59 protein-coding genes and 1 pseudogene (1 of these 60 cut by a window edge) are annotated in these 55804 nt (G+C 70.5%); 36 read left to right on the forward strand and 24 right to left on the reverse strand.

The annotated features are described in order from the left end of the window. The 6 genes from ABFX54_RS19405 to ABFX54_RS19430 form a co-directional block, all read right to left on the reverse strand. A partial coding sequence (locus ABFX54_RS19405; protein WP_346106655.1) for an ADP-ribosylglycohydrolase family protein occupies positions 1-766 on the reverse strand: 766 nt, incomplete at its 3' end. Continuing rightward, the gene (locus ABFX54_RS19410; protein WP_346106657.1) at positions 766-1770 is read right to left on the reverse strand and encodes a carbohydrate kinase family protein; all 1005 of its coding nucleotides are present in this window, start codon (positions 1768-1770) and stop codon (positions 766-768) included. The genes ABFX54_RS19405 and ABFX54_RS19410, both read right to left, overlap by 1 nt. Continuing rightward, on the reverse strand, positions 1767-2750 hold the full coding sequence (locus ABFX54_RS19415; protein WP_346106659.1) for an ABC transporter permease: 984 nt from the start codon (positions 2748-2750) through the stop codon (positions 1767-1769). The genes ABFX54_RS19410 and ABFX54_RS19415 overlap by 4 nt, the downstream gene beginning before the upstream one ends. Next, the gene (locus ABFX54_RS19420) at positions 2747-3739 is read right to left on the reverse strand and encodes an ABC transporter permease (protein WP_346106661.1); all 993 of its coding nucleotides are present in this window, start codon (positions 3737-3739) and stop codon (positions 2747-2749) included. Before ABFX54_RS19420 ends, ABFX54_RS19415 begins: the two co-directional genes overlap by 4 nt. Next, the gene (locus ABFX54_RS19425; RefSeq protein ID WP_346106663.1) at positions 3736-5232 is read right to left on the reverse strand and encodes a sugar ABC transporter ATP-binding protein; all 1497 of its coding nucleotides are present in this window, start codon (positions 5230-5232) and stop codon (positions 3736-3738) included. The genes ABFX54_RS19420 and ABFX54_RS19425 overlap by 4 nt, the downstream gene beginning before the upstream one ends. A 7-nt stretch (positions 5233-5239) precedes the next feature. Next, on the reverse strand, positions 5240-6274 hold the full coding sequence (locus tag ABFX54_RS19430; protein ID WP_346106665.1) for an autoinducer 2 ABC transporter substrate-binding protein: 1035 nt from the start codon (positions 6272-6274) through the stop codon (positions 5240-5242). A 198-nt stretch (positions 6275-6472) separates the two neighbouring features. Between ABFX54_RS19430 and ABFX54_RS19435 the strand changes: the two genes are divergently transcribed. The 8 genes and pseudogenes from ABFX54_RS19435 (at position 6473) to ABFX54_RS19470 (ending at position 12434) form a co-directional block, all read left to right on the forward strand. Continuing rightward, positions 6473-7186, forward strand: a complete 714-nt coding sequence (locus tag ABFX54_RS19435; RefSeq protein ID WP_346106667.1) for a GntR family transcriptional regulator — start codon at positions 6473-6475, stop codon at positions 7184-7186. 51 nt (positions 7187-7237) lie between these two features. After that, a complete protein-coding gene (locus ABFX54_RS19440; RefSeq protein ID WP_346106669.1) occupies positions 7238-8179 on the forward strand; it encodes an ornithine cyclodeaminase family protein in 942 nt (313 codons plus the stop codon). 39 nt (positions 8180-8218) lie between these two features. Further along, a complete protein-coding gene (locus ABFX54_RS19445; protein ID WP_346106671.1) occupies positions 8219-8761 on the forward strand; it encodes a LysR family transcriptional regulator in 543 nt (180 codons plus the stop codon). Beyond that, positions 8662-9081: pseudogene (locus ABFX54_RS19450) on the forward strand (AMP-binding enzyme); the annotation flags it as partial. The gene ABFX54_RS19445 and the pseudogene ABFX54_RS19450, both read left to right, overlap by 100 nt. A gap of 96 nt (positions 9082-9177) precedes the next feature. Beyond that, positions 9178-9801 (forward strand): DedA family protein, encoded by a 624-nt coding sequence (locus ABFX54_RS19455; RefSeq protein ID WP_346106673.1) that lies wholly within the window; start codon positions 9178-9180, stop codon positions 9799-9801. 14 nt (positions 9802-9815) lie between these two features. Beyond that, the gene (locus tag ABFX54_RS19460) at positions 9816-10577 is read left to right on the forward strand and encodes an MOSC domain-containing protein (RefSeq protein WP_346106674.1); all 762 of its coding nucleotides are present in this window, start codon (positions 9816-9818) and stop codon (positions 10575-10577) included. After that, positions 10561-11517, forward strand: a complete 957-nt coding sequence (locus ABFX54_RS19465; RefSeq protein ID WP_346106676.1) for a PDR/VanB family oxidoreductase — start codon at positions 10561-10563, stop codon at positions 11515-11517. Before ABFX54_RS19460 ends, ABFX54_RS19465 begins: the two co-directional genes overlap by 17 nt. Next, positions 11514-12434 carry an acetamidase/formamidase family protein gene (locus tag ABFX54_RS19470; RefSeq protein ID WP_346106678.1) on the forward strand — a complete coding sequence of 307 codons (921 nt, stop codon included), beginning with the start codon at positions 11514-11516 and terminating at the stop codon, positions 12432-12434. The genes ABFX54_RS19465 and ABFX54_RS19470 overlap by 4 nt, the downstream gene beginning before the upstream one ends. Positions 12435-12498: 64 nt before the next feature. Here ABFX54_RS19470 and ABFX54_RS19475 read toward each other — a convergent pair whose 3' ends face one another. Genes ABFX54_RS19475 through ABFX54_RS19495 form a run of 5 tightly spaced genes read right to left on the reverse strand, consistent with a single transcriptional unit; the run spans position 12499 to position 17218 of the window. Next, positions 12499-13572, reverse strand: coding sequence for an adenosine deaminase family protein (locus ABFX54_RS19475; RefSeq protein ID WP_346106679.1), 1074 nt, complete (start codon positions 13570-13572; stop codon positions 12499-12501). Beyond that, positions 13569-14621 (reverse strand): ABC transporter substrate-binding protein, encoded by a 1053-nt coding sequence (locus tag ABFX54_RS19480; RefSeq protein ID WP_346106680.1) that lies wholly within the window; start codon positions 14619-14621, stop codon positions 13569-13571. Before ABFX54_RS19480 ends, ABFX54_RS19475 begins: the two co-directional genes overlap by 4 nt. Positions 14622-14664: 43 nt before the next feature. Continuing rightward, entirely contained in the window at positions 14665-15642 is a 978-nt protein-coding gene (locus ABFX54_RS19485) for an ABC transporter ATP-binding protein (protein WP_346106682.1), read from the reverse strand. Beyond that, positions 15639-16430, reverse strand: coding sequence for an ABC transporter permease (locus ABFX54_RS19490; protein WP_346106683.1), 792 nt, complete (start codon positions 16428-16430; stop codon positions 15639-15641). Before ABFX54_RS19490 ends, ABFX54_RS19485 begins: the two co-directional genes overlap by 4 nt. Continuing rightward, positions 16427-17218: an ABC transporter permease gene (locus ABFX54_RS19495; RefSeq protein ID WP_346106685.1), complete on the reverse strand. Its 792-nt coding sequence runs from the start codon at positions 17216-17218 to the stop codon at positions 16427-16429. Before ABFX54_RS19495 ends, ABFX54_RS19490 begins: the two co-directional genes overlap by 4 nt. A 166-nt stretch (positions 17219-17384) precedes the next feature. On the opposite strand from ABFX54_RS19495, the gene ABFX54_RS19500 reads away from it, so the two are divergent. The 3 genes from ABFX54_RS19500 to ABFX54_RS19510 all read left to right on the forward strand — a co-directional run bounded on the left by ABFX54_RS19500 (position 17385) and on the right by ABFX54_RS19510 (position 21170). Next, positions 17385-18338 carry a LacI family DNA-binding transcriptional regulator gene (locus ABFX54_RS19500; RefSeq protein WP_346106687.1) on the forward strand — a complete coding sequence of 318 codons (954 nt, stop codon included), beginning with the start codon at positions 17385-17387 and terminating at the stop codon, positions 18336-18338. Between the two features lie 159 nt (positions 18339-18497). Next, complete coding sequence (locus ABFX54_RS19505) at positions 18498-18929, forward strand: (2Fe-2S)-binding protein (RefSeq protein WP_346106689.1); 432 nt, start codon at positions 18498-18500, stop codon at positions 18927-18929. A gap of 207 nt (positions 18930-19136) precedes the next feature. After that, positions 19137-21170 (forward strand): right-handed parallel beta-helix repeat-containing protein, encoded by a 2034-nt coding sequence (locus ABFX54_RS19510; RefSeq protein ID WP_346106691.1) that lies wholly within the window; start codon positions 19137-19139, stop codon positions 21168-21170. Between the two features lie 309 nt (positions 21171-21479). Here ABFX54_RS19510 and ABFX54_RS19515 read toward each other — a convergent pair whose 3' ends face one another. Continuing rightward, the gene (locus tag ABFX54_RS19515) at positions 21480-21629 is read right to left on the reverse strand and encodes a hypothetical protein (protein WP_346106693.1); all 150 of its coding nucleotides are present in this window, start codon (positions 21627-21629) and stop codon (positions 21480-21482) included. On the opposite strand from ABFX54_RS19515, the gene ABFX54_RS56960 reads away from it, so the two are divergent. Together ABFX54_RS56960 and ABFX54_RS19520 are read left to right on the forward strand one after the other, a co-directional pair. Beyond that, positions 21619-22194, forward strand: a complete 576-nt coding sequence (locus ABFX54_RS56960; protein WP_428834539.1) for a phosphotransferase family protein — start codon at positions 21619-21621, stop codon at positions 22192-22194. The genes ABFX54_RS19515 and ABFX54_RS56960 overlap by 11 nt on opposite strands. Next, positions 22113-23009: a helix-turn-helix domain-containing protein gene (locus ABFX54_RS19520; RefSeq protein WP_346106695.1), complete on the forward strand. Its 897-nt coding sequence runs from the start codon at positions 22113-22115 to the stop codon at positions 23007-23009. The genes ABFX54_RS56960 and ABFX54_RS19520 overlap by 82 nt, the downstream gene beginning before the upstream one ends. Positions 23010-23073: 64 nt before the next feature. Here the strand turns inward: ABFX54_RS19520 and ABFX54_RS19525 are convergent, their stop codons facing one another. Further along, entirely contained in the window at positions 23074-23889 is an 816-nt protein-coding gene (locus tag ABFX54_RS19525) for an SAM-dependent methyltransferase (RefSeq protein WP_346106696.1), read from the reverse strand. A gap of 216 nt (positions 23890-24105) precedes the next feature. Between ABFX54_RS19525 and ABFX54_RS19530 the strand changes: the two genes are divergently transcribed. Beyond that, entirely contained in the window at positions 24106-24471 is a 366-nt protein-coding gene (locus ABFX54_RS19530; RefSeq protein WP_346106698.1) for a MerR family transcriptional regulator, read from the forward strand. A 47-nt stretch (positions 24472-24518) separates the two neighbouring features. Continuing rightward, positions 24519-25535, forward strand: a complete 1017-nt coding sequence (locus ABFX54_RS19535; RefSeq protein ID WP_346106700.1) for an NADPH:quinone oxidoreductase family protein — start codon at positions 24519-24521, stop codon at positions 25533-25535. Between the two features lie 228 nt (positions 25536-25763). Here the strand turns inward: ABFX54_RS19535 and ABFX54_RS19540 are convergent, their stop codons facing one another. Together ABFX54_RS19540 and ABFX54_RS19545 are read right to left on the reverse strand one after the other, a co-directional pair. After that, positions 25764-26165 carry a DNA-binding protein gene (locus ABFX54_RS19540; protein WP_346106702.1) on the reverse strand — a complete coding sequence of 134 codons (402 nt, stop codon included), beginning with the start codon at positions 26163-26165 and terminating at the stop codon, positions 25764-25766. Next, positions 26162-26410 carry a type II toxin-antitoxin system CcdA family antitoxin gene (locus ABFX54_RS19545; protein WP_346106704.1) on the reverse strand — a complete coding sequence of 83 codons (249 nt, stop codon included), beginning with the start codon at positions 26408-26410 and terminating at the stop codon, positions 26162-26164. The genes ABFX54_RS19540 and ABFX54_RS19545 overlap by 4 nt, the downstream gene beginning before the upstream one ends. Positions 26411-26547: 137 nt before the next feature. Between ABFX54_RS19545 and ABFX54_RS19550 the strand changes: the two genes are divergently transcribed. Both ABFX54_RS19550 and ABFX54_RS19555 read left to right on the forward strand, forming a co-directional pair. Next, on the forward strand, positions 26548-26730 hold the full coding sequence (locus ABFX54_RS19550; RefSeq protein ID WP_346106706.1) for a hypothetical protein: 183 nt from the start codon (positions 26548-26550) through the stop codon (positions 26728-26730). 13 nt (positions 26731-26743) lie between these two features. Further along, entirely contained in the window at positions 26744-27121 is a 378-nt protein-coding gene (locus tag ABFX54_RS19555) for a hypothetical protein (protein ID WP_346106707.1), read from the forward strand. 114 nt (positions 27122-27235) lie between these two features. Here the strand turns inward: ABFX54_RS19555 and ABFX54_RS19560 are convergent, their stop codons facing one another. Further along, positions 27236-28345, reverse strand: coding sequence for a hypothetical protein (locus tag ABFX54_RS19560; protein WP_346106709.1), 1110 nt, complete (start codon positions 28343-28345; stop codon positions 27236-27238). A gap of 555 nt (positions 28346-28900) precedes the next feature. On the opposite strand from ABFX54_RS19560, the gene ABFX54_RS19565 reads away from it, so the two are divergent. Continuing rightward, positions 28901-29650, forward strand: a complete 750-nt coding sequence (locus tag ABFX54_RS19565; RefSeq protein WP_346106710.1) for an aminoglycoside phosphotransferase family protein — start codon at positions 28901-28903, stop codon at positions 29648-29650. Positions 29651-29690: 40 nt separating this feature from the next. Here the strand turns inward: ABFX54_RS19565 and ABFX54_RS19570 are convergent, their stop codons facing one another. Together ABFX54_RS19570 and ABFX54_RS19575 are read right to left on the reverse strand one after the other, a co-directional pair. Next, complete coding sequence (locus tag ABFX54_RS19570) at positions 29691-32078, reverse strand: NACHT domain-containing protein (RefSeq protein WP_346106712.1); 2388 nt, start codon at positions 32076-32078, stop codon at positions 29691-29693. Between the two features lie 155 nt (positions 32079-32233). Continuing rightward, complete coding sequence (locus tag ABFX54_RS19575; protein ID WP_346106714.1) at positions 32234-33196, reverse strand: golvesin C-terminal-like domain-containing protein; 963 nt, start codon at positions 33194-33196, stop codon at positions 32234-32236. A 258-nt stretch (positions 33197-33454) separates the two neighbouring features. On the opposite strand from ABFX54_RS19575, the gene ABFX54_RS19580 reads away from it, so the two are divergent. The 11 genes from ABFX54_RS19580 to ABFX54_RS19630 all read left to right on the forward strand — a co-directional run bounded on the left by ABFX54_RS19580 (position 33455) and on the right by ABFX54_RS19630 (position 44507). Next, positions 33455-34759 carry a helix-turn-helix domain-containing protein gene (locus tag ABFX54_RS19580; protein WP_346106716.1) on the forward strand — a complete coding sequence of 435 codons (1305 nt, stop codon included), beginning with the start codon at positions 33455-33457 and terminating at the stop codon, positions 34757-34759. Positions 34760-34769: 10 nt separating this feature from the next. Then, entirely contained in the window at positions 34770-36101 is a 1332-nt protein-coding gene (locus ABFX54_RS19585; protein WP_346106717.1) for an extracellular solute-binding protein, read from the forward strand. Positions 36102-36103: 2 nt separating this feature from the next. After that, positions 36104-37009 (forward strand): carbohydrate ABC transporter permease, encoded by a 906-nt coding sequence (locus ABFX54_RS19590; RefSeq protein ID WP_346106719.1) that lies wholly within the window; start codon positions 36104-36106, stop codon positions 37007-37009. Further along, positions 37006-37899, forward strand: a complete 894-nt coding sequence (locus ABFX54_RS19595; RefSeq protein WP_346106721.1) for a carbohydrate ABC transporter permease — start codon at positions 37006-37008, stop codon at positions 37897-37899. The genes ABFX54_RS19590 and ABFX54_RS19595 overlap by 4 nt, the downstream gene beginning before the upstream one ends. A gap of 3 nt (positions 37900-37902) precedes the next feature. Continuing rightward, the gene (locus ABFX54_RS19600) at positions 37903-38994 is read left to right on the forward strand and encodes an ABC transporter ATP-binding protein (RefSeq protein ID WP_346106723.1); all 1092 of its coding nucleotides are present in this window, start codon (positions 37903-37905) and stop codon (positions 38992-38994) included. A gap of 18 nt (positions 38995-39012) precedes the next feature. Further along, positions 39013-39939 (forward strand): acetylxylan esterase, encoded by a 927-nt coding sequence (locus tag ABFX54_RS19605; protein WP_346106725.1) that lies wholly within the window; start codon positions 39013-39015, stop codon positions 39937-39939. A gap of 4 nt (positions 39940-39943) precedes the next feature. Next, positions 39944-40789: an acetylxylan esterase gene (locus ABFX54_RS19610; protein WP_346106727.1), complete on the forward strand. Its 846-nt coding sequence runs from the start codon at positions 39944-39946 to the stop codon at positions 40787-40789. Further along, positions 40786-41874: a hypothetical protein gene (locus ABFX54_RS19615; protein WP_346106728.1), complete on the forward strand. Its 1089-nt coding sequence runs from the start codon at positions 40786-40788 to the stop codon at positions 41872-41874. The genes ABFX54_RS19610 and ABFX54_RS19615 overlap by 4 nt, the downstream gene beginning before the upstream one ends. Before the next feature lie 160 nt (positions 41875-42034). Beyond that, positions 42035-42346, forward strand: a complete 312-nt coding sequence (locus ABFX54_RS19620; RefSeq protein ID WP_346106730.1) for a UBP-type zinc finger domain-containing protein — start codon at positions 42035-42037, stop codon at positions 42344-42346. Between the two features lie 18 nt (positions 42347-42364). Further along, complete coding sequence (locus tag ABFX54_RS19625) at positions 42365-43366, forward strand: acyl-CoA desaturase (RefSeq protein WP_346106731.1); 1002 nt, start codon at positions 42365-42367, stop codon at positions 43364-43366. Positions 43367-43538: 172 nt separating this feature from the next. Beyond that, positions 43539-44507, forward strand: coding sequence for a LysR family transcriptional regulator (locus ABFX54_RS19630; protein ID WP_346106733.1), 969 nt, complete (start codon positions 43539-43541; stop codon positions 44505-44507). Between the two features lie 51 nt (positions 44508-44558). On the opposite strand, the gene ABFX54_RS19635 is transcribed toward ABFX54_RS19630, so the two are convergent. The 6 genes from ABFX54_RS19635 to ABFX54_RS19660 form a co-directional block, all read right to left on the reverse strand. Next, positions 44559-46025: an SDR family oxidoreductase gene (locus ABFX54_RS19635; protein ID WP_346106735.1), complete on the reverse strand. Its 1467-nt coding sequence runs from the start codon at positions 46023-46025 to the stop codon at positions 44559-44561. 147 nt (positions 46026-46172) lie between these two features. Further along, the gene (locus ABFX54_RS19640) at positions 46173-46856 is read right to left on the reverse strand and encodes an HAD family hydrolase (RefSeq protein ID WP_346106737.1); all 684 of its coding nucleotides are present in this window, start codon (positions 46854-46856) and stop codon (positions 46173-46175) included. Continuing rightward, a complete protein-coding gene (locus tag ABFX54_RS19645; protein WP_346106739.1) occupies positions 46853-47545 on the reverse strand; it encodes a glycerophosphodiester phosphodiesterase in 693 nt (230 codons plus the stop codon). Before ABFX54_RS19645 ends, ABFX54_RS19640 begins: the two co-directional genes overlap by 4 nt. A gap of 112 nt (positions 47546-47657) precedes the next feature. Next, positions 47658-48995, reverse strand: coding sequence for an ABC transporter substrate-binding protein (locus ABFX54_RS19650; RefSeq protein ID WP_346106741.1), 1338 nt, complete (start codon positions 48993-48995; stop codon positions 47658-47660). A gap of 82 nt (positions 48996-49077) precedes the next feature. After that, positions 49078-49950 (reverse strand): carbohydrate ABC transporter permease, encoded by an 873-nt coding sequence (locus ABFX54_RS19655; protein ID WP_346106742.1) that lies wholly within the window; start codon positions 49948-49950, stop codon positions 49078-49080. Further along, positions 49950-50930: a carbohydrate ABC transporter permease gene (locus tag ABFX54_RS19660; protein ID WP_346106744.1), complete on the reverse strand. Its 981-nt coding sequence runs from the start codon at positions 50928-50930 to the stop codon at positions 49950-49952. The genes ABFX54_RS19655 and ABFX54_RS19660 overlap by 1 nt, the downstream gene beginning before the upstream one ends. 137 nt (positions 50931-51067) lie before the next feature. Between ABFX54_RS19660 and ABFX54_RS19665 the strand changes: the two genes are divergently transcribed. The 7 genes from ABFX54_RS19665 to ABFX54_RS19695 all read left to right on the forward strand — a co-directional run. After that, entirely contained in the window at positions 51068-51847 is a 780-nt protein-coding gene (locus ABFX54_RS19665) for a DeoR/GlpR family DNA-binding transcription regulator (RefSeq protein ID WP_346106746.1), read from the forward strand. A gap of 119 nt (positions 51848-51966) precedes the next feature. Beyond that, positions 51967-52464, forward strand: coding sequence for a CAP domain-containing protein (locus ABFX54_RS19670; protein WP_346106747.1), 498 nt, complete (start codon positions 51967-51969; stop codon positions 52462-52464). 36 nt (positions 52465-52500) lie between these two features. Beyond that, on the forward strand, positions 52501-52689 hold the full coding sequence (locus ABFX54_RS19675; RefSeq protein WP_346106748.1) for a hypothetical protein: 189 nt from the start codon (positions 52501-52503) through the stop codon (positions 52687-52689). A 462-nt stretch (positions 52690-53151) separates the two neighbouring features. Beyond that, positions 53152-53811 (forward strand): RraA family protein, encoded by a 660-nt coding sequence (locus ABFX54_RS19680; protein ID WP_346106750.1) that lies wholly within the window; start codon positions 53152-53154, stop codon positions 53809-53811. Continuing rightward, positions 53808-54962, forward strand: coding sequence for a pyridoxal phosphate-dependent aminotransferase (locus tag ABFX54_RS19685; RefSeq protein WP_346106751.1), 1155 nt, complete (start codon positions 53808-53810; stop codon positions 54960-54962). The genes ABFX54_RS19680 and ABFX54_RS19685 overlap by 4 nt, the downstream gene beginning before the upstream one ends. A 31-nt stretch (positions 54963-54993) precedes the next feature. After that, entirely contained in the window at positions 54994-55572 is a 579-nt protein-coding gene (locus tag ABFX54_RS19690) for a TetR/AcrR family transcriptional regulator (RefSeq protein ID WP_346106753.1), read from the forward strand. Positions 55573-55755: 183 nt separating this feature from the next. Continuing rightward, positions 55756-55804: the start of an alpha/beta fold hydrolase gene (locus tag ABFX54_RS19695; RefSeq protein ID WP_346106755.1), read on the forward strand. It continues 758 nt past the right edge of the window; only the first 49 of its 807 coding nucleotides appear in the window; the start codon lies at positions 55756-55758; its stop codon lies beyond the right edge, outside the window.

Genomic DNA, 55804 nt, shown 5'->3' on the forward strand with positions numbered 1-55804 from the left:
CGATGACGGCGGCGATCCGTTCGATGGCGTCGTCCAGGTCGCGCGACTGCACGGCCAGCGTGACCGCGAGGTCGATCCGCTCGGACACCGACGGCCCCGGGACGTGCCGGCCCTGCTCGGAGCCCAGCCGCTCGCCGAGCTCCGCGCCGTGCCGGGCGGCCCGGACGACCTGGAACAGGTCGGCGCCGTCCACGCACGCCGCGGCGGTGGCGGCGGCGGTGGCCGCGGCCCCGGCGACACCGATGTTCGTGTGGTGGCTGGGCACGCACGTCAGGTGCGCGGCACGCACGGCGCCCTCGATGTCGCCGGGGTGCACCAGACCGGCGGGGGCGACCCGCATGGCGCCGCCGTTGCTGGCGCCCTCGCTCATGATGCGGCCCGACCGGCCGACCTCCCAGGGGTTCTCGCCGGCCTTGAGCCGCTCGATCGCCCGGCGCGTGGTGGGACCGGCGAAGTGGGGGAAATAGTCGGGGTTGCCGGACCAGCCGATGAGCAGGTCGGCCATGACCTCGGGCGTGACCTCCCCGTCGTGCGCGATGAACGCCTCGGCCAGCAGCAGCATCTGGCTGGAGTCGTCGGTGATCTGGGCCGGCCCGCGCCCGACCGCGTACGGCGCGTCGGGCAGCGGCGCGTGGAAGCTCTCCACCCGGTGCCCGAACAGCCGCCGGATCTCCGGGATGGAGCGTTCCTCGGTGGGGGCACCGAGGGCGTCGGCGATGCAGGCGGCGGCCAGGCTGCCGTGGATGCGGTCCAGAAGAGTGATCATCAGAATCCTTGCAGTGGAGGAGCGGCGTCGAGGGTGACGTTCCGCACGAGGGAGTCGATGCCGGTCCCGGCATCGAGATAGGCGCGTGAGCCGAGATGGCCGACGCAGAGCGACGGGCCGGCGACCCCGGCGCGCAGGCTGTCGGCGAGGGACCGGCCGCGGATCCAGGACCCGGTGAACGCCCCGGCCAGCGTGTCGCCCGCGCCGGTGGTGTCCACGACCTCGACCCGCGGGCCGCGCGCCGACCAGCTCTGCCCGGGGGCGAAGCAGAGGGCGCCGTCACGTCCCCTGGTCACCACGACGGCGCCGGCGCCGGCCGCGAGCAGCAGCGCGGCGCAGCGCTCGGGGTCGCCGTCGGCCAGCTCGTCGGCGGCGCGCTGGTTGCAGAAGACGAGGTCGCTGAGCCGGGCCAGCTCCCGCACCTGGTCGAGCCGGCCGGCGACCGCGTCGGGCTCCAGGTCCACGGCCACCTTCGCGCCGCCCGCCCTGGCCCGCCCGGCCAGGCCGATGGCCCAGTCGAGGTCGTCGGCCAGCGGCGCGACCAGCCGCGCCGTGCGCAGCAGCTCGTCGGAGATCTGGCCGACCTCCGGGATCTTCACCTCGGTCACCGCGCCGACGAGGGACTTCTCGCCGGTGGGGTCGAGCTGGATCACGCAGAACCAGGTGTGCCCGCCGGGTACGCGGACGCTGGGGGAGACGTCCACGCCCTGGGCCGCGAGCCGGTCGAGGGCCTGGCGGCCGAGGTCGTCCGCGCCCACCGCCGTGGCCAGCGCCGCGCGGGCCCCGGCGAAGCTCGCGGCGGCGGCCAGGTTGGCGCTCATGCCGCCGCCGTGCACGCCGGCCAGCCGGCCGATCGCCTTGTCGTCGGCCACCGCGATGTGCGGCACGTGCACGAAGTAGTCGACACTGGCGTCACCGACGGCCAGGACGTCCACGGGCCGGTCATCCACGGCCCGGTCGTCCGAGGGCCGGTCGTCCGAGGGCCGGTCGTTGTGGGGTGTCATCCGGCGGCCTTCCTGCCGATCAGGTTGTTCAGCAGGGCCGCGCCGACGAGGACCAGACCGAGGATGCCGGTCTGCACCGAGTTGCCGACCTGCGCCAGCTGCAGCCCCCACGACAGGACGACCACGACGGCGAGCGCCAGCAGGACCCCGCTGAGATGCCCCCGCCCGCCGAAGATGTCGATGCCGCCGAGCACCGCGATGGTGATCGCCTGCAGCTCCATCCCGGTGCCCGCGCTGGGCCTGGCGGTGAGCAGCCACGCGTTGGTCACCACGGCGCCGAGCGCGGCCAGTGCGCCCGACAGCACGTAGAGCCGGAACCGCAGCCGCTGCACGTCGATCCCGGCCAGCCCCGCGGCCCGGTCGCTGGTGCCGGCCTGGTGCAGGCGGCGGCCGAACGCCGTGCGGTTCTGCGCCCAGATGGCCACGGCGTACATCGGCGCCAGGACCAGGAGCACCTGGGTGGGGACGCCGAGGATCGCGCTCTGCCCCAGCGCGGGGAAGCCGCCCCCGTCGAACCCGCCGAGCTGGCCGCCGCCGGTCAGCACCTGCGCGAGGGCCCCGTACAGGAAGAGCGTGCTCAGCGTGACGATGAGCGGCGGCAGGCCGAGCCGGGCGATCATGAAGCCGTTCACCGAGCCGAGCAGGCCGCCGCCGGCGACGGTGACGAGCGCGGCCAGCCACGGGCTGAGCCCGAGGTCCTGCGCGAGCAGGCCCATGACGATGCCCGACAGGCTCAGCACCGACCCCACGGACAGGTCGATGCCGCCCCTGCCGCCCAGGATGACGAACGCCTGGCCGAGGGCCAGCAGCCCGATGACCGCGCCGTACTGCGTCATCGCCAGGAGGTTGCTCACCTGGAGGAAGTACGGCGACAGCACGCTCATCAGGGCGCCGAGCGCGACGACGAGCACCGCGAGGAACGTCCGGCGGTCGCTCAGCCGGTCGCGCAGCGAGCGCCTGGCCACGGCTGTCGTTGTCATTTCCGCGCTCCGATCCGCTTGTCGAGGGTGCGTCTGGTCAGGACGTCGAAGGCCACCGCGAGGGCGACGGCCAGGCCGACCAGCACCCCGTTCCACAGCGGGGGCACGCCCATGAGGACGACCCCGTTCTGCAGCAGCGCGATGAAGACCAGGCCGCCGAGGGTGCGCAGCACGCCGCCCTCGCCGCCCAGGATGCTGGTGCCGCCGACGACCACGGCGGCGATGGCGGGCAGGGTCAGCTCCTGCCCGGCGGTGGCCTGCACCACGCCGACCCGGCCCACGTAGATCAGGGCCGCGATGCCGACGAGGGCTCCCACCAGCACGTACGCCGCGAACGAGGTACGGCCGACGGGCACGCCCAGCAGCCGCGCGCCCTCGGCGTCGTTGCCGATGGCGAACAACCGCCGGCCGAACACGCGATGACGCAGGACGTACGCGAAGATCCCGAACACCACCAGGACGACCACGCCGACCAGGGGCACGCCGCCCGCCCGCGCGGGCCCGAGCACCGGCACGACGGGCCCGGCGAACACGTCGGTGCTGTTCCACAGGACGAACAGCACGGTCTTGAAGACGGCGGCGGTGCCCAGCGTGGCGATGATGGGGGAGATCCGCCCGCCGACGATCAGCCCGGCGTTGACCGCGCCGAGCAGCCCGCCGAGCAGCACCGAGGCGAGCACCACGAGCAGCGGCGGCAGGCCGGCCACGAACAGCGAGGCGCCGACCCAGGCGACCACGCCCAGCATCGGGCCGACCGACACGTCGATCCCGGCCAGCAGCACGACCAGCGTCATCCCGGCCGCCAGCAGGGCCAGGTCGGCCGAGTTGATCACCACGTTGGCGAGGTTGGAGGCGGACAGGAAGTCGGGGGCGGCCAGGCCGAAGAAGATCACCTCGGCCACGAGGAGGATCGGCAGCAGGGCGTCGCGCAGCAGGGTCAGCCCGCGCGCCGACGGCGCCGTCGCGGGGGACAGGGCGGTGGTGCTCACCGGCTCACCCCCATCGTGGCGCGCAGCACGGCGTCCTCGGTCAGCTCGTCGCCGTGCAGCTCGGCGGCCATCCGGCCCTCGCGCATGACGTAGACGCGGTCGGACACGGCCAGCAGCTCCGGCAGGTCGCTGGAGATGACCAGCACCGCCGTGCCCTCGCGGGCGACCTCCACCAGCCGCTGCTGGATGTCGGTCTTGGTGGCCACGTCGATGCCGCGGGTCGGCTCGTCCAGGATGAGGATCGCCGGGCCGGTGACGAGCTGCCGGGCGAAGAGCACCTTCTGCTGGTGCCCGCCGGACAGGCCGGTGACGGGGAAGTCGAGCGTCGGGGCCTTGATCCGCAGCGAGCGCACCCACGTGGAGGCGAGCTCGCGCTCCTTGGCCCGCCGGATGACGCCGAAGCGCCCCAGCAGGGCGGGCAGCAGGACGGCCGTCAGGTTGCTCATCGTGTCCATTCCGGGGAAGAGCCCCAGCGTCTTCCTGTCCTCGGGCAGGTAGGCGATCCCGCGCGCCATGGCGTCGCGCGGGCTCTTCGGCGCGTACGGCTCGCCCCGCACCCGCATCGACCCGGCGGTGGGGTGCAGCATGCCGAAGACGGTCAGGGCCAGCTCCGTACGCCCGGCGCCGACCAGGCCGTACAAGCCGACGACCTCGCTCTCGCGCACGGTCAGCCCGACGCCGGACAGCGAGCCCGGCACCGTGATCCCGTCGGCCTCCAGCACCACGGGTCCCGGGTCGGCGACCGTCCGGCTGATCGTGGCGTTGACCGGGCGGCCGGACATCATCTCCAGGATCCGGTCGTGGTCGGCCGCCCCGGCGGGCAGGTCGCCGGCCAGGCGGCCGTCCTTCAGCACGAGGAACCGGTCCGCGACGTGCTCCAGCTCCTCGAAGCGGTGGGTGATGTAGAGGATGGCCACGCCCGCCTCCGACAGGCGCTGGACCACGCGGAAGAGCCGGCGGGCCTCGGCGTCGGTCAGGATCGAGGTGGGCTCGTCCAGGATCAGCACCTTGGCGTCCACGTCCACGGCCCTGGTGATCAGGGCGAGCTGCTGCTCGGCCAGGCTGAGCGAGTCCATCCGCCGGCTCAGCAGCTCCACGGGCAGGCCGAGCCGCCCGAACAGCTCCACGCCGCGCCTGCGCATCTCGCCCCAGTCGACCTGGGTCAGGCGGTCGCGCGGCTCGCGGCCGACGAAGAGGTTCTCCAGCACCGACAGGCGCGGGAAGAACGACGGCTCCTGGTAGACGACGCTGACCCCGGCGGCCAGCGCGTCGCCGGGCGAAGCGGGCCGGTGCGGCTCGCCGTCGAGCGTCATCTCGCCGGCGTCCGGCCGGTGCACGCCGGCGATCAGCTTGATCAGGGTGGACTTGCCGGCGCCGTTCTCGCCGAGCAGGGCCAGCCGCTCACCGGCCGCCAGCGTGAAGCCGACGTCGGTGAGCGCGGCGGTGGCTCCGAAGCTCTTGGAGAGCCCGGTCACCGAGAGGATCGTGCGCACGTCGCTCCTAGTAGTCGAACTGCGCGATGTTCGACTTGGTGAAGACCATCGGGGGGCCCAGCACCAGGGTCTTGTCGCCGGCGTCGTACTTCACCGGCTGCTTGAGCCCCGGCACGGTGTTGTCCGCGGTGAACTCCTTGCCGTCAAGGAGCTGCTTCATCGCCCAGACGGTCAGGATGCCGAGCTGCGGCACGTCCCACAGGACCGTGGAGGTCATCGCGCCCGAGTCGACGTACGTGCGCGCGGTCTTCGGCGAGCCGAAACCGGAGACGGCGATCTGCCCGGCCTTGCCGGCGTTCTGGACGGCCTGCGCCACGCCGGGCACGGCCGTCGAGGGCACCGCGATGAGCCCCTTGAGGTCGGGGTTGGCGGTCATGAGGTCCTGTGCCTCCTTGAGCGCCTGCGCGGTGTCGGTGGTGTAGCGCACCCCGCCCACGAGCTGCATCTTCGGGTACGCCGCCTCCTGCCGCTTGCGCGCCTCGGCCACCCAGCTGTTGAACGTCTGCGTGTCGGCCGCGCCGGAGACGATGCCGTACTTGCCCTGGCCGCCCATCTTCTCGGCGATCTGGTCCATGACGGTCGCGCCGAGCGCGGCGTCGGTGGCCTGCTGCACGAAGACCTGGCGCTCGCTGTCGGGCGCGTCGGCGTCGGAGGTGATGACCACGATGCCCTTCTTGCGCGCCGCCGCGATGGCGGGGTTCATGGAGCGCGGGTCGAGCGGGGAGACCGCGATGGCGGCGTAGCCCTGCTGGACCAGGCTGTTGAAGATGCGGACCTGCTCGGTCGCGTCCGCCGTGGCCGGGCCGGCCTGGGTGTACGACATGCCGAGCGAGCTCGCCGTCTCCGTGGCGCCCTGCTTGAAGGCGGAGAAGTAGGGGACTCCCTCCACCTGGGAGACGAAGGCGACCTTCTTGCCTCCATCACCACTGCCACCGCCGCCGTCCGGCGCGGCGCTCGGACTGGCCGAACCGCCCACCGTCGAGCAGGCCGCCAGCGCGAACGCCGACAGGGTGGCCACGATCCCGGCTCTGATCTTTCGCATATCGCATCCTCACGAGACGACTGACTGGTCACGAAGGCGCGCCCCGTGCCGCCTGTGGGCCCCAGGCTAGAAATCAGTACCTAACAATGTCAAGAGTTGTAGGTACTAATCTGATTTCTGTTGGTATAAGTTGTGTTGGTCGACTGTTACTGATACTTCGGTCTGCGCCGGCTTTGTGTGAGCGAGGGAGATGCCCGGATGACCAAGCGCCACGCGCACGAGATCGTCGCCGATTCTCTGCGCACGCAGATCCTGGACGGCCGGTACAAACCAGGCGAGCGGCTGCCGTCGGAGGAGGCGCTCACCGACGAGTACGGCGTCAGCAGGAACACCGTCAGAGTGGCGCTCGACCGCCTGGCCGCGGCCAACCTCATCACCCGGCGCCGCGGCTCCGGCAGCTACGTCAACGTGGAGATCGGCATCAGCCACTCGCTCGGCAGCCTGCGCAGCTTCACCACGCTGCTGCGTGACCTGGGGCTTGAGCCGGGCATCACCGGGGTCGAGATCCGCCGTGACCCCGCCCCGCCGCTGGAGATCCTCGGGTTCCTCCCCTCCGAGGCCGTGTGGCTGGTCCGCAGGGTGCGCACGGGGTCCGGCTCCCCGTTCGCGCTGCTCGACTCCTGGCTGCCCGACCGGATCGGCTCCCGCATCGACCCCGAGGTGCTGGCGGAGCGCCAGTCGCTGTACGCCTCCCTCGCCGAGGACCTCGACACCCGGGTCGCCGAGGCCACCGAGAGCATCCACGCCGAGGCCGCCGACGAGCGGGAGGCGGGCGTGCTCGGCGTCCCGGTCGGCAGTCCGCTCATCGTCATCAGGCGGTGGACGTACGACCGGGCGGGGCGGCCGGTGGAGTACACCCGCTCGGCGGCCCGCGGCGACCGCTACCGTTACGTGGTCAAACTGCGCGCCTGACCTGCGACGGCGGTGATTCCCTCATGGACCGCGCCTGTCATCATGGCCGCCATGACCAGAATCCTCACCCGTGGCGACCTGCTCACCCTGCTCGATCCTGACGCCTGTCTCGCGGCCCTGCGCGACGGTTTCGTCCAAGACGGTGCCGCGGGGTTTCCCGGGCAGAGGATCCGGGCGGAGCTGCCGTTCCCCGGTACGGCCACCGCGCTGATCCCCGGGCTGCTGCCCGGGACCGACGCGTACACGGTGAAGGTCAACGCCAAGTTCCCGGCGGCCCGCCCGGCGCTGCGTGGCGTCATCTGCCTGCACGACGGCCGGGACGGCGAGCTCCTGGCGCTGCTCGACAGCGCGACCATCACAGCGTGGCGCACGGGCCTGGCCGCAGCCCTCGGCACCGACGCCCTGGCCGCCCGGCGGAGCGATGTCGTGGGTGTGGTCGGTGCGGGGGCCCAGGCGGACCTGGTGGTGACCGGACTGCGGCTGCTGCGTCCCGTCAGCGATCTGATCATCCACGACATGTCCCCGGAGCGGGCCGCCGCCTTCCGCGACCGGCACGGCGGCCGGCTCGCGGGCTCGGCGGCCGAGGTCGCCGCCCACGCCTCCATCGTGGTGCTCGCCACCTGGTCCCGTACGCCGCTGCTGACCCCCTCCGACATCCGCCCCGGCCGGCACCTGACCACACTCGGCGTGGACGAACCGGGCAAGCAGGAGCTGGCGCCCTCCGTTCTGCGGGCCGCCGACGTACTCGCCGTAGATGATCGGCCGCTCGCCGCCGCCATGGGCGTCCTCGCCGCGGCGGACCTGCCGCCGGAGGCGGCGCACGCCACCCTCGGCGAGATCCTGCGCGACGACCACCCGGGCCGCACCGACCCCGGCCAGGTCACGGTGTACGGTCCGGTGGGCCTGCCCTGGCAGGACCTCGCCCTCAGCCGGCTGGCCTACCGCGAGGCCGAACGGCGCGACCTCGGCCTCACGGTCGACCTCCTGGGCTGAGCCCTGCCCCGCCACAGGAGGAGAATCACCGGCACGCCCGTGGACCTGAACCTGCTCACCGTGCTCGACGCCCTGCTCGAAGAGGGCAGCGTGATGGGGGCGGCCGAGCGGCTGGGATTGTCGTCGCCCGCGCTCAGCCGTACCCTCGGCCGGCTGCGCAAGGTCACCGGCGACGACATTCTCGTCCGTACCGGCCACACGATGACCCCCACCCCGTACGCGCTGGCGATCAGGGAAGACGTGCACCGGCTGGTCGGGCAGGCGCACGACGTGCTCGCGCCGGCCCGCCGCCTGGATCTGGCCACGCTGGAACGCACGTTCACGATCCGGTGCCACGACGCGCTCGCCGCCACGCTCGTGCCCGCGCTGGTCGCCAGGATCCAGGAGCGGGCCCTCGCCGTACGGCTCCGGGCCTGGGCGAGCACTCCGCCGACACCGACGACCTGCGGCACGGGCGCGTCGACCTGGAACTCGGCGGCGCCCGCGACGCCGACGGCTACATCACCTACATGGGCCGCACCGACGACGTGTTCAAGGCGAGCGACTACAAGGTCAGCCCGTTCGAGCTCGAATCGGTGCTGATCGAGCATCCGGCGGTCGCCGAGGCCGCTGTCGTGCCCGCGCCGGACCCGGTCCGGCCGGCCGTGCCGAAGGCGTACGTCGCGCTGGCGCCCGGTCACGAGCCGACGCGGGAGACGGCGCTGTCGATCCTGCGGTACGCCCGTGAGCACCTCGCCCCGTACCAGCGGGTCCGGCGGATCGAGTTCTACGACCTGCCCAAGACCATCTCCGGCAAGATCCGGCGCGTCGAGCTCAGGAACCGGGAGCGGGAGCTGGCCGACGGCGCAGGGGCGAGCGCCGAATGGCGCGACGACCAGCTCCCCGGCCTCACCTCACCCTGACGCACCGGCACGATCCGCCGGTGCGACGCACCCCAGCTTCCGGAGGGACTCCCCGTGACGATCCATCCGCACCCCCGACGACGACAGGCGGCACCCGTGATCGACTGGCTGGAGCTCGCCGAATCGCTCATCACCTCACCCTGGCTGTACGCGGTGCTCATCGCCGTGTCCTGCCTCGACTCCTTCCTCCCGCTGATCCCGAGCGAGGCCGTCGTGGTCGTCGCCGGCGTCTACGCCGCCACCGGCGAGACCGACCTCCTGCTCGTCATCGCCGCCACGACGCTCGGCGCGTTCCTCGGCGACATGGTGCCGTACGTCGTCGGCCGGCTGCTCGGGCCGCGCGTGCTCAAACGGCTGCCGCCCGGCACCAAGCGGCGGCGGGCGCACGACTGGTTCACCCGGCAGCTCGACGCCCGTGGCGGCTTCGTCCTGGTGACCACCCGGTTCATCCCGGTCGGGCGCTATCTGGCCACCTTGTCCACGGGAATCGTCGGTTATCCGCTGGGCGCGTACATGGCCTTCGTCGGGTTCGCCACCGCCACCTGGAGCGCCTACACCGTGCTCACCGGCTATCTCGGCGGCGTCATCCTCCAGGACAACACGCTGCTCGCCATCGCCGTCGGGCTCGCGCTCGCGTTCCTGGTCACCGGCGTCATCGAGGCCCTCCGTCATCTGCGCCGGCGCGGCGGTGCCGTCGCGCCGGAGACGACCACCGAATGAGGAGCCGGGGCCGGGTGCGCGAGCTGTTCGTCTACCCGGTGAAGGGGCTCAGCGCGCAGCCGCTGGAGCGCGCCGAGCTGCGGCCGGGCGAAGGGTTTCCGTACGACCGCACGTACGCGCTCGCCCGGCCGGACGGCGCGTACCGGCCGGGCACCCGGGAAGGGCTGTCGAAGCGGGAGTTCTTCGCCCTGGTCTCGGACCACCGCCTGGCCGGGCTCGGCACGCACCTCGACACCGCGACGGACGTCCTCACCGCCCGCGTCGCCGGCCACGAGGTGCTCAGGGCCGACCTGCGCACCGAGCGGGGGCGCGACGGCGCGGAGCGCTTCTTCGCCCGCGTCCTCGACCTGCCTGCCGGGGTGACGCCGCTGCTCGCGCGGGAGCCGGGCCGGCGCTTCACCGACGCGGCCGCGGCCGGGGACGGGCCGATGGGCTGGATCTCGCTGGTCAACCTGGGCTCGGTGCGCGACCTGGAGTCACGTACGGGCAGCGTGAGCGATCCGCGCAGGTTCCGGGCCAACGTCCTCGGGGACGGCCTGCCGGCCTGGTCCGAGCTGGAGCTGATCGGCCGGGAGTTCGATCTCGGCGGCGTGCGCGTCCGAGCCGTGCACCGGACCAGGCGCTGCGCCGCGACCGAGGTCGATCCGGACACCGGCCGCCGCGACCTGCCGGTGGTCACCATGATCGACAGGACGTACGGGCACCAGCTCATGGGCGTGCACCTGGAGGTCCGCACCGCCGGACGCGTGGAGCGGGACAGTGCGCTCGTCCTCTGAGCTGCGCCTGCGGGTCTGCGAGGCGACCGACCTCACGCCGACCGTGCGCCGGTTCGTCCTGCGGGACCCGGACGGAGGCGTGCTGCCGGCGTACGAGCCGGGCGCGCACGTCGTGGTGACCACTCCGGCCGGGCACCGACGCGGCTACAGCCTGGTCGAACCGGGCGGCCCCCGGCCCAGGGAGTACGTCGTGTGCGTGCGCCGCGACGACGCCGGCCGGGGCGGTTCCGCGAGCATGCACCGCGACGTGGCGGTGCGGACCGAGCTCGTGGTGTCCCCGCCGGCCAACGGGTTCCCCCTCGAACCCTCGCCCCGCTACCTGTTCATCGCCGGCGGCATCGGCATCACGCCGATCAGGGCGATGCTGCGCCGGCTGCGGGTCGGTGGCCGCACCGGCGTACGGCTGCTGTACCTGACGCGGTCGGCGGCGGAGACCCCGTTCCTGCACGAGTTCCGCGGCCCCGAGGACACCGTGCACCACAGCGACGGCCACAGGCCGCTCGACCTCTGGCCCCACCTCGCCGTACCGGACGACGACGTGCGCGTCTACTGCTGCGGGCCCGCTCCGCTCATGCGGGCGGTGCGGACGCTGACCGCGCACTGGCGGGCGAGCCGGATCCACATGGAGGAGTTCACGGCCGCCGGCGCCGGGATGTCCCTGCCGTTCACCGCGGTCTGGGTTCCCGACGGGCGCCGGGTGCACGTGCCCGCGCACCTGTCGCTGCTGGCCGCGCTGCGCCGTGACGGCGTCCGCGTCGAATCGTCTTGCGAGGCGGGCAGCTGCGGGACGTGCCGGCTCACGGTCCTCGACGGCGAGGTGGATCACCGTGACGCGGTGTCCAGCGCGGAAGAGCGGCTTGGGACCATGATGGCCTGTGTGTCGCGGGCCGCGTCGCCGGAGATCGTCGTCGGCCCCCACGAGAACGAGGAGCCGGCTTGACCATTCACGAACTGCATCCCGGGTCGGGAACCACGATCGACGTGTTCGACCGCGACACGCCGCCCGCGCTCAGCGTGGACCCGGGTGACACCGTCGTCGTCGGCTCGCTCGACGCCTCGGGCCACCTCGAACGCCAGCGCACGCCGGGGGAGCGGCGGCCGACCATGTTCACGGACCGGCGCGGCCACTGCCTCACCGGTCCTGTCGAGGTGCGCGGCGCCGCGCCGGGCGACGTGCTGGCCGTCCGCATCGGCTCGGTCACGCCAGGGGAGTGGGGCTGGACCATCGCGGGCGCCAAGGACAACGCGCTGAACCGGGCGCTCGGGCTCACCGGGGAGCCGTCCTGGCTGCTGTGGGAGATCGACGCCGACGCCGGGACCGCCACCAGCGACCGCGGCCACACCGTACGGACCGCGCCGTTCCTCGGGGTCATCGGCCTGCCGCCCGCCGAGCCAGGCCCGCACTCCACGATCCCGCCGCGCGCGGCCGGCGGCGGCAACATCGACTGCCGCGAGCTGACCGCGGGGGCGACGTTGTTCCTGCCGGTCACCGTGCCCGGCGCGCTGCTGCACCTCGGCGACGGGCACGCCGCGCAGGGCGACGGCGAGGTGTGCGGCACCGCGATCGAGTGCCCGATGACGACGGAGGTGACACTCGACGTCGTCACCGCCCCTCCCGTGCCCGGCCCGCACGCGGTCACGCCCGGCGGGCGCGTCACGTTCGGGTTCGACGCCGACCTCAACGCGGCGACGGTGGAGGCGCTCGCCGCGATGCTCACCTGGATGCAGCACCTGTACGACCTGGACAGGGGCACCGCCACGGCCCTGGCCAGCACGGTCGTGGACCTGCGCGTCACTCAGGTGGCGAACGAGACGTGGGGCGTGCACGCCGTCCTGCCCCACGACGCGATCACCTGATCTGAGAGAAAGCACCGGAGGCCCCCGCGCCGGCCGCCCCCACGTCGGCCGGCGCGGGGGCGGGTCACTCCGAGGCGGCCAGCTCGCGTTCGAAGCGCTCGCGCAGCGCGGCCTTCTCCGGCTCGGGCAGCCAGCACGCCTCCACCCCGGCCAGCGCCATCGCCCGCAACCGATCCTCGGGCACGGCCAGCTCGTCGGCCAGGATCCGGTACTCCTGCGCCAGCGACGTCGGGAACATCCCGGGATCGTCGGAGGCCGGGATGACGTTCAGCCCGGCCGCGAGCATCGCCGCGATCGACGCCCGCCGCCACGGCCGCCACGAGCGCCGCGAGGTGGTCGAGATGACGGTGAACGGCACCTGCTCATCCCTCAGCCTGGCCACGACCTCGTCGTCCTCCAGGACGAAGTAGCCGTGGTCGATCCGGTCGCAGCCGAGCACGTCCAGGCAGGTGATCGTGTTGACGGCGACCGGCGCGTGCTCGGAGGAGTGCGCGGTACGGCGCAGCCCGGCCGCCCCGGCCAGCCGGAAGGCGGCCTCGAACCGCTCGGGAGGACCGGCCGTCTCCAGGTTGTCCAGCCCGATGCCGGCCACGTAGTCGTGCGGATGGTCCACGACCGTGCGCACCCAGGAGAGCGCCTCCTCGCCCGTCCTGCTCCGGTCGACGGCCGCGATGAGCCGGCCCGACATGCCGAAGTCGCGCTCGGCCATCCTGATGCCCTCGGCGTACGCCTCGACCACCGTCGCGTAGCCGAGCTTCTCCTGATGCTCGGTCAGCGCGTCGAACGACACCTCCAGGTGCCGGGTCGCACTCGTCCTGTGCGCGTCCTCGAACGCCTCGTACGTGATCCTGGTCAGGTCGTCGGCGTCGCGCAGCACCTGCAGCACCCACGCCGACACCTGGAACAGCGAGTACGACACCTCCGGCTCGTCCGCGCTCCTGCCCTGCGGCACCGGGATCCTGGTGTCCAGGTAGAGCGCCGGGTCCGGCGGCAGCGAGTTCACGTCCGCGTAGATCCGCTCCGGCGGGGCGGGCAGGTCGAGCCGCTCCCGCCTGGCCAGCTCGGCGAAGGTCGAGGCGCGCACGGTGCCGATGAGGTGACAGTGCAGATCGACCTTGGGCATCAGGTCGAGCCTCACTTGCCGGCCACCTCCCGGGTGAAGCGGTCCACCCATGTGGCGCGGGTGTCGACGAGCTGCGCGGGGTCGAGGGTCTTGAACCCGGCGGCCACCGGGTCCTTGGCCGCCTCGCCGGTCACCTTGGCGATCTCGGGCGGGATCTCCGCCTTCGGGTTCGTGGGCAGGTCGCCGACGGTCTTCGCCATCGCGCTCTGCGCCTCGGCCGACAGCATGTAGTCGATCAGCTTCGCCGCGCCCTCGGGGTTGCGCGCGCCCTTGGGGATCATCGCCCGGTTCGTGGCCATGTAGCGGCCCTTGGCGGGCGCCGTCCAGGCGATCGGCTCGCCGGAGGAGACGAGCTTGGTGGCGAAGCCGCTCAGCGCGTCGGCGGCGACGATCTCGCCCTGGGTGAGCAGGTTCGTGACCTCGGTGGAGGAGGTGTAGAACTGCAGCACGTTCGGGGCCCAGCCGGCCAGCGTGCGCAGCGAGGTGTCGATGTCGTACGGGCCCTTGCCGTACGCCTCTCCGACCCCGGAGATCATCAGCTGCCCGGCGGTCACCGAGATGTCGGGCAGCGCCACCTTGCCCTTGTGCGCGGCGTCCGCGAACAGGTTCCAGCCGGCGGCCTGCTTCTGGTCGAGCTGCTCGGTGTTGTAGATGATCCCGTTGAGCTGGTGGGTGTAGGCCGGCCCCTCGTAGCCGCCCTCGGTCGCGAACGGCGCCAGCTCCTTGATGTTGGGCACGTCGACCTTCTGGAACAGGCCGTCCTTCTGCCCGAGCGCGGCGAAGTAGTCGGAGATCAGCACCACGTCCGCTTCCGGCTCGCCCTTGGCCAGCTTCAGCTTCGACAGCCGGTCGGCGTTGGACCCGGTGTCCAGCTCGACCTTGATCCCGGTCTGCTTGGTGAACGGGGTGATGACCGCCTGCTCGAACTCCTTCACCCCGAAGGGGAAGGTGCTGACGACGACGGTGTTCGCCTCCGCCTGCTGCTCGCCGGAGTTCGAGCCGGAGCATCCGGCCGCGGCGAGCACCATCAGGGCGGCGGCCAGTACGGCGCGGCGCGTGGGCATGGGATTCCTTCTTTCGGCGGGGTTCAGCGAGGTTCGGCGGGGTTCAGCGAGGGAGCGGGATCAGATGGTCGTCCGGCGTGATCACCGTGACGCTCGACCCGGGGGCGGGAGCAGCGCCGCCGCGCACGTCGGCGAGCAGCCTGACCGTCGCCCCCGACGGATCGACGACGTCGAGCGACACCAGCAGGTCGACGCCGCGGAAGGCCACGTCGGCCACCGTCGCGGCGAGGCCGGGCCCCCGCTCGGCGATGCGCAGGTGCTCGGGCCGGATGGTCAGCGGAGTGCCGTCCGCCGCGGTGAGGAAGTTCTCGTAACCGAGGAACTCGGCCACGAAGCGGTCGGCCGGGCGCGGGAAGACCTGCTGAGGGGCGCCCTGCTGGACGATCCTGCCCTCGTTCATGATGACCATCTCGTCGGACATCTCCAGCGCCTCGTCCTGGTCATGGGTGACGAGGATGACGGTCAGTTCAGTCTCGGCCTGGATGCGCCTGATCTCGGTCCGCATCTGGACCCGCAGGCGGGCGTCGAGGTTGGACAGCGGCTCGTCGAGCAGCAGCAGCCGGGGCCGGATCGCGATGGCCCTGGCCAGCGCCACCCGCTGCTGCTGCCCGCCGGACAGCTTCTTCGGCTTGCGGCCGGCCAGGTGCGCGAGCCCGACGAGTTCGAGCGTCTCCATGACCCGCGCCCGCCGCTCCGCGGCCGGCACCTTGCGCAGCCTCAGCCCGTACCCGACGTTGTCGGCCACCGTCATGTGCGGGAACAGCGCGTACGACTGGAAGACCATCCCGAGATCGCGCTTCTCCGGCGGCGTGCGGGTGCTGTCGATCCCGTCGATGCGGATCGTCCCCGACGTCGGCGCCGAGTAGCCCGCGATCATCCTGAGCGTGGTGGTCTTGCCGCAGCCGCTCGGCCCCAGCAGCGTCGTCAGCTTGCCCGGCGGGACGGCGAGATCGACGGCGTCCACGGCGGTGAAGGAGCCGAACCTCTGCGTGACCCCGATCAACTCGGCGGCGGCGGTCATTTGCTGATCCCTCCGAAGATCTTGGCGAATCCGACCGTGCGCTCGGCGATCACGGCGATGACCACGGTCGCGGCCAGGATGAGGGTGGACGCGGCGGCGACCATCGGGTCGTAGGACTGCTGCACGTAGTCGAGCATCGTCACCGGCAGCGTCCGGAAGTCGCGTCCCTGCAGCAGCAGCGACAGCGGCACGTTGTTGAACGACGTGACCACGCTGAGCAGCCCGGCGGAGAAGATCCCCGGCCGCAGGACGGGCAGCGTCACGTTGAGGAACGCGCGCAGCGGCGAGGCGCCGAGCCCCCTGGCGGCCTCCTCCAGCGCGGGATCGGCCAGCGCGAGCGAGGCGCCGGTGACGCGTACCGCGTACGGCAGCATCAGCGCCGTGTGCCCGACCAGCAGGGCGGTGAAGTTGTCCAGGTCCAGGCCGACCATGAGCTGCTGGAACAGCGCGAGGCCGACGACCAGCTCGGGGACGATGAGCGGTGACAGGAACAGCCCCTCCACCAGCCCCTTGCCCGGGATCCTGCCCCGGTGGATGGCCAGCGTGGCGGGCACGCCGATCAGCAGCGCGAGCGCGGCGGCGAGCACGGCCAGCTGCACGCTGGAGATCGTGGCCTCGACGAACGGCTCGTAGGCGAACGCCTCGCCGAACCAGCGCAGCGAGAACCCGTCGGGCGGGAACCGCAGCGTGCTGCCGGAGGTGAAGGCGGTGGCGACCACGAACACGATCGGCACGATCATGATGACGTAACCGACGACCGCCAGCGCCGCCGTGATCGGCCGCTTCACGAGGTGGCCCCCTTCCGCCCGATCAGCGAGGACAGCCCGGAGACCAGGAAGACCAGGACCGTCATGATGAGCGCCGTCGCCGAGGCCGACGCCCAGTCCACGGTCGTGGTCGCATACGAGTACAGCTGCGTGGACAGCATGCGCTGGCTCGACCCGCCGAGCAGGTACGGCGTGGTGTAGGCGGTGACGGAGCCGGCGAAGACGAGGGTCGCGGCCACCACGATGCCCGGCATGGTGAGCGGGATGACGATGCTCCACATCGTCCGCATCCGGCTCCCGCCGAGCCCGCGCGAGGCGTCGTCCAGGCCCGGATCGACCTGGGCCACGGCCGAGTAGCAGGAGATGATCGCCAGCGGCAGGAACAGCTGGGTGAGGCCGAGGATGATCGCCGGCTTGGTGTAGAGGAGCTGCGGCGCCACGTCCACGACGCCGAGCTGCACGAGCAGCCGCCCGAGCGCCCCCTTCGAGCCGAGGATCACGAGCCAGCCGAACGTGCGCACCACGTTGCTCAGCATCAGTGGGAAGATCGCCACTGCCAGCAGGACGCCGCTCCAGCGCGACGGCGAACGGGCCAGCCAGTAGGCGATGGGAAAGCCGAGGACGACGCAGATGACCGTGACCGCCAGGGCGAGCCCGACCGTGCGCCCGATCACCTCCAGGTCGTACGGATCCGTGAGCATCTCGCCCAGGCGCGTGAAGATCTCGCCGGTCGGCACGTCCGGCGGCGCGAAGAGCATCGCGGCCGAGGGGATGAGGAAGCCCACGACGAGCAGGACGAGACCGGGCACCAGGAGAAGGGCCGATGAGCGTGAGATGTCGGCGTCCTTTCTGGCATGGCGTACGGTAGGGCGGAACCGGTTGCGGAACCGGTTCCAGGAGCCTGACCATAGATTATGGGGGGCCTCGCGCACAAACCCCTGTGTGAAATCCAGGTAACGACTCAAGGGAGCATCAGTGCCCACACTCGCGGACGTCGCCGCGCTGGCCGGGGTTTCCAAGGCGACGGCCTCCCGCGCCCTGGGCCGGCCCGACCTGGCCGCCCCCGAGACGGTGGCCCGCGTCCGCGCCGCCGCCGAGCAGCTCGGATTCGTCCCCAACCGGGCCGCCACCCAGCTGGCCCGGGGCAAGACCGGGGTGGTCGCCGTCGTGGTGCCGACGCTCGACAACACCTTCTTCAACCCGATCATCGGCGGCGCCCAGGCCCGCGCGGCCGACTCGGGCGTGCAGCTGACCATCGCGGTGCACTCCCTGGAGCACCCGGCCCAGCTCGCCGCGGTCGAACACCTCGCGCACCAGGTCGACGGCTTCCTGTTCACCGCGCCCCGGGGGTCGGACGAGATCGTCCGCGCCGCCGCGTCGTACAAGCCGAGCGTGCTCATCGACCGCGAGATCGACGGCATGACCTCGGCCGTCGCCGACACCGCCACCGCCTTCGGCGCGCTCGTCACCTGGTTCACCGGCAAGGGCCACGAGCGCATCGTCTACATCGGCGGCCCGGCGGGCTCCTGGCAGGACCGCCAGCGCCAGGCCGCCATCCGCGCCGCGGCCGAGCCGAGCGGCGCGACGCTGACCATGCTCGGCCCCTGCCCCTCGACGTTCGCCGCCGGCGTGGAGGCCGCCGGCGCCGTGGTGGCCGCCCGCGCCACCGCCGTCGTCCCCTACGCCACCTCGATCGGCCTCGGCCTCATGTTCGCCCTGCTCAACCGGGGCATCCGCGACGTGGTGGTCAGCTCGGAACGCATGGTCGTCGAGAGCCTCGGCCTGCACGACGTGCCCTCGATCGACGTGGACGGCGAACGGCTCGGCGAGGTCGCCATGGACCAGCTCATGGACCTGCTCGGCGAACGCAGGGAACCCACCCCCGTCAGACGCCGGCTCACCGTCCCGATCGAGTCGGCCTCCGGCTAGGGCGCGTCGGCACGGTCGCGGGGTGCAGCATGGGCACCAGGAACTGCCGGGCGACGGCGGCGAGCTGGGCGTGGCCGGGAACGAGGCGGAGATCCGGACCATCATCTCGGCCACGAGGTCGGTGTCGAGGCCGGCGGAGACGTGGCCCGCCCGTTGCTCGTGGCGGAGCTGGCCGGCCACGAACTGGCGCACGGTGGCGGGAGTGCGGCCCCCGTCGGCGAGGTCGAGCCAGGCCCGCTGCACGGGATGCAGGCCCGCGGCGGCCGTGGCCGCGGGTCCTTCGATGGTCGTCACCTCGTCCGTCGGCCGCAGCTCCCGCACGGGGATCGCACAGGGGTTGATCGCCTTGCCGTTGAGGTGGCTGGTGCACGCCTTGCAGACGTTGATGCCGCAGCCGTACTTCGGGCCGTTGATCCCGAGAATGTCGCGCAGCACGGCCAGATCATGGCCGCCGTGGCGCTGGTCCGCCGCGTCGCCCAGGAGGGCCGCGAGATCACCGACGCCGATCTCGACAGGTTGCGGAACATCTGCCGCTGCGGTACGTACTTCCGCATCCGCGGGGCGATCAGAGCGGGCGCGGCGATGGATTGACCACGGCGGGCACCCGCGCCGTTTGATCGTGGTCAATCCTGTTTCCCGAGGCCAATGGGGTCGTCACGGTTCTTGACCGCGTGACTTGACGCTGATCGCCGGCCCGTAGGCGATCTTGGCGCTAATCTTCGCTGGCAACATCGTCAGCTCTTCGCTGGCAGGAACGTCAGCGGCAGAACGGGAGAATTCATGCGACACCCTGTTGTCGTGAGCGCGTTACTCATGGTGGCCGCCGGCCTGTGGGCCACCCCGGCCAGTGCCACCCCCGCCGCTCAGGCGGAGCGCGCGTCCGGCGGCTGGTACACCGAATTACCCGCCTCCATGAAAGTCTGTGACAACGCCACCTGGCAGGACGGCCCGTCCAGCGCACCGTCAGGCGCCATCGTGGTCCCTGCGGGCGACAATCTCGGCGTCGACTTCGGTCAGGCCGGCAAGACCTACTGGTTCGCGCCCGGCACGCACACGCTGGGCGACGGCGAATACAGCCAGATAAAGCCCGGCGATGGCAGCGTCTTCATCGGGGCTCCGGGCGCCGTCCTCGACGGCAGAAGACTCAACAAGTACGCCTTCGGCGGCGTCGCCTCCGACGTGCGCATCGCGTACCTGGAAATCCGCAACTTCGGCGGCGAAACCAGGAACCACAACGAAGGCGTCGTCAACCACGACTCGGGCACCGGCTGGGTGATGGAGCACCTCTACGCCCACCACAACGACGGCGCGGCGGTGTTCCTCGGCAGCGCCAACACGATCCGAGACAGTTGCCTGAAAGACAACGGCCAGTACGGCATCAGCATGTACAAGGACCCGGTCGAAGGCGATTCCGCGCTCAAGAACCTCGTCGTGCACCACAACGAGATCGCCGGCAACAACCAGCACGACTGGGAGAGCGAGATCGAGGGGTGCGGCTGCACCGGGGGCGCGAAGTTCTGGGACGTCAAGGGCGCCACCGTCACCGAGAACTACGTGCACGACAACCTGAGCGTCGGCCTCTGGGCCGACACGAACAACATCGACTTCCGCTTCGACCGCAACTGGATCGAGCACAACGAGAGCATCGGCCTCTGGTACGAGATCAGCTACAACGCCACCATCACCCGCAACGTCTTCAAGCGGAACGCCTGGGTGACCGGCAACGAGAACCTGGGCTCACCGGCCCCGGCCATCTACATCTCGGAATCAGGCGGTGACGCCCGGCTCGCCACCGAGACGAGCGGCAGCTCGGACCTGAACATCAACGACAACTATTTCGAGGACAACTTCTCCGGCATCACGATCTTCGAGAACGCCAATCGTTTCTGCAATTCCAACGGAAACACCAGCACGGGTTACTGCACGCCGTTCGTCACTCCCACGGTGATTCCCACGCCGCACGACGGCGACTATCTCGACCCGATCAACGCGACCCACCCCTGCTACACGTCCATCGCGAACGAGCCGTTCCGCAGCGACTGCCGCTGGCATGCGCAGAACGTCAAGGTGTTCGGCAACGAGTTCCGCTTCGACCAGGCGAACGTGCCCTGCGCCGGAACGTACTGCGGCGTGCAGGCCCTTTACGCCCAGGGCGCCGACAATCTGCCCTGGATGCCGTACACGGTCGCGGAGATTCAGCAGAGCGTCATGCACACCGGCGGCAACAGGTTCCACGACAACACCTACGTGGGCAACTGGAAGTTCGCCAAGGGCTGGGGCGAGACCATCTCCTGGAACGCCTGGCGCTCGGCCCCGTACAACCAGGAGGCCGGCAGCACCCTCAACGGCGTGACCGAACCGCCGCCCGTGCCCAACGCCCTCGACGCCGACACCGCGACACTCGAAGGCTCGATCGGCCAGTGGGACGCCTGGTACGGCACCGCCGTGCAGCGAGCCGCGGAAGCCGCCCATGGGGGCGCCTACGGCCTGCGGATCGACGTCACCGAGGGCGGGGGATGGGGCGTGCAACTGGGCAACTGGCCCGGCTTCGACACCATCCCCGGCGCCAAGCGGGTCAGTGTGTGGGCCAAGCAGGGCACCCCTGGGATCTCCACGGCGACGCTGCGGCTGCGCTGGTACGACTCCGGTCAGCAGCCGCTGGGGAGCGAAGAGATCACGCTCGGCGGGCTGAGCACGAGCTGGCAGGAGTTCACGGCCTCGCTCACCGCACCCGCGGGGACCGCCACCGTCGCGCTGGAACTGACCGGCGCCGCCGGCGCCACCGGCAACTCCCTTCACCTCGACGACATCGTGATCGCCGACCAGCGCTGACATCTTTGACACCGACGCACGGGCCCGCGACGTGCCTGAATCGAGGTGCGGGCCCGTGCCGTGTGCATATCGACGAACGAACCCACACAACTGGACAGCCGGACGGCGATCAGCGCAGTCCGCTCCCTCCACGGCGGCGAAAGCCCGTGGTGGATCGCCCTGACGACGCCAGGCGGCACGACCTGTGCTGAGGATCGCCGATCAGGCACGACCGGCTCAGCGGTTCTCCGTTCAGGCTGGGCCCGCTCGGTGGTCCTCCGTTCAGGCACGGCCCGCTCGGCGGTCCTCCGAACCCCGAGCAGCCGCATCTCATCGGACCAGATCGCGGCGAACGTAGCCGCACTCGCCGTCGCCGAGCGGCACGGCCTGCCGGCGCCTCGCCTGCTCGCCGCCGCCCTCGCCGGCGAGCCTGGAGACCGTCGTGCCAGGGACGAGAACCCGGCCTGCCGTGCCCTCCACCGAACTGCTCCTCGCGGCGGGCGCCGCGCTCGCCCGGGTCCACGCCGTCGCGCTCGACCCGACGCCGCACCTCCCGTCCCGCCCCCGTCCCATCGCGGCCGACGATTTCGCCGAGGACCGCCGAGCGGGACGGATGCCGAGCACCGCCCTGCTCGACCTGGCCGACGACCGAGTCCGGGCGATCGAGCCTCCCGGCACGCCGGCCGTCTTCGTGCACGGCGACGTGTGGCCCGGCAACACGGTGATCGCCGGCGACGGGATGCGCGGCCTGATCGACTGGAAGACCCCCACGCCACCCTCCGGCGTGACCACTTCCTGCGGGCCGCGAACGCGCGGTCGCGCTGACGCCGGGCCGTCCGCCCGCAGCGCCCGGCCCGGCGTCACAGGCCGACTTCCGCCGAAGAGATCGACACACGTTTTTCGCGTGGCAGGATGGGTTCCAGGGATGAACTGCGGTGGGGTACGCCCGATCGAGGAGACTGCATGCCGACGACTGACGACGATCTCAGCGACGTCACCCGTGAGGCCCCCGCGTGGTCGGGGTCCACGGCCGTCCGCCTCCTGATCGGCGTACAGCTCCGTAAGCATCGCGAAGCCTGCGGCATGGACCGCGAGCAGGCCGGATACGCCATCAGGGCCTCGGCGTCGAAGCTCAGCCGGATGGAGGCCGGCCGCACCGGCTTCAAGGCGCGCGACGTCGCCGACCTGCTCACCCTGTACGGCGTCAGCGACGAGGCCGAGCGAGGCACCCTGCTCGCCATGGTCGAGCAGGCCAACGCGCCCCGCTGGTGGCAGGAATACCGGGACGTGATCCCCGACTGGTTCGAGTCGTACCTCGGGCTGGAGCAGGACACCTGCCTGATCCGCACCTACGCGGTCCACGTGGTGCCCGCCCTGCTGCAGACCGAGGACTACGCCCGCGCGGTGATCAGCCAGAGCTCGCCGAAGCCGTCCCCCAGGCAGGTCGAGCGGCGGATCGCGCTGCGCACGCGCCGTCAGCGCCTGCTCGCCCAGCCGGACGCGCACCGGCTGTGGGTGGTCATGGACGAGGCCGTGCTGCACCGCCGCGTGGCCGACGACGACGTGATGCACGCCCAGTGGGAGCACCTGGCGCGGATGGCCGAGCAGCCCCATGTGAGCGTGCAGGTGCTGCCGTTCACCGCCGGCGGCATCGTCGGCGGCATCGGCCCCGTCACGATCCTGCGCTTCCCGCAGCAGGAGCTGTCCGACGTCGTCTGCATGGAACACCTGACCACGGCGCAATACCTCACCAAGACCACGGACGTGCTGCCCTACCACGCCCTGATGGACAAGCTCAGCGTGGCCGCGCTGCCGGCTTCGGCGACGGCGGCGCTGGCCCGCGAGCTCGTCGGCGGCTGAGGAGAGGCACGGAGGCGCGGGGTCAGCTCCTGCGTGCGCTGCCTCAGCCTTTGCCTGCGCTGCCTCAGCTCTTTCGCGCCACGCCGCCGAAGGCGTCCACCTCGTCCGGCACGCCGTCGATGGCCTCGCCCTCGTAGCGCCAGCGCGACACCGACACGACGCCCGGTTCGAGCAGCTCCAGGCCGTCGAAGAAGCGGGCGATCCGTTCCGGCGTGCGCAGTTCGTACGAGTAGACCTGGCCCTCATCGCGCAACTGCTCGGCCTGCGCGGCCGCCTGCGGTTTGACCACGTTGGTGCCGTCCTCGACGACCAGGAAGCTGCCGGCCGGCACGGCGCTCAGGTAGCGGCCGATGAGCGCGCAGGCCTCGTCGTCGTCCCGTACGGTGCCCATGACGCCGAGCATCAGCACCGCGATCGGCTCGGCGAAGTCCAGCGTGCGCGCCGCCCGGCCCAGGATGTCGTCGGGATCGCGTACGTCGGCGTCCAGGTAGTCGCAGGCCCCGTCCGGATGGCTGGTCAGCAGCGCGCGGGCGTGCACCAGCACCACCGGGTCGTTGTCGACGTAGACGATCCGGCTCGAAGGATCGACCCGCTGCGCCACCTCGTGCGTGTTGTCCACGGTGGGCAGACCGGTCCCGATGTCCAGGAACTGCCGGATGCCCTCCCGCTCGGCCAGATGACGCACGGTACGCCGCAGGAAGGCCCGCGTGTGCAGGGCGATCTCCTGCATCCCGGGATAGGTCTGCTCCAGCATGTCGGCGAGCTCTTTGTCGACCGGGTAGTAGTCCTTGCCGCCCAGCCAGTAGTTCCACGCCCTGGCCTGGCTGGGGCGGGTGGTGTCGATCCGATCGACGGCATCGGAGGGGGAGGGATCGGCCACGAGCTGCTCCATTCCTGTCTAAGTCACGATTTACCGCGAAATAAGCCCGTTCTATCAAGTCGGCCTACAGGCCAGACCGTTACCGATCTTCCCGCACAAAAGGAGCGCTCCGCCCGATCTCCCCCTATTCACGACGTGACATGGAGAAGCTCCGGGGCGATTCAGAGAGGGACGAGTACTGGAAGATCGCGGTGCACCAGGACGTTGCCCACAGGTATGAAAATCAGCGAAGCTTCCAGCGTCAGCGGAGCGAGTGCGCGATCGTTGCGGCACTATGAGGATGAGGGCTTGATCGTCCCTGGTCGTTGCAGCAATGGATTCCGTGACTACTGCCAGTCCACCATCGACCGGGTGCTCACCATCCGCTCGCTGCTGGAGTCTGGGCTACCCGTGCGGTTGATCAGGGAGGTTCTGCCCCGCCTCACTGATGAACCTGACGTCGCCACTGATGTGGTGCCCGCGACGTTCCTGTACGAGGTGCAGAGTTATCGCGATCGGCTCGCTGCGCGTATCGCCGTTCTCAGCGATCAGCAGGCGGCACTCGACACCTACCTTCGAGAGGCCCGCCGCCCTGATCGATGACCGCCGCTTGACCTTGACGCAAGTGTCAAACTCCTACGTTCGTAAGTATGAAGATCGACGAGCAGCAGCATACAACTGAGCAGACGGTACGAGCACTGGTCCAGCGATCGCACCGCGGTCCGAAGGATCTGACCCTCACGGCCGATCGGCGCCGCCCCGCCCCGGGGGCCGGCGAGTACCTCATCCGCGTGGGCGCCGCCGGGATCAACTTCGCTGACGTCATGCAGACCCATGGAACTTACGGAGGAGGTCCGCAGGCACCCTATGTGGCGGGCTTCGAAGCCGCCGGCGAGATCGTAGGTGTCGGCCCGGACGTCGAGAGCCCGCTGCGACTCGGTACCCATGTCGTCGGAGTCGGCCCGGGCGCCTTCGCGCAGTACATGACGATGCCGGCCGCGAACGTCCTTCCTGTGCCGTCTGGTTGGAGCGATGCCGAAGCCCTCGGCTTGGTGCTGAACTGGGCCACCGCCTTGGCGGCACTGAAGCCGTTGGGCGAGATCAAGACCGGTGAGGTGGTGCTCGTTCACGCCGCGGCCGGCGGTGTGGGGCAGGCTGCCGTTCGCCTCGCTCGCCACTACGGTGCGCGGGTGATCGCCACGGCGTCACCAGCGAAGCACAGCACCGTCAAGGCACTGGGCGCCGACGAAGTTCTGGACAGCACGCGCCCCGATCTGGCTGAGGAGATCACCCGCCTGACCGGCGGGATCGACCTGACCCTGGAATCGGTGGGACAGGCCACGTTCGAGGCCAGTCTGTCGGTCACCAAACCGTTCGTCGGACGCATTGTCGTATTCGGTGCTGCTTCCGGCGATGCCACTCTGACCACGCATGACCTGGTCTTCACCCACCAGGTCCAGATCAAGGGTCTGCACATCGGTGCGCTGGCGCTGCGGCAGCCGTCCCTCTACAAGTCGTTGCTGGTCGAGATCGAGGCACTCATCGCCCACGGCGTGTACCCGCCCGGCACCCCCCAGGTTCATCCCCTGGCGGAAGGGCCGGCCGTGCTGCAACAACTCGAAGCAGGCCAGACACGCGGCAAGCACGCCCTCGATCCCTGGCGCTAAGTGCTCGTGTGCATGCTGCAGCGCCTACGGAGGCAAGCTCGTGACCTGATCCGCGTCTGGCCGATCGACCTGACGATCAGGTGGTACACAGGCACTTACGGAAACGACCCCGTCGTCCGTGGAAGGCAGCCCACACCTGCATCGTTCGCCGCGCCGGTCTCCTCGAACGATCGCGATGTCTCACTGCCCGACCGCTCGTCCCGTCGGGCAGGACGGCGAGTCGCCCTTTCAGACGCCGATGAGCCTGACGTGACGGCCGCACAGTCGAGCCATGTCATCGATGTCCGAGGTGAGCACGGCGACAGGACCGGGCTGCCGGAGCGCCATTTCGGCGACTGTCGCGTCGATCGCGTGTTCGTGACCGTGCAAACCGGCCGTCCTGAGCAGATCCGCGGACGCCTTCGCCGTACGTTCGGTGACCGGTTCGACTTTGACGCGGGAGAGCGCCCACCACAGCCGAGGCATGTTCACTCGCGTGTGGGTGACCTCCACGATGGTGTTGGCGCCGATCACCAGATCGGCGCCCATGGTGTGGAAGACATGGAACATCGCCATGACCTTTCGGTCTTGCGCGATCCAGGCGGAAAGCCCTTGGGAATCGAGAACGACGGTTTCGACATGGTCGATCACGCCGCGCCCACCGAACCACCAAGGTCCGCCTCGCCGAAGATTCGAGTGTGGGCCTCGATGAGTTCCTCGTCGGTGAACTCGCCATGCTCCTCTTGGTAGCGCATCAGCTCGGCTCCGAGAAGCTGGTGCCGCAGCTGGCGTGCCACTGCCTCGGCGACGTAGCCGGAGATGTTGTCGGTGAGCTTTCTGAGCTCGGCGACCTGGTCGTTTGGCAGGGTTACCGTGATGCGCGTCGTGTCCGCCATGCAGCGATCATATTGCAGTATGCGTGATCAGAACATCGGCCTCCAGATCCTCCTATTGAACTAGGAGGCTGGCTCCTAGTGAGATATGCTCCTCATTACGGCCGAGGTCCTCCCTCCACAGGTGCGTCAATGCTGAGTTGGCCACGATCGTGGCGGCCGCAGGTGCCACGGCTGACTCGCTGCACCACCTCAAGAGCGACATGTGTGCGCTGCGTGTGATCAAGGACGGCATCATCTCGGTACCTGTCATGATCACTGCCGACCAGGACCGCGATCCGGAGCTCTTTCGCGAGGCCTCAAGCGTCTGGAGGCGGTCGTAGAAAGGATGAGCCGATGAGCAAGATGATCACGTATGTCGTCACCTTCGAGAACAGGCGGTGGGTGGCGCGCTGCCCGACAGGCGAGGTCGAAGGAGTCGGTGTGGCAAGCTCCTTGTCCCGACTGGAGCGCGATTTGGCGGAGATCCACGCCTGGGCCTGGCCTGCGGAAACCCCCGGCGTGGAGTTCGTCTTCGATCTTCCCGAGGAGATCGCCGAGGTGGTGGCGGAATACAGCCGTGAAAGGAAACTGGCGGAAGCTCACACGCGGCGTGCCGCGGAACTCGCCGTAAAGGCCGCGAAGGTACTCACGAGCCATTGGTCGGAACCGGACACGGCACGCGTCATGGGCCTGTCCAAGCAGCGGGTCCACCAACTGAAGGTGAGCGCCTGACGGTTGTCGGGGGCGTGTGGATCACCGAGGTATGGGTGGGCTGTTCGCCGAGTCGGACCGCCCGTGGGTGGAGGCATCGGAAGGCGCCGAAAGGCCGGCCTGCTCGTTCTGGCGTCAGAGGAGCCGTTCGCTTCTGGCGGATGTTTCGTGGCGGGTGGCGGTGAGGAATTCTTGGCGTAGTTGCTGGTGTGGTGTTCGAGGGTGGTCGAGGGTGGGGCTGGTGTGGTGGTGGTAGTAGAGGTTCCAGCAGATGTGGATGCCGTGGAGGAGAGCGTCGAGGAGGTCGGGAGCGGGGCGCGTGGGGTCGAGGGAGGTGAGGGGGAGGTAGATGGTGTCGGGGGTGATGTCGATTTCCGGGTGGTCGGCGTGGGCCCTGGAGATGATTTCGTGGGCGGCGGTGAGGCGTTGCTCGATTTCCTGGATGCCGTGGAGGTGGCCGTCGGCGACGTGGAGGGCGTTGCGGATGAGGGGCATGACGACGTGGCGGGCTCGCATGCCGGCGTCCATGGCGGTGGTGATGTCGGTGAGGCTTTCGAGGGTGAGGGGTTTGTCGTGTTGTTCGGCGCTGGCGACGATGTGGACGGGGTGGATGCCGGTGCGCTGGGCGGTGATGGTGACGGCGGCGTAGTACCAGTGAGCGGCGGCGATGGCGGCTGCTGTGGGGTCCACCTGGGTGAAGAGGTTGTGGCTGCCGAAAGGGCTGTCGTGGAGGAGGCGGTCGGCTTGGGAGATCTGCAGGGGTGAGGCGTCTTCGCGGCTGAGGGCCGTGGCCTGCTGGGCGCGCTCGGACAGGTCGCCGCGTTCGGCCCGTTCGATGGCGGCCAGTTCGGCGGCGACGTCGGTGGTGATGTGGGTGGTGAGCTCGGAGCTGTCGAGCGTGCGCAGGGTACGGGCGACGGCGTGGGCGCTCTGTTCGACCTTGGTGTTGAGGAGTTTGCTGGAGGGTTCGGTGAGGGCGGGGAGGATCTTGTCGAACGCTTCGCGTTCTTGCTGGCGGTGCCAGCCGAGGCTGTTGGGGCCGTGCCGGTCGGCGGCGCTCGGGGGGTGGGTGTAGGAGCGCCAGCAGATGTGCGACAGGCGGGTGAGCTCGGCGGCGAGCCGGCAGGTGTTGCGGTGCAGCTGGTCGTGGGTGAGCCTCGCCACGACGATGGCGGTGTCGCCGATGCCGGTGCTCCACTGGGCGAGGAGCGTGTTGTGGGCACGGTCGATGGCATACCGAGTCACGGAGACCTCTTCAAAGAAAGGGGGAACCGGAGAGGGAGAGCTCTGCTCGGGCCAGTTTCTGGTTGTGCCCAGGATGCTGGATCCGCCGCTCAGGTGGAGCCTTTTTGACGTTGTTGCCAGCGCCTGATCAGCGGTTTTGCTCAGAGACGCGGCATAATTCCTTCGGATTGGGGTCGTGGAATCGGCTGGGGGCGCTGTCGACATACTCGGCAAGTCGGTAATTATTCGACCTTGTTCGGCTCAAGGCTGTATTTCACGTCCGCGAGTGGTCGAGGTAGGCAAACCCGGCCACATGGGCGAGGCCACTTACGGGACGGCATGGCCGGCCGAGCGGGGTGATACGCGGAGCGAGCCTTTCTGCCGCGGAGCTGCCGCGAACGGTGATGGCGCAGGAGGCGCGTGGGCTCAGCGGAGTGGGTGGCGCTGTTGACGGTGTGCGGCACGACAGGCGCTGGGGCTTACGCCGAGGCGTTCGGTGAAGTGGCGGCGCAGGGTGACCGGAGAGCCGATGAACCCGGTGACGTCGGCGATCGTCGCCGGGAATACTGGTCGCCCATGGATGAGGTGGAAGTTGTCGTCGCGCATTCCGAGCGTGCGACCCTGCGCGTCGGCGACGTGTTCCTGAAGGTGGACGCCGATCGGGCGCGTATCGAGGCCGAGGTCGAGGCGATGGCCTTGGCGCCGGTCCCCACCCCGGAGGTCCTGTGGCACCGGCCACCCGTGCTCGCGATCGCCGCGGTCCCGGGGACGGCGCTCGGCCGTCTCGGGCAGCCGGAGCCCGCGTCCCCGGCGGCGTGGGCCGCGGCGGGCGCCGCCGTCCGGAAGCTGCACGACGCGCCGTTGCCGCCCCGGCTCGGCCGGGCCGGCCGGAGTGCCGAGGAGCTGGCGGCGGAGCTCGACGAGGAGTGCGGGTGGCTCGTGACGAACGGCGTCCTGCCCGCCGACCTGGTCGCCCGCAACCGGCAGGTCGCCGAGGCCGCGCTCCGGCCGTGGACTCCGGTGTTCACGCACGGCGACCTGCAGATCTCGCACGTGTTCGTCGACGGCGACGACGAGGTCACGGGCATCATCGACTGGTCCGAGGCGGGCCGGGGCGACGGCCTGTTCGACCTCGCCATTCTGACCCTCGGGCATGAGAGGCACCTCGGCGACCTCGTGGCCGGCTATGGCGGCGACGTCGATCTCGACGTGATCCAGGGGTGGTGGTCGATGCGGAGCCTGCTGGCGATTCGCTGGCTGGTCGAGCATGGTTTCGACCCGTTCGCACCGGGTTGTGAGGTGGATGTGCTGAGGTCCCGGCTGTGAGGTCGGAGGAGCGTCGGGGCCGGTCCTGGCTTGGAAGTGATCAGTGAGGCGTGTCGTCCGCGGCCCGATCGGTCGCGTACGGCGCACGTATGGCGTGACGTTTCGGTGGCGACGTGCGCAGGGCGGCGAGTCGTTTCTGCAGGTCGATGTGCCGGAATTGATAGACGGCCCCGGTCTGACGGAGCAGCCCGAGCCGGTGGGCGTCCTGCAAGAACGCCATCAGCCGCACCGGCGTTCTGCGGCGAACCGCCAGGCAGGTCAGGGTGATGAGATAGATGACGCTGGAGCTCGCCAGGCCACCGGCGAGGCCGCTGGCGAGCCCCGACATCAGCCCGACCGCGAGGCCGACCGAGAGCTCCGAGGTGAGCCCTCCGGCGAGCCCGCCGGCGCACGCGCCCGCGAGGCCGGACACGAGCCAGACCGTGCGGCCGAACGAGAGCCCCACGGTGAGCCCGAACGCCAGCCCGACGGCCAGCCCGACCGCGGGCCCTGAGGTGACGCCGACCACGAGCCCGCCCGCCAGCCCGCCGGTGAGCCCGAACGCGAGCGCGTTGAGCAGCGCTGTGCGCAGGTCGCTGCGCAGGGAGTCGGGCGGAGTCTGCGCGGTCTCGCTGGCCTGGGAGTTCTTCGCCCATTCCGACAATCCGAAGGCGAGCCCGCCCGCGAGCGCGACGACGAGCCCACCCATGAGGCCGGGGACGAGCCCACTCGAAAGGCCCACGACACGTCCGCCCGCCGAGCCGGGGACGAGCCCGCCCGCGAGCCAGCCCACCAGCCCGCCCATGAGCCCGAAGACGAGGCCGAAGGCGAGCCGCGCGGCGAGATGGCCGAACAGTGAGCGGATCCGGCCCCGCAACCGCAGGTCCGCATAGGCGGGCTCGGCATTCGGCCCGGTGGGGGTGGACGTCGCCGGCCAGTGCAGCAGCGCGACCGTGAGCCCGCCCGCGACCCCGAACGTGATCCCGTACGCGGCCCCGCCCTCCGACCCGAACGCGAGCCCGAAGGCGAGCCCGTACGTGAGCCCGCCGATGATCGCGATGAGGAGCCTGAGCGTCCGGCGGGGCAGCGTCTGGTGCACCCGCCACCAGGCGAGGTCGGTCGTGTCACCGGTGTCGAGGTGCTCGGCGAGGAAGGACAGCCAGCGCCGGGCGTCCTCGGGCGCCCAGCTCCGGTGCGGCCGGAAGGGGTGGTGCGGCTGGGCGTCGGCGAGGTGATGTGGCCGGTTCGTGGTGATGACGGCCTGGACGAGGTGGTCGAAGAGGTGGTCGGTGATCTCCCCGGGAGTGGTGAAGCGGCCGGGCGACAGGAGCGGCGCGGGATCCGTACCGGTGTCGACGTAGACGCGCCGCACCAGCCACAGGGTCAGCGGCGTGGCCAGGGCCCGGGTGAGCGGCGCGGTCGAGTCCCGGGCGAGGACGTCGAGCAGGGCGGGCCAGGCGCCCGCCGGCCGCGGTGGCAGCACCCGGGTGAGGTACGCGGCGGCGTCGGCCGGACGAAGCGGCCGGGGTTCGATGACGGCCGCGGCGGTGAGGACGTCACCGCCGGGGGAGTGCACCGCCGCGCGGTACTCGGTCATGCGGCAGGTGAGGATGAGGGGGTCCATGAACGTGTCGTTCAGCGCGCTGAGGACCTGCGGGCGTAACGGTTCGGGGAGTTCGTCGAGGCCGTCGAGGATGGGCAGGACGCGGCGTTCGGTGACCAGGGCCCGGGGCAGGTCGGGGCCCAGGGCGGGGGAGCACAGCGCGGGATAGGTCTCCGCGAGGCCGCGGGCCAGCCAGTCGCGGAAGCGCTCGGTCGCGGGATCCCATCCCGTCAGCGGGACCATGACGGGAACGGGCTCGCCCGGCAGGGGATGTTGCAGGAGCCGGCGCAGCAGCAGGACCGCCAGGGTGGTCTTGCCCATGCCGGGATCACCGGCGATGACCAGCCGTCGGCGCGTGAGGCCGCGGAAGGCGGCGGCCAGGTCGGAGATGCGGTCGGTACGCCCGGTGAAGCGCGGCCGGCCCCGGGCGAGCAGCGACTGCAGGGTCATGGGCCGGACGAGGTGACCGGGATGATCCATGACGGGCAGTTCGGTGAGGCGCCAGCGCACCGCGAGCGGAGCGGGGTCGTCGAGCCGGCGGATGCCGATCTCCTCACGCCACTGTTTCAGCACCAGCCGGGCGAGGATCTGCTGGGCCTGGTCGAGCTGCTCGCGCGAGCACACCGCCTGCTCGTGGACGCCGGGCGGTCGCCAGGCCCGGATGATCAGCGGCAGCGACGGCGCGGCGGCGAACACGATCGAGGCGAGCTGGGCCCAGTTCGCCGCGGTCTGGAGCCCCTGCCGCTGCAGGATGGCGGCCAGGCCGAACCCGACGCCCAACAGGAGCACCGTCAGCGCCAGCGCGCCCAGGCGCCTGCGCCGCTGCGGCCCATCGCTCTTCGCCACACGTCATATCATGGCGACTTCGCGTCATCTCCAGGGGGCAGATCTTCCTGTACGCGACCTTCGACCGGCGCGGAAAGCGCAACCGGCGGGGCGGATCGGACCCGCCGGCGCCGTACGACGCCGGCGGGCGAAGAGCCCAGGGCCGGGCCCCGGCCTCAGCCGAGCGGGATGACCGGCTCGGCCGACCGGCTGACGTAGGAGCAGCCCGAGGTGGGCAGGCTGCTCGCCGCCGGCGGAGTGACGCCGTCGTACAGGGCGAGCAGGAAGTTCTGCGGGCACCGGCGGGTGCTGCCGGTGCGGATGCCGAAGTGCAGATGCGGGCCGGTCGAGTTGCCGGTGTTGCCGGTCAGCCCGATCTGCTGCCCGGTGCCGACCGACGCGCCGTTGGCGACCGACCACGACGAGAAGTGGCAGTAGGTGTAGATGGCGCCGTCGTTCCCGGTCAGGTTGATGCCGCGTCCGCACAGGCTGTCGTCGATGATCGTCACCGTGCCGGGGCGCACCGCGTAGGCCGGGGTGCCGGTGCCGACCGGCAGGTCTATCGCGGGGTAGTCGTGGTGCGGGTCGTCGTACTCGCTGCGCGGCAGCGCGGTGCGCGGGAGGGGCAGCGAGAAGGCGGGTGATCCGGTGGACGAGGTGATGCGGACGGCGTCGGCGACGACGTAGCCCGGCTGGCTGGTCCAGCGGCTGACGCCGACCACGTTGTAGTCGCCCGCGGCCAGGGTGAACGTGCCCAGGCTGACCCAGCGGCCCCCGTTGGCGCGCTGGTCGACGACCACGCTGCGGGTGCCGTCGGCGGTCGCCACCAGGAACGGCGTGGCGCTGTTGTAGCCGGGATCGGCCGGGTACCAGACCTCGACCAGGTGGGGTCCGGCCGCCGCGATGGCGGCCTTGAACCAGGCGGCGTCGCTCGCGGTGGTGTTGGGGTTCGCGAAGCGGTAGTCCGCCTCGTACCGCTGCGCCGACCAGGCCGAGGTGCCCCAGTCGGGGCCGGCGGTGAACCGGCCCGCGGTGGCGTTGTCGACCGTGGTGGTCGCCGCGGTCGCGGGAGCCGTCGTGCCGAGCAGGGCCAGGCAGGCCGTCACGACGGCGACCGATAAGCGAGTGATGACGTTCACGAGCTGATCCCTCCTGGGGGTCGAGGGGAAGCACGGACGAAAGTATCTAACCAAGACGCGAGCCCTAATGAAAGATATCTACATAAATCGGACTGGATGGCCCGATAAGCCGGTTCGGTGGCGCCGTTTTGCTGGACCTCCCGGTTTGTTACCGGCGAATTTCTTCGGCCGGGCTCTTGACCTGGGCCCCCGGGAGGGGGAAGTTTGTCAGCATCGGATTTACGAGTCATTTACGAACATGGTTCGTAAAGGGGTGTCGTGGCCATTGTGATCGGAGTGGTGACCCACTCGCTGCACGGTGAGTTGTTCCGGGAAGCCGCGAACACACTCGGCGGAGTCGACCTGGAATGGGTCAGTTACGACCACGAGGACGAGATCCACGCCAAGGTCGCCGAGTTCCTGAGCACGACCCGGCTGGACGGCTTCCTGGCGGGCCCGGTCCCGTACACGGCCAGCCGCGAGCTGCTCCCGCCCGGCCTTCCCGTCGGCGTGATCCGCTCGTCGGCGCTCGACCTGACCCTCGCGCTCTACCGCGCCCAGGAACGCGGCTGGGGCCGGACCCCGGTCAGCATCGACACCTTTCCCGCCGAGGCGGTCGAGGCGGTCGCCACCGCGCTCGAACTCGACACCGGCGCCATCGAATTCCTGCCGTACGCCCCCACGCAATCCGTGGAGGACATCGTCGAGTTCCACCGCTCCGCCCACCGCCGCTTCGGCGGCCGCGGCTACGTGATCAGCGTCCGCGCCGCCGCCCGCGAGCTGCTGTCCGGTGAGCTGCCGATCATGAGCGGCATGCCGGTGCCGGCCACGATCAGGACCGAGCTGCACGAGCTCGCGCTCAGGATCGAGTCCGAGCGGGCCAGCGCACAACGCTTCGCCGCCGGAGTCTTCCTCATCTCACACTCGCAGGACGAGGAACGGGCCCGGATCGGCCTGATGAACCTGCTGCTCAACACCCCCGAGTTCGCCGGCGCCTGGATCGAGGACCGCGGCCGGCGCGGCGTCGTCGTCTTCGCCCACAAGGCCCTGTTCGAGCGCATCACCCGCAACTGGGTGGCCGTGCCCGCACTGGCCGAGGCGGCCGCGGCGCTCGGCGCGCAGGTCTCGGCCGGGTTCGGCGTCGGCGCGTCCGCCCGCAACTGCGTGGCCCTGGCCGAGCAGGCCGCCGCCCGCGCCGAGCGGGAGAGCGAGCCGTGCGGCTACCTCATCGAGGACAGCGGCGTGATCATCGGCCCGATGGGCCCGGTCCGGGCGGCGCTCAGCTACTCCTACCGCGAGCACGGCGACCACGTCGAACGGCTGGCGAAGTCCGTCGGCCTCAGCGCCGCCACCGTCTCCCGCCTGGCGGCACTGGACCACGAACTGGAAGGCCGCGCGATCTCGCCCGGCGAGCTCGCCGGTCATCTCGGCATCACGGACCAGAGCGGCCGGCGGCTGATCCGCACCCTCGACGCCGGCGGCCTGGTGAGCGTCGAAGGCACCGCTCAGCACCACCCCAAGGGACGGCCGACGCGTCTGTACCGGCTACGCATCGCTCAAGCGTTACTGCGCTCATCGCGTTGAAGGGACAACCATGGAGCTCAACCGCCGCCAGATCCTGAAGTACGCAGGACTCGGGCTGGCCCTGCCCGCCGTATCGCCCCTGCTGGCCGCCTGCGGCGGCTCGGGCGGCTCGGGCGGGTCGGGCGACGGCAGCGTGAAGTTCGAGGGCTGGGACTACGAGGCTGCCCTCGTCCAGCAGAACCTGGACAACTTCACCAAGACCACCAACGTCAAGGTCGACTACACCCCCATCACCAGCGCGCAGTACGTGCAGAAGGTCGTGGCCGAGTTCACCGCGGGCGGCGGCCCCGACGCCCTCTACGTCTACGACGACTCCCTCGCGGCCTGGGTCGACGGCGACTACCTGCAGCCGCTCGACGGCCTGCCCGGCGTGGACGAGGTGTACGACGCCATCTACCCGGGCAACGCGGCCGCGATGACGTACCAGGGCAAGCGTTACGGCCTGCCGTACTACACCGACTCCAACTGCCTGCTCTACAACACCGAGATCCTGGAGAAGGCCGGCATCAAGAAGCCTCCGGCCAGCCTGGAGGAGCTGGAGGCGCAGGCCGTCAAGATCAAGGAGGCGGGCCTGCTGGAATACCCCATCGGCGTGCCGGCGCAGCTGTCCGACACCTGGTGGGCCTGGGTGTGGGCGCTGATCTTCGGCAGCGGCGGCAACATGTTCGACGAGCAGCAGGCGCCGATCATGAACACCACCGACACCGTGGTGAAGGACGTCTTCGCCTGGCTGCAGCAGGCGGCGACCAAGTCGAAGGTGATCGACCCGGCCTGCCTGCAACTGCTCGCGATCCCGGTCGACAACGCGATGAAGGCCAACCGGTACGCGTACACGATCGGCGCCCGCTACGCCAGCCGCGACTACAACGACGCCGCCAAGTCCAAGGCCGCGGGCAAGATCCGGCTGGCGCTGGTGCCGAGCCTCGACGGCAAGGAGCACGGGACCGTCAGCAACACCCGGCTCTACGCGCTGGCCAAGGACACCGAGGTCAAGGACAACGCGTTCAAGCTGCTCACCTACCTGGGCGGGCTGGACGCGAACAAGCAGCCGTACACCGCGAAGTTCTGGTTCCTGCAGCGCGGCCTCGGGTTCGCCTACAAGTCGATGGCGACCGACCCGGAGGTCACCGCGGCGCTGGAGAAGTTCGCCGACCCGAAGGTCTACGCCCACCTGGGCGAGATCGCCACTCCGCGCAACGTGCTCGGCGTGCCCTGGTACACCGAGTTCGAGATCGAGATGCACAAGGTCGTGCAGGGCGTGCTGAGCAACCAGGTGCAGCCGGCCGCGGCGGTGGCGGGCCTGGCGCAGACCGTCGAGACGCTGAAGAAGAAGTACAACTGAGGATGGCCGCACTCGCCGAACGCCGGCCGCTGGGCGACAACGCCAAAGCCTGGGCCCTGAACGCGCCGGCCATCATCGTCATCGCGCTGCTGATCGCCTACCCCATCGCGTACTCGTTCTGGGTCAGCCTGCAGCGGCACAACCTCAAGCGCCCGCGGGCGACCAAGTTCGTCGGCCTCGACAACTACACGTCCTTGCTCAGCGACCAGGCGTTCCTGTCCGCGCTGAAGGTGTCGGCCCTGTTCGTGCTCCTCGTGCTCGGGATGACCGTGGTCCTCGCGCTCATCCTGGCGCTGGTGCTGAACGAGCGGTTCCGCGGCCGCGGCCTGCTGCTCAGCCTGGCGCTGCTGCCGTGGGCGATGCCCGGCGTGGTGAACGGCCTGATGTGGCGGACCATCTTCGACGCCAAGACCGGCGCGCTGAACGGCCTGCTGACCCAGCTCGGGCTGATCGACAGCTATCACGCCTGGCTGACCTCCGGGACCGGCGCGTTCCTGTTCACCGCGCTGGCCCAGGTGTGGAACACGCTCCCGTTCTCGGTCATCATCCTGCTCGCCGGGCTGTCGACCATCCCCGCGGAGCTGTACGACGCCGCCACCGTCGACCGGGCGGGCGGGCTGCGGCGCTTCGTCCACGTGACCCTGCCGTGGCTGCTGCACCCCCTGCTCATCGTGCTGATCCTGGAGACGATGAACGCGTTCCGCGCCTTCGACACCATCTACGTGCTGACCGGCGGTGGCCCCGGCGACGCGACCACCACCATCGCCCTGCTCGACGTGCAGACCGTGCTCACCTTCACCGACTTCGGCCTGGGCAGCGCCTACGCCTGGGTCATCACCGCGATCACCCTGCTGATCTCGATCGGCTACATCGGCCTGCTCTACCGGAAGGGGAACTTCGAGGTATGAGCACCGTGGTCAAGGTCCCCCTGCGGTACCGCATCCCCTGGAAGAAGATCGTCCTGTACGTGCTGGCGGTCGCGTTCGGGCTGTACCTCGTGCTGCCGTTCTACTGGATCGTCGCGATGAGCTTCATGCGCGAGGTGGACGCGATCTCCGTCCCGCCGCACTGGATCCCGAATCCCGCGACGCTGGAGAACTATCTCGGCTTCGTCAACCCGAACGAGGCGCAGCAGCTCGTCGGCGGCCGGGCCATCGACGAGACGCCGTACTCGCTGCGCAACAGCCTGATCGTGGCCACCTCGACGGCGGTGCTGAACCTGGTGCTGGCCACGTTCGCGGCGTACTCGTTCTCGCGGCTGAAGTTCCGCGGCAGCCAGGTGCTGCTGGTGCTCTACCTGCTCACCAGGATGGTGCCGGGCATCGCGATCATCATCCCGTTCTACCTGCTGATGCGGACGTTCGGGCTGCTGGACACCTATCTGGCGCTGATCCTGTCGTACACGACGTTCGCGCTGCCGATCACGATCTGGATCCTGAAGGACTTCTTCCGCTCGGTGCCGCGCGAGCTGGAGGAGGCGGCCAGGGTGGACCGGTGCGGCTGGTTCCGCACCATGTGGTCGGTGTTCCTGCCGGTCGCGGCGCCTGGGCTGGTCGCGGCCGCGGTGTTCGCGTTCATGACCGCCTGGAACGAGTTCATGTTCGCGTTGTTCCTGACCAGCACCGAGGCGGCGAAGACGATCCCGGTCGTGGCGGCGAACTTCGCCACCGACTTCAACACCCAGTTCACCGTGATGGCCGCGGCCGGCGTGCTCGCGGTCGTCCCACCCCTGGTGCTGGCCCTGCTCTTCCAGCGCAAGCTGGTCCAGGGCATGGCCGCCGGATCCGTGAAGGGCTGACAGATGGCAGAGGTACGACTCGAAGGCATCACCAAGGCGTTCGGCGGCAAGACCGTGGTGGACGACCTGAACCTGACCATCGAGGACCAGGAGTTCCTCACCCTGGTCGGCCCGTCCGGCTGCGGCAAGTCGACGACCCTGCGGATGATCTGCGGCCTGGAACGGCCCACCAAAGGCAACGTCTTCTTCGACGGCAAGCCGGTGAGCTGGCTGCCGGCCAACAAGCGCGACGTCGCGATGGTGTTCCAGAGTTACGCGCTCTACCCGCACAAGACGGTGCGGCAGAACATCGGGTTCGCGCTGAAGATGATGCGGGTGCCCAAGGCGACGATCGACGAGCAGGTGCTGCAGGCGGCCAGGACGCTGGACATCGAGGACCTGCTGGACCGCAAGCCGCGCGAGCTGTCCGGCGGGCAGCGGCAGCGAGTCGCGCTCGGCCGCGCGATCGTGCGCGACGCCGGCGCGTACCTGCTGGACGAGCCGCTGTCCAACCTGGACGCGCAGCTGCGCGTGCTGATGCGGGCGGAGATCAAGCGGCTGCACGTGGACGTCGCCCGCACGTTCATCTACGTCACCCACGACCAGGTCGAGGCGATGACGATGTCGGACCGGATCGCGGTGATGCGCGACGGCGTGGTGCAGCAGTGCGCGACGCCGGGGGAGATCTACGAACGGCCGGCGAACCGGTTCGTGGCCTCGTTCATGGGCTCGCCGCCGATGAACTTCGTCACCGGTGAGCTGGCCGACGTCGAGGGCGTCCGGGTCTTCCGCAGCGGCGCGCTGACCCAGGAGCTGGGCCCGTACGAGGCCGCGCCGGACGACCCGGCCGTCGTCCTGGGCGTGCGGCCGGAGGACGTGACGCTGTCGCCGACCCCGGTCGAGGGGTACCAGCCGGGGAAGGTGTTCGTGTCCGAGCCGCTCGGCCCGGACGTGCTCGTCACCGTCCGGATCGGCGGCGAGCTGCTGAAGGCCCGGGTGCCGGTGCCGTTCCGGCTGGGCCATGACAGCACGGTGTACGTCGGCTTCAACCAGGAGCGCCTGCACCTGTTCAAGGCTTCTGACGGCATCGCGCTGCACGCGCCGCAGCGCGTTTGACTCACGGAGAGGACCATTTTGAGAGACCCCGAGAACGCGGTCGTCGAGGTCGAGCTGCCGGACGACTTCGACGACTTCTGGGCGGCCGGGCTGGCGGACTGCGCGTCGTACCCGCTGGACCCCGTCTTCACCGAGCTGCCCGCGTTGTCCACGGACCAGGTGACCGTCCACGACCTGCGGTACACCAGTTACGGCGGGCTGCGGGTGGCCGGCTGGTACACGGTTCCGCGCGGCTTGCCCGCCCCCTACCCGGCGCTGGTCACGATCCCCGGCTACATCTCCGAGCCGGCGATCCCGAAGGAGTGGTCCGAGCTCGGGTACGCGGCGCTCGCGGTGGCGCCGCGCGGGAAGCTGCGCTCGAACGACCTGTTCAACCCGGGCTATCCGGGCCTGCTCACGCACAACATCGCCGACCCCCGGACCTACGGGTACCGCGGGTTCTACCTCGACGTGGTGCGGGCGGTCGAGGTGCTGCTGGAACGCCCCGAGGTCGACGGCTCGCGGATCGGGCTGCAGGGGTCGAGCCAGGGCGGCGGCCTCGGGATCTCGACGGCCGCGCTCATGCCGGACGTGATCCGGTGTGTCGCGGCGGGGGCGCCGTACCTGTGCGGGATCATGGCCGCGACGACGCTGACCCGGTCGTACCCGTACGAGGAGATCAACGAGTACCTGCGGCTGCACCCGCAGGACGCCGGCCGGGTGCGAGAGACGGTCGCGTACTACGACGGGCTCAACTTCGCGCCGAAGGTCCAGGCGCCGACGCTGCTGTACGTCGGGATGGAGGACGACGTGTGCCCGCCGGAGACCGGGTTCGCGCTGCGCCGGGCGCTGACCTGCGAGACCACAATGCACGCCTACCCGCACTGCGCGCATCACGCCGGGCTGCCGGGCGTGATGCGCATCGTGGAGGACTTCCTTGCCGCACACCTCACCCCGGGACGGTGAACCGATGACCTTCGACGCCTACTGGTCCGCCGTGGACGAGGAACTGGCCGCGATCCCGGCCCGGCCCGTGCTCGACCCGGTGCCGGCCCGGACGACGGACGAGGCGACCAGCTACACCGTCCGGCTCACCAGCGTCGGGCCGTACCGTGTCACCGGCTGGCTGAGCATCCCGGCCGGTGGCGGGCCGTTCCCCGCGCTGCTGCAGATACCGCGCCACGGCAGCGTCAACGACATGCCGCACCCGAACGACCGGAGCCGGTACGTGCTGTTCGGCCTGATGCACCGGGGCCAGCGGCTGGCCGACGAAGGCTTCGCGGCGGCGTACCCGGGGCTGCTCACGCTGGGCATCGACGACCCGGCGACGTACGTCTATCGCGCGATCGCCGCGGACTGCCTGCGGGCCGCGGAGTTCCTGATGAGCCTGGCCGAGGTCGATCCGGCGCGGGTGGCCGTGCGCGGTGACGACCTGGCGCTGCTGACGGCCGCCCGGCGGCCGGGGTTCAGCGCGGTCCGGCTGTCGGAGCTGCTGTTCCACCGGGCGATGGAGGCCCGGCTGAAGTCGAGCCACTATCCGCTGGAGGAGCTCAACGACCACCTGCGGGCCGGCTCGTCGGAGCGGACCATCGGCGAGACCCTGTCCTACTTCGACCCGGTACGGCACGCCCCCGCCGTGACCGCCCGCACGCTCCTCGCCGTGGACGACCCCGGCTGGTGCGCGGACCTCGTCGACGCCCTGCCCGCCGCGACCGTCTACCGGCTGACCCACCTCGACGGCACCGACAACGACTACCTGGACGCCTGGATGGCCGAGCTCTGCGGCGTGCCGGCGATGTCGAAGTTCGTCAGATGAGCAACCCCTTCGGCGTCCGGCCCGTCGTCAACGCCTCCGCGACGCTCACCGCGCTGGGCGGCTCGCTGATGCCGCCCCCGGCGCTGAAGGCGATGACGCAGGCCGCGGCCTGCTTCGTCGACCTGCCCGAACTGCACGACCGGGTCGGCGAGCGCCTCGCCGCGCTCACCCGCAACGAGGCGGCCTGCGTGACGTCCGGCGCGGCGGCGGGGATCACGCTCACGGTCGCCTCCTGTGTCGGGGGGCCGGCGCAGGCGTTCCCGGCCGAGGCTGAGGTCGTCATGTTCACCGGCCAGCGCAACGGCTACGACTACGCGGCCCGCCTGACCGGCGCCCGCGTCGTCGAGATCGGCCCGTCGGTCGCGGAGCTCAGGGCCGCCCTGGCCCGCCGCCCCGCCTGCGTCCTGTGGTTCGCCGGCGCCCATTACGCGGCGGGGGCGCTGCCGATCGAGGACGTGCTCGGGGTCGCGCGGGAGCTCGACCCGGCCGTACCGGTGATCGTGGACGCGGCGGCCCAGATCCCGCCCGTCTCCTCACTGTGGCACTTCACCACCGGCCTCGGCGCCGACGCCGTCATCTTCAGCGGCGGCAAGGGTCTGCGCGGCCCCCAGGCCAGCGGCCTGGTCCTGGGGCGGCGCTGGATCGTGGACAGGTGCCGGGCGCACGCGTCGCCGAACCAGGAGATCGGCCGCGGCATGAAGGTCGGCAAGGAAGAACTGCTCGCCCTGCACGCCGCCGTCGAGTGGACCCTTGAGCAGGACGAACAGGCCCTGCTGGCGAGCTACGAACAGACCGTCACCCGCTGGATCACGGGCCTGCGCGCGGTCCCGGGCGTCCTCGCCGAACGCGGCTACCCCAGCGAGGCCGGCCAGCCACACGGCCGCGCGATCGTCCGGCTACTCCCGGCCAGCGGCTGGACCAGGGACGAGCTGGTCCAGGTGCTGTGGGACGGAGACCCGCGCATCGCCGTCGGCGTCTCCGGCATCCCCGACGACGCCATCGCCCTGAACCCCCAGACCCTGGAGCAGGGGGAGGACCTGATCGTCCTCGACGCCCTGCTCCGGCACCTGGGCCCTGCCGGGTGACTCGACACGGCGAAACCCGCGGACGTACCGCAGGGCCCCTTATCGCCGCAAATGATGAGCTTTGCTGGGATTGAGCGTTTCCGCCTCCTCGTCGATCGCCTTGACTGGTGGCTGAGCAGACGGCGCAGCTTGCGCCGCTGTCATCGTGAGAGGGGTCGTCTTGACCCTGGACGCACCGGGAGCGAACGCGACCGACTGCGCCGGTCTGAACGGTCAGGCCCCGCGCTGCCATCACATCGACCAGCTCCCGGCAGTGAGGCCGGGGTTGCCCGAATGCGCGGAATGCCGGCACCTGGGCCGCACCTGGGCGCGGTTGCTGGTCTGCCTGACCTGCGGGTGGGTGGCCTGTTCCGACGATGCGCAGGGCGGTCACTCCCGCGCTCACTACGAGGAGACCGACCATCCGGTCGTCGCCACCCTGGCATCGCCCTCGACCTGGCGCTGGTGTTACGTGCACCGCCGCACCGTGTAGACGAGACGAAAGAGACTCATGACCATTTCGGAACAGGCGGCGCAACGCCGTCAGGACTACGACGGCGCATCGCCCTTCCCCGGGGCGGAGGAGCACGTTCCCGCGGGCAGGCTCCAGGTGGGGCTGACAGGGGTGATCGTGGTGGCGCCGTTCCTCGCGCTCGGTGTCGCGATCTTCCTGGCGTGGGGGCGGGGATTCACGTTCACCGACCTCCTGCTCGCCGTGGTGCTCTACGCGGTGACCGGCCTGGGGGTGACGGTCGGGTTCCATCGGCTGCTCACCCATGCCTCCTTCACAGCCCGGCCGTGGTTGCGCGTGGCGCTGGCGGTCGCCGGATCGATGGGCTTCCAGGGGAACGTGATCGACTGGGTAGCGGTGCACCGCCGTCATCACGCCTTCACCGACCGGCCAGGTGACCCGCACTCTCCCTACCGGTACGGCACCGGCCTGCGCGGGCAGCTTCGCGGGCTCGCCCACGCCCACCTGGGCTGGATGTTCGACGACGACCAGACCCCGGCCGAGCGCTACGTCCCTGATCTGCTGGCCGATCCGGCCATGAGACGGGTGGCGCGCGCCTTTCCCGCGCTGTGCGCGCTGTCGCTGGTGCTGCCGTTCCTGGCCGGCTGGGCGATCACCGGAACCCTGTACGGCGCCCTGACCGCCTTCCTCTGGGCCGGCCTGATCCGGGTCGCGCTCCTCCAGCACGTCACCTGGAGCGTCAACTCGCTGTGCCACGTGCTCGGCGACCGGCCGTTCAAGACGCGCCGGCACGACCGCTCCACCAACCTGTGGCCGCTGGCGCTGCTGTCCTTCGGGGAGAGCTGGCACAACGGCCACCACAGCGAGCCGTCCTGCGCCCGCCACGGCGTGGACCGCGGCCAGCTCGACCCGTCCGCCGCCTTGATCGGCCTGTTCGAACGGCTCGGCTGGGTGAGCCACGTGCACTGGCCCGATCAGGAGCGCCTCGAACGACGCCGTGTCGCCCCGCCGCAACAGGCCCGCGCCCCGGCAGGTGACTGACGGACGGCCTCTCCCTCCCGCGCGGGCCACACCCGGCACGTGGCTCTCAGAGCCTTTGCCCTCGCGGGCCGCACCGGCACGTCGCTCTCGGAGCCCGCGCTCCCACATGTGGTACCTAGAGTGGAGGAGATGGTGCAGACAGTCGCCGCCCGGCCGGGAAGGGGTGGTGCCGATGGAGCTTCGGCAGTTGCGGTATTTCGTGACGCTGACCGAGGAGCTGCACTTCGGGCGGGCAGCCGAGCGCGAGCACATCGTGCAGTCCGCGCTGAGCCAGCAGATCCAGCGGCTGGAACGCGAGCTGGGCGTGCGGCTGCTGGACCGCAGCACCCACCACGTCGCCCTGACCCCGGCCGGTGCCGCCTTCCTCGTCGAGGCCCGCCAGATCCTCGATCGCGTCGGCAGGGCCGCGCAGGTGGCACGTAACGCCGCCGCACCCGTACCCACGCTGCGCGCCGGCATCATCGACGCGGGGTACGACACCATGCCGCAGATCCTGCGCGAACTGCAGCGCACCCATCCCGGCATCACGATCCACCAGGTCGAAGCGGCCACTCCCGAGCAGTACCGGCAACTGGCCGACGGCCGCCTGGACATCGCCATCGGACATGCCTCCCAGGCTCCGGCCGAGGTGACCTCCGAGCTGATCAGGCTCGATCCGCTCGGCGTCCTGGTGCCCGACGAGCACCCCTTCGCCGAGGCCGACGGCGTACCCGTGGCCGCCCTGGCCGGTGAGCTCCTGCTGCTCGGCGAGGAGTCGCAGACCCCGGAGCTCAACCAGCTCGTCTTCACGTTGTGCCGCTCGGCCGGGTTCGCCCCCACCCTCTACGAGGGCACGGTGCAGAGCAGTCGTGCCGCCGCCGATCTCGTTCTCCAGCAGCGCTGCGTGCACTGCGTCCCCTCCTCCTTCCGCACCTCCAACCGGCCGGGTACCACCTGGCGGCCCCTGATCGAGCCCGCCACGCACTACCCCTGGTCACTGCTGTGGCACCAGGACAACCCCTCACCGCACATCGCCGCCGTCATCGACAGCGCCCGGTACCTGGCCGGGCGGCTCGGCTGGCTCGAAGGCGTCGGCCCCGCCACCGCACCCGTCGAAGGCGCTCCGGGCACCGCCACCAGCCCTGCGGACGGTCCGGCCTGATGCCGCTGCCCGCCTCACGAAGGGACGGCGGGCCGCTCAGCGGCGGGCCCCTCAGCGGGCGGCCTCGCGGCGGGCGGCGGCCGCGGCCACGTTGACGTGCATGCGGCCGAAGATCAGGTTGTGGAGAGGTGAAAGGGCTGCCCAGTAGAGGTGCCCGAGCAGCCCGCGCGGGTGGAAGATCGCCCGCTGGCGGTAGACGGTGCCGGCGTCGGACCGGGAGACGCTCAGCTCCAGCCAGGCCAGTCCGGGCAGCCGCATCTCGGCGCGCAGCCGTAGCAGGCTGCCCGGCAGCACCTCCTCCACCCGCCAGAAGTCGACGGCGTCGCCCACTCTCAGCCGGTTCGGGTCGCGCCGCCCGCGCCGCAGGCCGACGCCGCCGGCCAGGCGGTCGAGCAGGCCGCGCAGCTGCCAGGCGAGGGGCGAGGAGTACCAGCCGTTGTCGCCGCCGATGCTCTCGATGACCTGCCACAACGACTCAGGGCGAGCGTCCACCTCGATGGCGCGGCGATCGATGTACAGGCTGCCCCCCGCCCAGCCCGGGTCGGTCGGCAGCGGGTCGCTCGGAGCGTCCGGCGTGGAGGCCGACGACCAGCGGGTGGCGACGTCGGCCTCCTTGATCTTCTGCAGCGCCAGGCGGACCGCCTCGCGGAAGCCGATCAGCCCGCCCTCGGGGTCGGGCACGTGGGCGGCGATGTCGTGCTCGGCGCAGACGGCGTTGTTGCGCAGGGACTCCACCAGCGGACGGGCGATGCGCGCGGGCACCGGGGTGACCAGGCCGACCCACAGGCTCGACAGCCGCGGGGTGAGCACGCGCACCGGGATGATCACCCGGCTGGGCAGGCCGGCGACGGCGGCGTAATCCCGCATCATGCCGGCGTAGGTGAGCACGTCGGGACCGCCGATGTCGAAGGCGCGGTTGACCTCGCCGGGCACGGCGGCCCACGCGGTGAGGTAACGCAGCACGTCGCGTACGGCGATCGGCTGCGTCCGGCTGGCCACCCAGCGCGGTGTCGTCATGATCGGCAGCCGTTCGGTCAGGTAGCGCAGCATCTCGAAGGAGGCCGACCCGGACCCGATGATCACCGCGGCCCTGAGCACCACGGCCGGAACCGGGCCGCGCAGGAAGATCTCGCCCACCTCGGCACGGGAGCGCAGATGCGGCGACAGCGATTCCCGCGGGGCGAGCCCGCCCAGGTAGACGATGCGGCGCACGCCGGCCCGGCCGGCCGCCGCCGCGAACACCTCGGCGGCCTCGCGGTCCTCGTCCGCGAAATGGCGTGATCCGCCCATCGTGTGGATCAGGTAGTACGCCACGTCGATGTTCTCCAGGGCCGCCAGGACCTGCTCCGGTTCGGCGGCGTCCGCCCGCACGATCTCGGTCCGTTCTCTCCAGGGGTGATCTCGCAGCCGTTCCGGCGACCGCGCCATGCACCGCACCTCGTGCCCGGCCGCGAGCAGCTCGGGCACGAGCCGGCCTCCGATGTAGCCGGTCGCCCCGGTGACCAGGCAGCGCGTCATGTCCGTTCCCCCGATGCCGTTGCAGGACGTCAGGTGCCCTCTACCCAGAGATGGGCCGGTGGTGACAGGGATGCGGTCGAGCGGGATCGTGCCACGACACCGCGCGCCGGCCCCTTTCGAGGGGCCGGCGCGCGGTGTCGCGTGCGTTCAGCCGATCCGGGCCGCCAGCAGCGAGATCAGCCGGTCGACGGTGACGGTCTCCAGCGGGGTCACCACCGCGCCGTGATCGCCGGCCAGTGCCGCGGCGTCCTCCGGTACGGCCACCACCAGGCAGCCCGCCGCCAGCGCCGACGTGATGCCGGGACGGGAGTCCTCCAGTGCCACGCAGTCGCGCGGATCGACGCCCAGCCGCTCGGCCGCCGTCAGGTAGGACTCCGGGTCGGGCTTCGGGCGGGTCACCTCGTCGCCGCAGACCACGGTGTCGAACGTGCCGGGGTCGAGCTGGGCCAGCACCTCGTCCACCAGGACGCGGTGGCTGGAGGTCACCAGGGCGGTGGGGACGCCGCGCTCGCGTACGGACCGCACCACGGCCTGGGCGCCCGGCCGCCACGGCACCCCGAGGGCGAACAGCTGCCGGGTGCGTTCCAGCAGCCAGGCGGCCGACTCCTCGACGTCCGCCGCCACACCGAGGGAATCGTGGACGATCCGGGCGGTGTCGCGCAGGTTGCTGCCGACCACCCGGCGGCGGGTCTCGGCCGCCAGCGTGCCGCCGAGCGTCTCGGCGAAGTCGGCGAGGCTCACGTCCCAGAGGGGCTCGCTGTCGAAGAGGGTGCCGTCCATGTCGAACAGCGCCGCCGCCAGGGTGCGGGCGGCGGCGGTTTCCGTCGTCAACGGAGCGCCTCGGCCAGCCAGCGCCGCGCCGTACGGGGATCGTCACTGGTCGTCCCGTCCACGCCGAGTTCGAGCCAGCGCCGCAGGTCGCCCGCGTCGCGCGTGGGCCAGCCGTGCACCGGGACGCCCTCGTTGTGCAACTGCTTGACGACCTCGGCGGTCAGTCCCTCCGCGCCGCTGTGGATCCGGGAGGAGCCGGTGTCCTCGATCAGCTGCCGGTAGCCGCCCGGGTGGGCCTCGGCGGTGGTCCACTTGGAGACGATGATGCCGCGCGGGATCTCCGGCAGCTTCTTCGCCACGGTGGCCATCGCCTCGATCGAGAAGCCGGTCAGGATCGTCCGCTCGGCGTAGCCGGGGTGCTGGGGGAAGAAGTCGGTCAGGGCGTCGATGGCGGCCAGGTCCTTGATCTCCAGCTGGACGAACCGGGTCGTCGCCGCGTACATCTGCTCCAGTGTGGGCACCCGCTCACCCCCGCCCACGTCGACCGCGCTGATCTCCGACCAGGTCAGCTCCGCGACGGGGCCCAGCTCCCGGCCGGCCGGCCCGGCCGCGGTCCGGTCCAAGGTGGCGTCGTGCAGCATGAAGAGCTGCCCGTCCGAGCTGATCCGGACATCGGTCTCCAGCTCGTCCACGCCGACCTCTTCGGCCACGCGGAAGGACGCGATGGTGTTCTCGGGTGCTTCGGCCATGGCGCCGCGATGTCCGACGATGGCAAATGCCACGATCTTCCTCTCTGCTGTGATTGGTGGAGTCTCGTGGGGGAGCCGGCCGGCGGAGCGGCGGCACGAGAGGTCGAGGGGGTCAGGAGGCCACCAGCCGCTGGTACTTCGGCAGCACCCGCTGGACGGCCGGGGCGAGGGTCCGGTTCGCCTCGCTCAGCGCCTCACGCGGGTCGGCGTTGGAGGCGTACACCTTCTGCAGCACGATGAGCATCTCGGAGATCGTCTCGTTGACGTACCGGCGCATCACGTCCGCCTGGCGGGCGCGGCTCAGCTGATCCTGGGCCACCTGGTACGCGGGCGTCGCCGCGTTGCGTTCCTTGATCTTCGGCGAGTTGAGCGAGCTGGTCGTCACCGGGAGATAGCCGGTGTTGAGACTCCACTCCGGAGCGCCAGTCTCGGCCAGGTACTTGACCAGCTCCCAGGTCGCCTGCTTGCGCGTCCTGGTCGAGTTTCGCATGATCGCCAGCCCGCTGCCGCCTGTCGGCACGCCGGGCCCGTTCTGCTCGGGCAGGAAGGCCGCGCCGAACTCGAACTTGGCCGCCTTGAGCAGCGAGGTCAGCGCGCCGGTGGAGTTGGTGATGGTCGCCGTCACGCCGGCCGCGAAGTCGGCGTTGATGTCGTTGGCCAGGTAGGCCATCTGGTCGTCGTGGATGAACGCCCGGTCGAACTCCAGGGAGGCGACGGTCTGCTCGCTCTCCAGCCGCGTCGACATGCTCTCGGAGTAGCTGCCGCCGAAGGCCCAGCTCGACCCCTGGAAGTACCAGTCGTCCTTGCCGGTGTAGCCGCGCATCTTGACCGGCGAGCCGTTGTACTTGAAGCCCTTGAGCTGGCGTCCCCACTCCCGCAGCTCGGTGAAGGTCTTCGGCCCGCGGTCGGGCAGCCCGGCGCCGGCGAAGATCTCCTTGTTGTAGTAGAACAGGGGCGTCGAACGGGCCCAGGGCAGCCAGTAGACCTGGTCCCTGACGGTGCCCTCGGCCAGGAAGCGCGGATGATACTTGTCGGGGCCGAAGCCGGCGTCGAAGTAGCCGCTCAGCGGCTCCAGCGTCTCGGCGAGGAAGTAGCGGTTCCAGTTCACGTCGCTGAGCGTGACGAGGTCGGGAACCTGCCCCACGGCGAAGCTGGCGGCCAGCTTCGAGTCGAGCGCGGGATAGCCGGGGAACAGCTGGATCTCGCAGTAGATGTCCTGCTGCGACTGGTTGAACCCGTCGATGATCGTCTGCAGCACCTCGGCGTTGTGCGCGGTGAACGCGCTCCACAGCACGACCCGCTGGCGGCGGCGGAACTGATCCGGCACCAGCCCGCTCACCTGGGCGTAGTCGCCTTCCATCCGGCCGACGCAGCCGCTCAGGGCCAGGCCGGCCAGGGTCGCGGTGGCGCCGGTCAGGAGCCGGCGCCGGCTGAAACTCGTCCCCGTCACGCTGGGTCCTCTCTGAACGAACCGGATCGCCGGCACCTGCTCATCACCTGGGTCATCACGGTCATCACGGTCATCACGGTCATCACCGGCGAACCGCGCTGCCGGCCAGGCCGGCCACGATGTAGCGCTGCGCCAGCAGGAAGACGATCAGCACCGGCAGGACGACGAACAGGGTGCCGGCCATCAGCGCGCCCCAGTCGTTGATGCCGTCGTTCTCCTTGAGGTAGAGCAGACCGATCGGCAACGTCCGCATGTTGACCGAGTTCGTCGCGATCAGTGGCCAGACGAAGCCGTTCCACTCGTCGATCAGGGCGATCAGCCCGACCGTGATGATCGCCGGCCGGGACATCGGCATGATGATCGAGAAGATCGTGCGCAGATGCCCCGAGCCGTCCAACTGCGCCGCCTCCAGCACCTCGTACGGGAGCGACCGGAAGAACTGGTGCAGCAGGAAGGTGCCGAAGGCCGACGCAACGCCCGGCAGGATCAGGCCGGCGTAGGTGTTCAGCAGGTTCAGCTGGCCGATGGTGATGTAGTTGACCAGCAACGTCACGTGCCCCGGCACCATCAGCGCGCCGAGCATGAAGATGAACAGGTAACGCTTGCCGGGGAACGGCAGGAAGGCGAAGGCGTAGGCGGTGGAGATGGCCAGCACCACCTTGAGCGCCGTCCCGATCGCCGCCACCACGACCGAGTTGATCAGGAACTGGTCGAACGGGGCCAGCGTCCAGGCGTTGACGAAGTTCTCCAGGGTCAGCGACCCAGGGAACACCCGCATCGGCCAGCTGTTGATGTCGGCGTTGGTCTTGAACGCCGTACTGACGAAGAGATAGAGCGGGATCAGGAAGACCAGGGCCGTGAGCACCAGGGCGAGCACGCCCCACCAGCGCGTACGGCGGGAATCGGGCTTCCGCGCGGCGGGCTCGGTCGCCGCAGCGGTCGGCATGACCGTCATCAGTAGTGAACCCTCCGCTCGACGAACCGGAACTGCAGCACGGTGATCGCCATCAGCACCACGAACATGATCATGGAAGCCGCGCTGGAGACGCCGACGTTGCCGCGGTTGAACGCTTCGTCATAGATGAACCAGCTCAACGTGGTGGTGGAGCGGGCGGGCCCGCCACCGGTCATCATGGCGATCACGTCGAAGGACTGGAAGGCCGAGATCGTCTGGGTGATCACCAGGAAGAACGTGGTGGGGGAGAGCAGCGGGAAGATCATCCGGCGGAACTGCGTCCACCGTCCCGCACCGTCGATCCGGGCCGCCTCCAGGACCTGGGACGGGATCTGCTGGATGCCCACCAGGTAGACGATCGCGACGAAGCCGAGCCCCTTCCAGATGGAGACGATGATCAGCGCCCACAGCGCCCAGGAGTCATCGGTCGTCCAGGCCGGCGACGTGGCTCCGAACGCCTCGAACGCCAACCGGCTGAGGCCGATGTTGGGATCGAAGATGAACAGCCAGATGGTCGCGATCGCCGCCCCGGACAGCACGTGCGGGGCGAAGGCGAGCGTCTGCACCGCGTTCGCGCCCCGCAGGCGCTGCGCGAACAACATCGCCAGCGCCAGGCCGAGCACCAGCGTCACGACCACCACGACGACCACCCACACCAGCGTGCGGAACAGGACTTCGGGGAAGGACCAGCCGCTGAACAGGGACTGGTAGTTCAGCAGCCCGGCCCACTCGGCCTGCGGCGAGATGAAGTCCCACGTGCTGAAACTCAGATAGACGTTCTCGACGATCGGCCAGTACGAGAACACGGCGATCAACGCCAGGTTGGGCAGCGCGAAGGCGGCGAACAGCAGATACCCGCGCCGGCGGCGGCGTGCCGCGGCGCGCCGCCCGTCGGGCGTTGTTCCGCCGGCATCGGCCGTTTGGCGGGCGCTGTCGGAGAGGGCTGATCTCGAGTCGAGATCGCTTGCTCCACTGCTCACGGGCTACCACCCATCCGCATCGAGGTCGAACAGGTGCAGACTTTACTGGCGGTCTCGTGCTCGAATCTGTTCATATGGGGCCAAATCTGTGACCATTGCGCGAACGTTTCGTCCAGATGTGCAAGGGTGTGCGCAAGGTGTCAAGCTCGTTTCACGGCCGTGCCTTCGACCGCCAGCAGCGGATCCTCACCTACGTCAGGAGCGAGGGCCGCGCGGTCGTCTCCGACATCGCCGACCTGTTCTCGATCTCACCCGCGACGCTGCGCCGGGACCTGCGGGCCCTTGAGGCGCAGCGCCTGATAGCCCGCTCGTACGGCGTCTTCTACCCCACGGACATCGGCCGTTACGAGACCCCGGTCGAGCACCGGCGCAAGGCCAAGACCGAGGAACGGCTGGTGATCGCCGAGGCCGCGATCGCCTTGATGGTCGACGTCGACACCGTCTTCCTCGACGAGGGAGCGTTGCCGGAGGACCTGGTCGGGCCGATGCGACGGCTGCAGCGGATGACCGTCGTGACCCGCTCGCTGACCATCGCCGCCGAACTCAACCGCCAGACCGACCACGACGTCATCATGGTCGGCGGCCGGCTGCGCCCGAAGACCATGGGCACCGTCGACCGGTGGGCGACCGCGATGCTCGCGGAGCTGAACGTGGACCTGGCTTTCATGGGCACGAACGGCGTTTCGCTCGAGCGCGGGCTGACCACTCCCGACCCGGCCGTGGCCCAGGCCAAGACGGCGGCGCTGCAGGCGGCCCGTCAGACCGTGCTGGTGTGCGAGCACACCAAGTTCGGGGTGGCCAGCTTCGCCAAGTTCGCCGACATCGAGCAGCTGACGTACATCATCACCGGCAAACAACTGTCCCGCTCCACCGCCCAGCGCTACGGCACCGCCGGGCCTCGGGTGCTGCGTGTCTAGCTCCATGGAGTACGCCGGCCGTCGCGGACGTCGATCAACTCAAATTAGGATGACGCGTCACCACGGATCGCGCCAGAATGCGGGGCCGTCCGACGTCCGCCGCACCTGGAGGTCCCCCCATGCGCTGTCCCCTCGCGTCGCTCACCGTCACCGCCGCCGTCCTGGCCACGTTCGCCGTGCCCGTGAGCCCCGCGCAGGCCGGAACGGTGCCCGCGTCCGCCCGGGTGGGGACGGCGCGGGAGAACATGGTGGTGCGGCTGGTCAACGCCCGGCGGGCGAAGAAGAAGGGCTGCCGGGCGCTCAAGCACCACCCCCAGCTCCACCGTGCCGCCCGCACGCACTCGGCCGACATGGCGGAGCACGGCTACTTCTCGCACACCTCCAGAGACGGCATGGACCACATCGGCCGCATCAAGGCGGCCGGCTACAAGCGCGGCAGCCGCTGGTCGGAGAATCTCGGCAAGGGCCAGCGCACCCCCGCCATGGCCGTGCAGTCCTGGATGAACTACGCCGGAACCAAGGCCGCCATCATGAACTGCAAGTTCACCGTCATCGGGGTCGGCGCCGTCGACGACTCCGACGGCAAGATCGTCTGGACGCAGGTCTTCGCGGACTAGCGCCGCTTCAGGGGAAGTACGGAGCTTCTTGCGGCGGTGGGAACCGGCCAGGCGGAAGTAGCGGAGTTCGCAGGCGCCGGGGGCCGGATGGCCCAGCACGGCGCCGATGACACCGAACAGCTCGCTCTGATGGTCCTGGTCGAGGACCGCCTCCTCCAGAAACATGCCCATGCTGCTGATGCGGATGCTGTGGGCGTCGATGTGCAGCTCGCGGTCGGCCCATGACGCCGTCCGGATCCGGCGGCGCAGCTCGACCAGGCCCTCGGGAGGGGCATCGCCGCATTCCCGCAGCCGTTCCAGCTCGTACGGCGCGCCGTCCAGCTCGGCGTGCGCCCGGTCGAGCCCGTCCGGCTCCCACAGACCACGGAACCACTCCAGGACGGTACGGCCGGGCACGTGCCGGACCCGCTTGCACAGCGGCCCGGCTTCCCAGTCGCGATGGATGAAGCACATGGGGTGTGGCTCCTGACGTGATGGTCGGTGCGGCGGTCCAGGTCACTGATCTTGCGGTGCGTGGCCGGGTCTTGTCGCGTGCGGCCGCTCGGCCCGGATCGTGCGCTCTGTTCCCGGTCCCTTCGAGGTCCCCTTCGAGCAGGCCGGTGGCTCCACGTCATTGTGGCCGGGCACCTCAGGGGTTACGATCCCTTCATATGAGATAGTCGTCTCATTTAAGAATGGGGAATCAAAGTGTTCATTGTCGCGCCCACGGACAGCGTGTCCATCGCCCCGCCCTGGGATCGGGTGCCGGTGGAGGAGATCCGCCGGCTGGGGGAGGTGCCGGCCGCCGACGTAGGTGACGCGTTGCGGCGGATGACCGTCATGGACGGCGGCATCCGGCTGCTCACCGGGCACGCCGGGCTCCTGGGGACCGCACTGACGGTGGACGTGCGGTCGGGGGACAACCTGGCCGTGCACCGGGCGCTCGACGAAGCCAGGCCGGGTGACGTCCTGGTCGTCAACGGGCACGGGGACACGACCCGGGCGCTGGTCGGCGACCTCATCGGCGAGATCATGGTGAACGCCGGGGTCGTCGGCGCGGTGGTCGACGGCGCCATCCGCGACGTACGGGCGCTGAACGAGCTGGGCCTGGCCGTCTACGCGCGCACGATCACCCCCGCCGGGCCGTTCAAGGACGGGCCGGGCGCCGTCGGGGTCCCGGTTGCGGCCGGCGGGGTGGTGGTGGAGGCGGGTGACGTGCTGGTCGGTGACGCGGACGGCGTCGTCGTCGTCCCCCGGAGCCGGGTGAAGGAGGCCGTGACCGCGGTCGGCGAGGTCGCCGAGAAGCAGGAGGCGCTGCGGCGGCGCATCCTCGCCGCGCGTTCCGGAGCAGCGGAGGCGGCTCGATGACGGCCCCCAGGATCGCCGACCTGCGGCGCCGTTCGCGGCGGCCGGCCCTGGCGCCGGCGCCGCCGGGAGCCGTGTCGCTCGCCATGGGCGAGCCGGACTTTCCGACGCCGCCGCCGGTGGTCGAGGTCGCCGCGGCCGCCCTGCGCGCGGGGCACACGCACTACGCCGACCAGAAGGGCCTGCCGGAGTTGCGCGCCGCGCTCGCGGCGAGGATGCCGGGGCGTCCCGGACGGACCTGGAGCGCGGACGACGTCGTGGTCACCCACGGCGCCACCGCGGCGCTGGCCGCCGTCGTGCTCGCGATGATCGGCCCTGGCGACCGCGTGGTCATCCCCGAGCCGGCCTACTCGCTCTACGCCGATCTGGTCGTCTTCGCCGGGGGCACCGTGGACCACGTCCCGCTCGCCCCCGACCTGCACTGGGACCTCGACGCCCTGGCCGCGGCGCTGCCCGGGGCGGCGATGATGATCTTCTCGAATCCGTCGAACCCGACCGGGATCGTCCATCGCGAGCAGGAGCTCAAGGCTCTCGGGGATCTCCTCGACGGCTCGGACGTCCTGGTCGTCAGCGACGAGGCGTACCACCGGCTGGTCTATCCGGGGCACGTGATGACCTCGGCGCTGGAGATCGAGTCGCTGCGGGATCGGACGGTGTACGTGCAGACGTTCTCCAAGACGTACGCGATGACCGGCTGGCGGGTGGGGTACCTGGCCGGGCCGCGTGAGGTGGTGGACGCGGCCGCTCACGCGCACCGGACGGGCAACGGCTCGCTGAACACGGCGGCCCAGCACGCGGCGCTCGCCGCCCTCGACCTGCCGGACGGCGTCGTCGGCGCCATGGCGGAGACGTACCGGCGGCGGCGCGAGCTCGTGGTCGAGCACCTGTCCGGGGTTCCCGGGCTGCGGCTGGTGCCGCCGGAGGGGGCGTTCTACGGGTTCCTCCGTTACGACGCCGGCCTGCCCTCCGAAGTGGTCGTCCGGGAGCTCGCCGAGCGGAAGGTTCTGGTCAGAGCCGGTGCCGAGTACGGGCCTTCGGGGGAGGGGCACGTACGGATCTCGTTCGCCGCCTCCGAGGACGACCTGCGGACCGGGCTGACCCGCGTCGTGCGGTACTTCGGCGATGAGGGATATCCTGCGCCTGCGCGTCCATGAGGGCGAAGGACTCGGCTGACTGGGGGCAAGCTTGCGAAGCGACACCCGGCGCAACCGCCGGCGCCTCCTGGAGGCCGTCGGCGAGCTGGCCAGGGAGGCGCCCGACGAGCTCACCATGCAGGCCGTCGCGTCCCGCGCGGAGATCGGCCCGGCCACCGCCTACCGCTACTACTCCACCGTGGACGACGCGCTCGCGGCCTACGTGCTCAGCGTCGTCGAAGAGCTGCGCGACTTCAGCGCGGCGTCGGCGGCGGAAGGGCAGCCGCTGTTCGACTCGGTGGTGGACAAATGGGTGGACCTGCTCGCCGAGCACGGCCCGGCGCTGGTGCAGCTGCGGTCGCGGCAGGGATACCTGAAGCGGCTGCACGACGCTAACGAGATCATCGTCGCGATGCGGGACGCCTGGTCGGAGCCGGTGCGGGAGCTGCTCGCCGACCTCGGCCTGCCGGCCGAGATGCTGGAATACGCCCTGTTCCTGAACAACATCATGTACGACCCCCGGGAGATCCAGGACCTGCTGGAGGAGACCGAGCTGTCTCGCAGAGAGGTCGTCATCCGGCTGACCGAGGCGTACCGGGGCGCCTTGCGCGGGTGGGCGCGGGTGGGCTGATCGCCCCTCCATCGCCGCCGGATCCGGGCTCGTGGTCATGGGCCGGAGCCGTCGAGTCCATGGGCGCGCGATCGACGAGCACGTCCCCGGCTCTGTGATCCAGGTCTCCCCAAAGTCGCGACAAAGTGATACGGTCTTCTCAATTCATAGAGCTATCTCGTCATAAGGGGGCCAGCAGTGGCCATGCGTCAGGCAGAGCACGACCCCGAAGGATCGGCCGAGACGGTACGGG

Origin of the sequence: Nonomuraea maheshkhaliensis (assembly GCF_039529435.1) — a bacterium.
GTDB classification, from domain to species: domain Bacteria; phylum Actinomycetota; class Actinomycetes; order Streptosporangiales; family Streptosporangiaceae; genus Nonomuraea; species Nonomuraea maheshkhaliensis.

What these genes read in the sequence shown, in the direction of transcription:
- ABFX54_RS19410 (WP_346106657.1), bottom strand. Translation starts at nt 1,770, where the DNA reads ATGACACCCCACAACGACCGGCCCTCGGACGACCGGCCCTCGGACGAC.
- ABFX54_RS19415 (WP_346106659.1), bottom strand. Translation starts at nt 2,750, where the DNA reads ATGACAACGACAGCCGTGGCCAGGCGCTCGCTGCGCGACCGGCTGAGC.
- ABFX54_RS19430 (WP_346106665.1), bottom strand. Translation starts at nt 6,274, where the DNA reads ATGCGAAAGATCAGAGCCGGGATCGTGGCCACCCTGTCGGCGTTCGCG.
- ABFX54_RS19435 (WP_346106667.1), top strand. Translation starts at nt 6,473, where the DNA reads ATGACCAAGCGCCACGCGCACGAGATCGTCGCCGATTCTCTGCGCACG.
- ABFX54_RS19440 (WP_346106669.1), top strand. Translation starts at nt 7,238, where the DNA reads ATGACCAGAATCCTCACCCGTGGCGACCTGCTCACCCTGCTCGATCCT.
- ABFX54_RS19480 (WP_346106680.1), bottom strand. Translation starts at nt 14,621, where the DNA reads ATGCCCACGCGCCGCGCCGTACTGGCCGCCGCCCTGATGGTGCTCGCC.
- ABFX54_RS19485 (WP_346106682.1), bottom strand. Translation starts at nt 15,642, where the DNA reads ATGACCGCCGCCGCCGAGTTGATCGGGGTCACGCAGAGGTTCGGCTCC.
- ABFX54_RS19520 (WP_346106695.1), top strand. Translation starts at nt 22,113, where the DNA reads ATGCCGACGACTGACGACGATCTCAGCGACGTCACCCGTGAGGCCCCC.
- ABFX54_RS19530 (WP_346106698.1), top strand. Translation starts at nt 24,106, where the DNA reads ATGAAAATCAGCGAAGCTTCCAGCGTCAGCGGAGCGAGTGCGCGATCG.
- ABFX54_RS19535 (WP_346106700.1), top strand. Translation starts at nt 24,519, where the DNA reads ATGAAGATCGACGAGCAGCAGCATACAACTGAGCAGACGGTACGAGCA.
- ABFX54_RS19545 (WP_346106704.1), bottom strand. Translation starts at nt 26,410, where the DNA reads ATGGCGGACACGACGCGCATCACGGTAACCCTGCCAAACGACCAGGTC.
- ABFX54_RS19555 (WP_346106707.1), top strand. Translation starts at nt 26,744, where the DNA reads ATGAGCAAGATGATCACGTATGTCGTCACCTTCGAGAACAGGCGGTGG.
- ABFX54_RS19565 (WP_346106710.1), top strand. Translation starts at nt 28,901, where the DNA reads ATGGATGAGGTGGAAGTTGTCGTCGCGCATTCCGAGCGTGCGACCCTG.
- ABFX54_RS19585 (WP_346106717.1), top strand. Translation starts at nt 34,770, where the DNA reads ATGGAGCTCAACCGCCGCCAGATCCTGAAGTACGCAGGACTCGGGCTG.
- ABFX54_RS19590 (WP_346106719.1), top strand. Translation starts at nt 36,104, where the DNA reads ATGGCCGCACTCGCCGAACGCCGGCCGCTGGGCGACAACGCCAAAGCC.
- ABFX54_RS19595 (WP_346106721.1), top strand. Translation starts at nt 37,006, where the DNA reads ATGAGCACCGTGGTCAAGGTCCCCCTGCGGTACCGCATCCCCTGGAAG.
- ABFX54_RS19600 (WP_346106723.1), top strand. Translation starts at nt 37,903, where the DNA reads ATGGCAGAGGTACGACTCGAAGGCATCACCAAGGCGTTCGGCGGCAAG.
- ABFX54_RS19610 (WP_346106727.1), top strand. Translation starts at nt 39,944, where the DNA reads ATGACCTTCGACGCCTACTGGTCCGCCGTGGACGAGGAACTGGCCGCG.
- ABFX54_RS19615 (WP_346106728.1), top strand. Translation starts at nt 40,786, where the DNA reads ATGAGCAACCCCTTCGGCGTCCGGCCCGTCGTCAACGCCTCCGCGACG.
- ABFX54_RS19625 (WP_346106731.1), top strand. Translation starts at nt 42,365, where the DNA reads ATGACCATTTCGGAACAGGCGGCGCAACGCCGTCAGGACTACGACGGC.
- ABFX54_RS19630 (WP_346106733.1), top strand. Translation starts at nt 43,539, where the DNA reads ATGGAGCTTCGGCAGTTGCGGTATTTCGTGACGCTGACCGAGGAGCTG.
- ABFX54_RS19635 (WP_346106735.1), bottom strand. Translation starts at nt 46,025, where the DNA reads ATGACGCGCTGCCTGGTCACCGGGGCGACCGGCTACATCGGAGGCCGG.
- ABFX54_RS19645 (WP_346106739.1), bottom strand. Translation starts at nt 47,545, where the DNA reads ATGGCCGAAGCACCCGAGAACACCATCGCGTCCTTCCGCGTGGCCGAA.
- ABFX54_RS19655 (WP_346106742.1), bottom strand. Translation starts at nt 49,950, where the DNA reads ATGACGGTCATGCCGACCGCTGCGGCGACCGAGCCCGCCGCGCGGAAG.
- ABFX54_RS19670 (WP_346106747.1), top strand. Translation starts at nt 51,967, where the DNA reads ATGCGCTGTCCCCTCGCGTCGCTCACCGTCACCGCCGCCGTCCTGGCC.
- ABFX54_RS19685 (WP_346106751.1), top strand. Translation starts at nt 53,808, where the DNA reads ATGACGGCCCCCAGGATCGCCGACCTGCGGCGCCGTTCGCGGCGGCCG.